Below are 55,021 nucleotides of genomic sequence, written 5' to 3' on the forward strand. Positions count from 1 at the left end.
GACAGCGGACTCCCCCACGACGTGGTCGGCAACGGTGATCTCGACGGGAAACTGAAGAGCGAGTTGCTCACCGAGGGAACCTTCTCGTACACGTTCGACGACGCCGGAACCTTCACCTACCACTGCACGCCCCACCCGATGATGGTGGGCACCGTGATCGTTCAATAGTGAGGAGGTGGATCGCCGGCTTCGGCCTCGCCGTCGCGGCGACGTGTGTCCCAGCTTGCGGCACAGAAGATCCCGTCCCCGACGTGGTGGTCGAGATCAGCAATGTTCAGTTCAGTCCGATGGACGTCACCGTGGAGCACGGCGGCACCGTCGAGTGGCGCTTCGACGACGGCGGACTCCTGCATCACGTGGAATCACCCGGCCTGTTCGACAGCGGTATCACCGGAGACGGAACGTTCCGGCACACGTTCGAGAGCGTCGGCGTCTACGAATATTCGTGCTCCGTGCACCCGTACATGATCGGAGTCATCACAGTGCTGTGAACACTGGCTCATCACTTTTCGCTGCGACTTCGGCTCGACACTTTTCCTGAACCACAAACACTTCGGAGGATCTGATGACTACTGTTCTCTCACACGGCCCACTGCAGACCGACGTCCCTGACATCCGGCCGACCCTTCAAGGCTCGGTCGGCACCGCGACCCGTGTCAGCCTCGTCGCGGCGGGCGCCGCTGTGGGTGCCGGCCTCGCACTCGTGGCCACGCCATCTGCGACAACAGCTTTGACCACAGCTGTTATCGGCGCCGGACTGGTTACGTCGCTGGCCGCGAACTGGTCGACCTGCGGAATGTCCGTCGCCGGAGTTGTTGCGGCGCCGAAGCAAGTCGATCGGAAGGGATCCTCGACTCCCGTCCGCCGACTCGGCTGGCACGCTCTGGGTTCGGTCACGACGGGAGCCGTCACCGGGGCATTGATCGGCGCTCTCGGTGCGGCGATGTCCGGGTACGTGCCGATCGGCTGGGCGCTCGGCGTCTGGTCCGTCGTCGCGGTTGCATACGGGCTGCATGAATTGGGTGCGGTGAGCATGCCGACTCCGATGCGGCGCCAACAGCTTCCGCGCCATCTGCGCCGCACGATGGCGCCGTGGAAGGTCTCGCTGATCTTCGGCGCGATCATCGGTCCGGGATTTCTGATCTTCATCCGCTCGAGTGCGTACTACCTCTTGGCACTCGGCGTCATGGCTTCGGGTACACCGGCTCTCGGGGCGGCGCTGTTCACGGTCGTATCCCTTGGCCGCTGCATGCCCAGCCTCGCGGCAATCGTGCACACCAAGCGCGGTGGCTCGATGCCGGGATTCCTCTCGATCATGTGCGTCGTGGACCGTCGCGTGCAGAGCGTCACCGGCGCGGCATTGATCGCACTGGGAGCATTCGCCGCCGCAGCACTGATCTGACTCTCGACCGAGCACCCTTCACCTCGAGTGAACACACGCTCCGACTCTCCGGAGCGTGTGTTCACTCGACAGAAACCGTGCGCACTCACCCCGCGTCAGGGAATCGACAGCGCCACCTGGACCGAGTCCTCCGACGGCGACGTCACCTTTGCGTCCCGACTCCACAGCATGTCCAGCGCTGCCTTGGGCTTGGCAAGAACCCACTCCCGGGCGGCGTTCTTGATCAGCGTCGGAGTTGCGCACCCGCAATCGCTGTTCACCCCGTCTGCGTCGATGCCGACGTCTCGGCACAGCGCCACAGCGCGGGGCACGTGATACCCCTGAGTGACGATCAACGCCTTGGTCACCCCATACGTATGTATGGCCCGGAAGCAGGTGTCATAGGTGTCGAGGCCGTACGGATCCCCCACGATGCGACGCTCATCTATTCCATGCTCCAACAGGTAGTTCGTCATCGCCGCGATCTCGTCACCCGAGCCGCCGTTCGCGTCGCCGGAGACGAGGACCGCTTTAGCCTTTCCCGCTTCCACCAGTTCGACTGCTGCGTCCAGCCGCCCTTTCAGGAAAGCCATCGGCTTACCGTCCTTGATCTGCGCGCCCAGCACGATCACTACCGGAGCATCGGGAGCATCGACGGCGTCCGACGTATGGCCGGCCGACGCCACGGAAATCCACACGATCGAGCCCGCATAGACAACTGCTCCGAGCACCGCAATGCCTGCGACCCAACGAGGCCACCGGCGCTTGCGCGGCGGTTTCACTGGATCTGCAGCAGCTTCGTCCATTCGTCGATCAAACCACACGGTTTGCTCATGGCTCGAGCACTCGGTCGATCCTCCATCCCTCCGCGCCACTGCGCTCGGCCCACAGATCCGAGTACTTTCCACCTCGCGCGATCAGGTCTTCGTGGGAACCGACCTCCTCCACCCCACCGTCTTCGAGGTAGACGATGCGATCTGCTCCCTCAATAGTCGACAGGCGATGAGCGATGATCACCACCGTTCGACCACGGGCCAATCGGTGAATTGCCTCGGTGATGGCGACTTCGTTCTCTCCGTCGAGGGCTGAAGTCGCTTCATCGAGAAGAACAATCGGAGTGTCCTTGAGGAATGCCCGCGCAATCGAGACCCGCTGACGTTCACCGCCGGACAGCAGTGATCCGCCTTCACCTACCCTGGTCTCCTCACCGCTCGGCAAACGGTCGATCACTTCGCCTAGCCTGGAATCCACCACTGCTTGACGGACCTCCGACTCGGTGGCATCCGGTCTCGCCAACCGAACGTTCTCCAGGATGGTTCCGTCGAACAGGTAAACCTGCTGTGAGACAGTCGATATCCGAGACATCAATGCTCTCGTTCCGATGTCGCGAACATCGGCTCCCCCGATGGATACCGCACCTTCGTCTACGTCCCAGAATCTGGAGATCAGCCGAACCAGAGTTGTCTTTCCGGAACCGGAAGGACCGACCAGAGCAGTGACCGAGCAGTCCGGGAATTCGAGACTCACGTTCCGAATCACGCGATCCGGGCCGTAGCCGAAGGAGACCGAATCGAACCGAATATTATACGACGTAGGCTCTTTCGGCACCTCAGGTTCCGCCAGCACCGGTACATCGATCATCTCTCGGACAGATCCGAGCGACACCCGGGCCAGTGAGATACCTTCACCGAATCCTGCGAGCATTTGCATCGGCTCCACGAACCTCACGGCCAACACGAGAACAACGATCACGCTTGCTGTGTCGATGGACCCGGTGGTGACCAGCAGTGCCGCCAGAACCAGGACGGTGAGAAAGGCAACCTGAACGACGATCATGAAGCGCAGCAGATACTTGTCGACCGATCCGATTTCCTGCAGGTGTGCGTCCCGGTTGGACACAAGAGCTTCGTCCAACCGGGTCCAGCCTTCGCCACTCTTACCGGCCGAACGTAGAACTTGCTGCGCCTGTGCATATTCGACGACGCGCGATGCCAACTCGGATTCGCTCTTGCCGATCGCCTCGTATTCGGGAACAACCGCCCGCTGCACGTTGCGGTAAGCCCGAATCCCCAGTGGAACGAAGACGACAATCGCGAGAGACAGTCGCCAGTCCACAAACAAGACAGCGATCGCCACTGTCGCTGGAGTCACCGTGACGGTGACGAGTTGCGCGATGATCATTCCCGGGACGCTCATCAAGATAGCCGTGCCCTCGGTGACCAGGCGAGTGAACGCTCCACGGTTTGCCTTGCTGAACCACCCGAGCGGAACCTGCACCAAGTGCTCACCGAGGCGATGCATGATTCCACCGGCAAAACCCTCGATTCCGATGCGGTACGCCCGATTCTCGGCGATCCACCGTACGGCGCCACAGGCCACCGCCACGAGAGCAGCAGTGACAACCCACGGAACTGCGGCGTCGTAATCGCCGCGAACCACCGCTTTCAGGATCGGAATCATCAGTGCAAAGACGACACCCTCGAGTATCCCGGCGAGCGTGAAACCTGCTATCTGACCTCGCATCCCATTGTCGCGCCCGAGGATTTCGTCCAGGTCTCGAATCATTGCGGCGCCTTTCGCGGAGAGATGTCTTCGACGAGGGGGTTCTGGAGCGCCCACATCCGCGCGTAGGTTCCGCCGAGCGCCGACAACTGTTCGTGCGTACCTTTTTCCACGATCCGTCCGGCGTCGAGAACGAGTATCTGATCTGTGTATCGGACGGTGTGCAGTCGATGAGCGATCACCATCAGGGTGCCGCCGTCTGCACTGATCTCGCCCAGTGCGCGTTGAACGGCCGATTCACTGTGGGGATCGGCCTGCGAAGTCGCCTCGTCCAGGATGACGATCGGCGGGTTCTGAAGGATGGCGCGGGCGATCGTCAGGCGTTGCTTCTCCCCACCCGACAGCTCACCGCCCGAACCACCACCGATCTCGGTGTCATACCCGTCCGGCAGTCGCATGATCACGTCGTGAATCTGCGCCCGCCTCGCCGCTGTCTCCACTTCCAGATCCGTTGCATCCGGTCGACCGAGCCGAATATTCTCGCGCACGCTGTCCCGCAGGAGCACAACATCTTGGAAGACGATGGCCATTGATCTCAAGACTTCGCGACTGGACTGATCTCGTAAATCGCTTCCGCCCAGTCGAATAGACCCGTCCGTGACGTCCCAGAACCGCGGAAGTAGACGTGCCAAAGTGGTCTTTCCGGAGCCGGAGGGGCCAACGATCGCGGTCACGGTGCCCGGTTGCATCTCGAAGGAGATGTTCTCGAGGACGCGCTGCCCAGTGGTGTACTCGAAGCCGACGCTGTCGAATTCGACCAAAGTGCTGCGAGCAGGCACTGCATCCTGAGGTTCGGCCAGCTCTGGTTCGCCGAGGATGCTCTCGACGTGAGTCGCTCCCAGTTGGCCTTCGCGGTAGAGGTTGGCCATCGTTCCCATGTGCAGAACCGACGACGGAACACCGATTCCGACGACCAGAAAGGCAACAAGAGCTACCGGGGTAATCCAACCCCCGGACAACATTGCAGTTCCCGTCGCCGTGATGACCACGATGAGTACCGCCGGTGAGAGGAGGATCGACATCGCGACCACCGGCCTTCCCATCCCCGACATCCATCGCACGCACACCGCAACCATCGAATCGACAGCGCTCGAGTAGCGCGCGAATGCGCGACTCCCACTCCCGTACGTCTTGACAACCTCGATACCGTCGCCCAGTTCTACTGTCGCAGAAATCAATGTCGACATTGCAAGATTCCAGGAGTCGACGTTCGTTCGATAGGCTCTGCGCATCGACGGCGCGGCGAGAGCGAGACACACTCCGATGTAGCCGACCAGGACCAGGCTGAACTTCCAGTCCATCGCCACCAGATAGATCAGGGCCACTATCGGCGACAGGATCGCTGGTACCACGTCGGCGGGAAGGTGAGCGACGAGAAGATGCATCCGCTTCACGTCGTCCGTCATCGCCTGCTTCACTTCACCGGTGCCACCATTTGCAAACCACCCCAGAGGAACTCGGGACAGATGCCGAGCGATACGCGAGCGGATCGAGTATTTGAAATGCGCGTCGGCGGTGTGACACACGGTCAGTGCTGCGTTGTAGACGACAAAACCGAGAATTGTGCCCGCTGCACCGATTGCGGCCCACATCCAGACCAGGTTCAACGACGAGCCGGTCAGGAGCACCCGCGCGATCTCGACCACCGCAACGTAGGGCAGGAATCGCAACGGCACCGACAGTGCCGACAGACCCGCCCCTAGGAGGAGTTGATTTCTCACCGGCGCGATCATCCTGCCCAAAGCGTCTCGGTCGACGAGTCCAGGCGAGTCTTCCGGGGCTGCGGACTCGTTCACTTTCATTGCCGCACTCACTCTTCGACGATGATCGTGCCGGTCATGTTCGGATGTGGTGTGCACGTGTAGGTGAACGTTCCGGCTTTGTCGAAGGTCTGACTGTAGGTTCCGCTTCCTTGGAGATCGCTCTTGATCCCCAACTCGGCGAACACGACATCGTGCGGCATTCCCTGGTCCTCGAAAATCCACGTGACGGTCTGTCCTGTATGCACGGTGACGGAGTTCGGTGTGTACGCAAGGTTTTTCACCGAGATCTCGACCGGCGCTTGCTCGGTAGATCCCGTCGAATCGTTGCCGCACGACGTCAGTGTGAATACCGCTGCAACAGCGATCAATGTGGTCAATCCGGTGCGAAATGACATTCTGCTCTCCTCATCGAACGTAGTGGAGGTCGGCAGTCATCCCGGCCTCGAAGTGGTACGCGTTGTGACAGTGAAACATCCACCGTCCTGGATTGTCGGCGTCGAAGTCGATCGCCATTTGTGTACGCGGAAGTACGATCACGGTGTCTCGGCGAAGCCCGCCGTAGGAGGGAACCGAGAAGGTGTGCCCATGGGTGTGCATCGGGTGCCACATGTCGGTGTCGTTGTTCATGACGATTCGTATTCGCTCGCCCTGCTTCATTCTCAACCGACCTGCATCGGCGCCCGCCATTCCCCAGAGGTATCGATCGCCGGCCTGAATGAGATCCACCGAATACGCACGATCCGGTGCCCTCTGCTCCAGCGCTCCTGACGGGCGAAGCTCCGATTCCAGAACGAGCCGACCGCCGGAACCTGACAGCACTGCAGGCGAAGTCAGGTCGACGACCGCTACCGAATCCGGCGTCCGAAGCAGGCACGCGACGCCACCTGACTTCCCTTCCACCTTCGCGGCGATGGGCCACGAGCCGGACTGCACCGTCACCAATACGTCGTATCGCTGCGCGGGTGCGATCAGAATCTCGTCTCCGGCTGTGTAGGCAACGTCCTGCCCGTCAGCACTGACAACGGTCATCTCGTGCCCGGCGACCGAGAAACGGTACGGAGTCTCCGCCCCGGCATTGATCACCCGCAATCGAAGCCGAGTTCCGGCCGTCGCACTGACTACGAAGGGATCTTCCACAGGCCATCCGTTGATCAGGTGCAGTGGATACGTGATGTGCGTTGCCGTTCCACCGAGCGCCCTGGAATTTCCGTGACCACTGCCGAGAAGTTCTGCGGCAGAATCAATCTCTGCACCATCGACTTCCGGTGGAGTGCCGCCGTGCCCGTGGTGTCCTCCCTGCACGTCCGGTGACAATGCGCGAAGCACTGCATCCGGGGTTGTTCCCAGCCCGTCGAGCCAGTCGTCGATCACGATGACGACGTCCTCGTCGGCTCCGGTCCGGTCGTTCGGGTCCTCGACCACGAGTGCACCGAATAGCCCTCGATCGGCCTGCAATCCTGAATGGGAGTGGTACCAATATGTTCCGTGATCCGGGGCCACGAAGTCGTAGGTGAACTCGGCACCTGGTCGGATTCGTTCCTGGGTGACCGGCGGGACGCCGTCCATGTCGTTGCGGATCGCAATGCCGTGCCAGTGCACTGAGGTCTCCGTCGGAAGGTCGTTCTGCAACCGAACGTTGAGCCGGTCTCCCTTGGAGATTCGAAGCTCCGGGCCAACTGCTTCCGCACCGTACGACCATGTGTCGACCTCTCTGGCGCCCAGACTCACCCGAGCCGGTGCAGCTGTCAGATTCCGTTCGACTGTGCGCCCGCTATGAAATCTCGCCTGTTCGGCAGCACGAACTTCGTCGTCGAACGGTGAAATCTCAGAACTGGTTTCGTTCGCCGAGCCACGGCTGCACGCACTCAATGCCACAGAACCCAAAGCCGCAGAACCCACAGCCGCAGAGCCGAGCGTCACCGCTCCCCATCGCAGAGCCAGGCGCCGACTCAACGCACTCGAACTCATGCCGTCAGCGCCGTGAATTCCTGATAGCGCGTCGCGGCAACAGCTTCGGTTCCGGTGCCGGTCAGATTGCCGGCAGCCATGGCATCCATGTCCTCGATCATCCAGAAGGTGGCGAAGGGATGAGTGGCAAGCCACATGTCTCCGTTGACCTTGGCCACTCGGTTCTCCTGCACCGCTGAAAGACTCGAGAATCCGGGAACACCGGCAACCTTGCCGAACTCGTACACGCCCTCGTCGAACACGGCTACGATCCGAGCATCCTGCGCCGGGATCGCCTCGTCGGACAGGGGCGCATACGGCAGTCCTCCAGCGGCATTCGCTCGCTGGGATTCCGGACGCCCGAAGCCGCTCTCCGCCAACAGCAACGACGGCGGCGCCTGCTCGGTGGTGGTGGCAAGGATTCCAGAACTGCTCATCAGCACCGACACGGTGTTCACTTCACCACCGGACCGAGCAGAGACGTCAGCGATCTTGCCCTCCAAAGCGACAGTCAGCTTGTCGGCAACCGACTGACGATCAAAAGCGCGTCCGAAGAAGGCAAGATTCTCACGCCACGGAGTGGTGACGGCCGGGACCGGCACTGTGGGTACGGTCGACGCAAGGGAGTCGTAGTAGCTCCGATCGCCCATAGACGTGAAGATGACCAGTCCGGGATCCTGGGCGAGGACCTGCTCGATCGGGGGTGCACCGAGCGGCGGCACCGTGACCACCTCGGTACCCGCTGACGCCAAGATATCCTGGCCGATCTCCGATCCCCACGACGTGAAGACCACGTCAGGGGTGATGCCGACGGCAAGGAGACCGAGTGCGGCGTATTCGTCGAGGGAAACAATTCGCCCGAGGTCGCCCGGAACCGACGTCTCACCGAATTCGTGGGACACAACACGCGTTCCCTCGGCAGGTTCCGTCGTCGGTCCCGCCTCACTCGAGCTACAGGCGGCCGCAGTCAGGGCAACGACACTGACCAGCAGCGAAGCACCCAGCCTCGATAGGTAACCTGGTCGCGTTTTCAACTTCATGGTGTCCTTCAGCTTCGAAAAATCGGGGGGTTCGCATAAATCCGAGCACTGCTCGGATTTGGCAAGTAAACCTCACCTAAGTACATCCGTCAATCGCTTGCGTCGACTACGCACACCGATCCGACGCCGCTAAGCTCGGTCGGACCATGACTGCGCCATCACCTGACAAGAAGTCCGCCGCGACATCGGAGCGCCGCCGGAGTTACAACACCGGGATCACTGCGGACGCAGTGGTGACCGTGGCGTTCGGGCTCAGTCGCGAGCACGGAGTCGAGGGCTGGTCGCTGCGGCAGCTGCTCGGCGAACTCGATACGTCGTTCTCCGTCGTCTATCGACTCGTCGGAGATCGGGACACACTCTCGGCTGCGGTGGTCGACAGTGCGGTGTCGGCCGTGAACGTTCCATCCGCACAAGAAGATTGGCGTCAATGGCTGACACATCTGCTCTTGCAGATGCGAGAGGCATTGATCGAGTGTCCAGGCGCGGCGCAGTGGCTGCTGATGAACGGAGTTGCCACCCAGCGCAGCCGGGAACTCATGGAGGCCGGATTGGCATCGCTGATCGACGCCGGGTTCGGGGAAGAAGCCGCTCAGGCTTACACCGTCGCCTTCACCTCGACAATCACACTGATCGCCATGAACGACGCCAGGCGCATTCCCAGCGGACAGCCTTCACCCGATCACAGCGCGATGCTGGAACGACTGAGTAACGACGGACCCTCAGATCCTCGTTCATCGATGGAGACACTGATCGGGAAGTTCGCCGGTCCACCGGATGCTGCGGAAGCAACACGGGCAGAACACTATCGCTACACACTCGACCGTGTCCTCGACGGCCTCGAGGCGCGGCTGAACGCAATCAAGGAGTCACAGAAATGACCGAGGGTTGCTGTCGCAGTTGTGCGACAGCAACCCTCGGATGAGTTGGATTCTCGATATGTCTAACGGAACAGGTTCGCGACGAACGGAATCGTGTCAGCCTGTGATTCGACCAAAGCGCCGCTGTGATCGGTGTTGTAGGTCTTGAACGTGACCGGTTCACCGTTGGCGACCAACGCTGCAACCAGCGAAAGTGCAGACGGTGCAGGGACATCCACGTCGAGCAAGCCCTGGCCGATGAAGATGGGGCGATCGTATCCACTGGTCGGTACACCCATGTAATCGTTCAGCAGACCCTGGAAGTTCGGGATCTGACTGAGCGGGCGGGAGAAGATGTCACCGAGGACCAGATCCTTGGATGCCTCGTCCAGGTCTGCGGCGCAGAGCTTTTCGGCCGAGTCGACCTTTTCCCTTCCCAAGTCGTTCAGGTAGGAATTCAAGTCGATCTCGGGGTGCGCTTCCCGCAAGCCCGCGAGGATGTAGAGCGCGTACGACGTCAATCCGCCGCCGAGGGCGATGGGAGGGAAGCCCGGACCGGCAGGCAGGAGGGTCAACTCGATGTTGGCCGGCACTCCGGTACCCACCCCGCCGCGATAGTCGAGAGAATCCCCACCGTATTCAGTGGCGTAGCGCGCCGTCGTGATGGCCGCACCGCCGCCCTGCGACTGCCCGACCACTGCCCACCGATTCGAGATGGTGGGGTCGATCACCCGAGCAGCCTTGACCGAGTCGACGACGCTGTGCGCCTCCACCTTTCCGTCGAGATACGGCATCAGCCCCGGTGTTCCCAGACCGACGTAGTCGGTGGCGACTACGGCGTAGCCCTCGGAGAGCCAACGCCCCAGGTAGGGGTAGTCGCGCTCGGGCAGGCCAGGACCGACCAGCGAAGGGGCACAGGAATCGTCGAGTCCCGTGGTGCCGTGCGCCCACGCAATGACGGGCCAACCACCTTCCGGTGCCGGACCGGCCGGGACGTAGTACGCGCCACTGCTCAGCGCAGGCCCGCCGTTGGAACCGATGGTCCAGTACGTGAATCGCTTGGCGTCGGCGGTACCCGGAATCCACAGATCTTTCGGTAGCGGCTCACTCGACACCACAGTGCCGGTGGCTTGCGACGCGCTCGGTGCCTGTGCGGACGCGATGGGCGCAGCAACGGCGGAGCCGATCGTTGCAGCACAGAGGGCTGCGATGGATATGCGGGCAAACGACTTCGACTGGAATTTCACGTCTGACGACTCCGGTTCGTGCGGTGGGCGACCTCGTTGGACGTTATCGTAGATTTTGTTTAACCGATCGGTCAAGCAAAATCTTGCAGCTTCGTAAAACGTATATGTCGAGATTCACGCCCTAACTCCGACCTAGCATCGAACCGCACGAAAAAACAGTAGGAGGATGTGTCCATGGCACACGTACAGCGTTTCGACCACATCGGCATCACCGTCGCGGACCTCGAATCAGCGACCGCATTCTTCGTCGGTCTGGGTCTCGAGGTGGAGGGCACCGGATCCGTGGAGGGTGAGTTCGTGGAAACCGTCTGCGGTATCCCTGGAGCCAAGTGCGAAATCGCCATGCTGCGCCCGCCGGGCGAAGGATCACGGCTCGAGCTCTCGTCCTTCGTCACGCCCGAGCACGTACCCGGATCGCCTGCTCCGATGGCCAACGAGATCGGGATACGCAACGTGTCTTTCCAGGTGGGCGATCTCCAGGCTGCGGTCGACGCGGTGGCTGCGGACGGTTACGGACTCATCGGCGGGATCGGCGAGTACGAGAACAGCGTGCGCATGGCCTACGTCCGGGGGCCTGAAGGGATCATCGTGTCCCTGTTCGAGCAGATCGCCTGAAGCGTCACGGCATTCGGAGCGTCAGATCGCCTTCCAGGAGCTGGCCAGAGCGCCCATCGCGGCCGCGAATTCGGCGAACGCCGCGTCGATTCTGACGCGGTCACCGGTGGTCACCAGATCGAGCGTCAACCCGCGAATCTGCGCCAACACGATCGTCGCGTAGCGATCAGCGCGATCGGGTGGACATCCGTACGCGAGCGCAGCTTCCGCCAAACCACCCAACCAGTCCCCCACCACATGGTCGAGAAACTCGCGATACCGCTCCGGATGCAACAACGCCTGTCCGTAGATCTCGAACATCAAGCGAAAGTTCGGCAACGATTCCGCTGATGTGCGCCCATTCCAGTAACTCGTCAACATCTCGACGATGTCGGTCCCGGAAGAGATGTCGAGAGAAGAGCTGTCTCGCAGGGTGGCAACTACTTCCGTGAGCAGTTGTTCCTTCGAACCGAAATGATGGATGAGTGTCGCATGACTGATCCCCAGATCCTTGGCCAATGGCCGCATGGACAGTTCACCGACGCCGTTCGCCGTGACGTACGCGGTTACCTGCTCGAGCAATTCGGCACGGCGATGCTGGTAACGCAGTTTCCGGCCGTCGACCGGCGTGCTGTCCTCCACCTGCAGGAGCCTACGCAGTACCGGAAACACAGCAGTACCGGAAACACGGCAGTACCGGAAACACGGCAGAACCGGTTACACGGTGACGTGGTGGCGATCCGATCGACTGATCGTCACAGCGGCGACGACAACTCCGATCACCACGCCGATGAGAGTGTCCGCGACGCGAGCCACTGCCGCTTCGGTCCCGATCGGAGCACTGAACCCGATGAGGAGCAGTGCCATCGGGGTGACGGCCAGTGATGTCAGTGCATAGTTCTTGATCACGAGCAGCTCAGCAGCAGTCTGCAGAATCACGACCACGGCAACCGCTTGCCAGTAGCCGAGCGTCAATGCGATGAGAGCAGCAGCGACGACGGCGCCACCGACATTTCCCACCAACCGCTGAATCCCACGCTGGACGGTCTGCTTGTAGTTCAGCCCCTGCATCGCGGCGATGGCACCCATCGACGCCCAGAGCGGATGCTCCAACCCGGCTCCCGCCGCGAGCCAACCGGCCAGAGCCGACGCTGCCACGATGCGGAGAGCATTCATCCGCACCGGGCGCGAATACAGCCGATTCAATCCTTCGAGAAAATAGCCTTCGGGCGCGGCCAGGTTCTTTGCCGGTGCGAGATCGTGTTCGATCATGCTGGAACGCTTGAGCTTCCGAAGCTCCTTCTCGTGCCGAGCAATGTTGCGAATCAGGGTGGCGTCGCCGTGCAACTGCCACTCCTGAACTGCCGCTTCTGCTTCGTCGAGCACCGCCACCAGTTCGCGTCCGTGATCGACGGTCGACTTGATCCGGCCACTCGACGCAATAACCAAGCGGGCGTTGGCAATCGATCCGAGCGCCGGTTCCACTCCGTCTGCGCCGGACTGTTCGAGACGCCCCACCGCAGAAACTGCACGGGCAACTGCCAGGCGGGCAGGTCCCATCGGCAGTACGAGCGCTGGGAGCATCGCGGCCGCCCAACCGACCAGAACTCCGAGCGCACCGGCAGTGACCAACCGCGCCAAATCATCAACGCTGGAGGCATATCCGGCTGCACCGGTCGCCGCGAAGACGAGGATGACGGGCCCTGGTCCGGTGATCCGGAAGCCCGACATGAAGCAGTACGACGCACCCGCAAGCAAAGAGAGGATGCCGATCTGCAACCACATCGGAACGCCCGCGACACCCATGGCGCCGCCGAAGGCAATCGAAACCACTAGTGCAGCACCCACCATTGCCAGCTTGCCGGCCAACCGTGGATACGGCTCGTACCTGCCGAACGCGGCGCACAGCGCGCCCAAGGCCGCGAAGCCGGCCAATTCCCGATGCCCGAGCAGTCCGCCGACCACGAGGACTACGGCGGTGGCGAGCCCGACCCTGATCGCGGGGGCGATGGTCGCGTCGGCAGATCCGACGCGAAAAGCCGCTCGCCACGTCGCCCCGGAGACGGTATGTGCAATGGCTTCACTCGAATGAGTGAGACGGCTGGGCGTCCTGGCTGCGGTTTCGGTTCGGGTCACCCACCCAGCATACATTTATTTCACTAGTAAATTACTTGTGAAGTAATGTGAATTCTGTCGCTAAGATGGGGCCATGGGCGCGGCGAACAGATCCGAAGACGACTTCATCGACAAAGTCCGTCGCGAATGGAAGCGCGCCTACCCCGAGTTCGACACTGCTCCCGTCGAGGTGATGGGCCGGATCGCCCGCATCAACGCGCAGTCTCTTCACCAGCTCGACCGCGCACTGGCGTCCAGCGGGATTTCTCGCGCCGAATTCGACGTGATGAGTGCACTTGCTCGCAGTGACCGTCCCCTGCGGGCGAGCGAAGTCACCGCCGTCACGATGGTCAGCGGCGCCGCCACCACAAAACACGCAGACCGCCTGGCCAAGCTGGGCTTTGTCGAGCGTCAGCGCTTCGAACACGACGGACGAGTGGTTCTGCTTCAACTCACCGATGCCGGTCGCGCATTGGTCGAGGCAGAGTTTCCCCGACGCGTCGAGCGAGACCGTCAAGTACTCACCGGACTCGACGAGGACGAACGTGCCCAACTGACGGCACTGCTCAAACGCATCTCACTCAACATCGACTCGGGGATCTGGGACTGACCTACTTCGGCAGCGGCACGTTCTGCAAGCGCACCTGACCGCGCGCCACCTCTTTCCCCGATTCCGGATCGGTGATGACCACCGACCACAACTGCTGAACGCGTCCCTGCTGTATCGGCACAGCCACGACGTCCACGCGCCCACCCGTACGCGCCCGCAGGAAATCCGTTCCGTTGTGCACTCCGACGGCAAATTCGCCACGGTCCGCCACTGCGGTACTCGCCCCGATGCTCGCGGCCGACTCGACGGCAGTCGTGTAAACGCCGCCGTGGACAACGCCCCACGGAGTGTGGTGTGCCTCGGACAGATCGATGTGCCCGACAACCTTCGTGCCGGACACCTCGTCCAGTTGCAATCCGGCAGCGCTGACGAATCCGCTTGCTGCCTCGAGATTCAATTCCGTCATGACGACCCCTCATCTGCTCCGTTGGATTTCTCGACCTACCTTCCGCCCTCGAATACATGCCGTCAAGTGCTAAGTTGGAATTCCCAACTAACATTTCCAACTAACAGGGGCCCAGAGATGACGGCGACAAAAGGACGCAACTGCTCCATCGCCAACGCCTTGGAGGTCGTCGGCGAGAAGTGGTCACTGTTGGTGCTCCGAGAAATCGTCCTCGGGCAACGACGGTTCGACGAGATCGCCGCGGGCACGGGTGCGAGCCGCGACATCCTCGCCGCGCGTCTACGCACCCTTGTCGACGCCGACGTCCTCACGAAGCGACGCTACGAAGACCATCCACCGCGCTACGAATACGTCGCCACCGAATCAGGGAAGGCGCTCTATCCCATTCTGATGGCGCTCATGGAATGGGGGGACGCCTTTGCGACGACGGGTCCACCGCCAACCGTCGTCGAACACCGTTGCGGTGAGATCCTGCACGCCCAAGTTGTGTGCGCGCACTGCAAAGAGCCGCTGGCCGCCAAAGACGCGCATGTAGTCGAACTCTCGCCGCCTGCTCGATAGCGTCAGCGTCCGGGCGGAAACCCGCCTGTTGCGATCGGACCCCAGGAGTCGACGGTGACGCGGATCAGGCTCTTACCCTGCTTGCGCATGGCTTCGCGGTACTCGTCCCAGTCGGGATGATCACCGGCGATGGATCGGTAGTAGTCGACCAACGGTTCCACCGAGTCCGGGAGGTCGATCAACTCCGCGGTTCCGTTCACCTGGACGTACGGGCCGTTCCACTCGTCGGAGTGGATACACAGAGACACCGCCGGGGTGCGGCGGACATTCGCGGCCTTGGCCCGTTCCGGGTACGTGGAGATGACGATCCGACCCTCGTCGTCGACCCCGCACGTCACCGGAGAGATCTGCAACTCGCCGGATTTCTTCACCGTGACGAACGTGGCCCGATGGCGCGGCCTGACGAATTCGAGGAGCTCGGCAAACGACACACGATCTGCGCTGGCGATCTTGGACATGACCTCAGCCTAATTCGATTTACGAACTGACGCTCAGGGCATCTCGATGGTCTGAGCACGTGCGATTTCGCCGATTGCACGAATGATGTACGCGCTCTGAGCTTTCTTCACTCCGGTCGACAAACTCCCGATGACCAGAACCGCCGAACGCAGGTACGCGCCGTGCCCGATACGGAACGAATCGTCTTCCAGATCCGAGATCCCGAGCGCCCCGGTGTAGACCGCAGCGAGCGCCTGCACGTCCAGATCCGGCAGCCACACAATCGTGGACTTGGCGCAGGCGGTGAGCGCATCCTGCACGTCCTCGCTGGACAAGCCGTCCGGATGCGTGTCCTCGAGCAATTCGCGCACGATCGCCGCGTGAACCGAGCTGACCTGCTCGAAAGAGAGCCCGCGCAGTTCCTCGACAGCCACGAGTAGTCCGTCACGATTTGCCGCCCGCACCGCGGCGAGTGCGTCGGCCGTGGCATCGGCGATGTCACGGGCGACCTTCGGCCAATGCGTCGGCCAGCTCTGTTCTGGCGTCCGCTGTTCTGGCGTCATCGTGGTATCTCCTCGGTCCTCGTGTTCATGCGGAAGCCTTCCACATCCCACCGACAGGCCAGGCGATCCGTCAGCGCAGCCGCTCCAACAAGGACATTGCGTTGTGCGGCGCAAAGCCTTTCATGTCGTTGTCGAAGTAGACGTACACGTCGAGGCCCTCGTCCATCCAGTCCCGAAAGCGCTTGGACCACTTGTCCAGAGCTTCGTCGGTGTACCCACTCGCATACAGTTCCTTGTCCCCGTGCATCCGCACATAGACAAAATCGGTAGTAGGAGTGGTGATGCGGGGATACCTGCCGGCTGTGTCTGCGACGACAAAACCGATGGAGTGCTCGCGCATCAGGTCCACGGCTTCGTCGGTCTCGAAGCTGGCGTGCCGCGCTTCCACCGCGTAGCGAATCGGCACGTCCCTCTCGGTCTGGGCGAACACTCGGTCTTCGGTGAGTTTGTCGTCGTGCTGTGCTGCCAGATCGGCTGCAGCCTGCGTGGTACGGGGAAGACCGTCGAAGAAGTCGGCCAATCGCTGCGATTCGAACTGCAGCGTCGGAGGTAGTTGCCACAGAATCGGCCCGAGCTTGGGGCCGAGGGCGAGCGTTCCGGCGGCAAAGAAGTTGGCGAGTCCGTCACGGGCGTCGAGCAGCCGTTTCATGTGTGTGATGTACCGGCCGCCCTTGATCGCGAACACAAAATCTTCGGGAGTTTCGCTGCGCCATTTGGTGTAGCTTTCCGGCTTCTGCAGCGCGTAGAACGAGCCGTTGATCTCAATCGACGTCAATCTCTCTGCGGCATAAGACAATTCTTTGCGGTGAGCAAGACCTTTCGGATAGAAATCTCCGCGCCACGCGGGATACGTCCACCCGGAGATACCTACCCGAATATCTGCCATCGATTCAGACTAAGCGGCACTCGAGCGTTTTGGCACTCCGTGTTTCAAACTCCGGCGCTGAGCGCGACGGATACCGGTACGACGGTCAGGCACACCACCGCACCGATGAACAACGCGATCACGAGGCGACGGTCCCACTTTCCGCGTGCACCACTGGCAGCGAGCATGAAGATCACAAAACCTACACACACGGACACGATAGTCACGATCACCGGAGTTCCAACCATGCCGTGATTGTCCCCTACCCATTGCCACCGAGCGCCCTACGGGTACACGATCGAAGTACCCATCCCGAGCTAGGAGTGGAAATGCCGAAATACCTCTGGCAAGTGACGTACTCACCCTCCGGCGCCGCCGGTCTGCAGCAGGAGGGAGGCACTGCGCGGCGCGACGCGATAACGCGAATGGTCGAAAGCATCGGTGGCACTGTCGAATCCTGCCACTTCGCACTGGGCGGTCACGACATGTTCGTGATCGGCAACCTGCCGGACGACGTCGCGGCAGCCGCATTGAGCATTCGCACGGCTGCGGCAGGTGCAGCACGCTCGGAGTCGATCACACTGCTCACGCCGGAGCAGATCGACGAGGCAGTCAAGCGACCGACCGACTACCGCGCGCCGGGCAAATGACGACGGAAGGAATAGATCCCGGCAGCAGCCGAGTTGCACCCGCTGTGACGGAGACTACGAAAACACCTGACCTGGGAACCTACGGAATCTGGCGAGGAGCGGCTGGTTTGCCGCCCGAGCTGGGAACTGCGATCGAGAAACTCGGTTTCGGCACCATCTGGATCGGCGGCTCCCCACGCGCCGATCTACGGATCGCCGAGAAACTTCTCGACGCGACCGAGCACATCACCGTGGCAACCGGAATCGTCAACATCTGGTCCTCACCTGCGGCTGAGGTGGCGGAGTCCTATCACCGACTCGAAGCCGTGCACCCGGGTCGATTCCTGCTCGGCGTAGGCGTCGGACATCCGGAGGCTACCGGCGACTACACCAAGCCGTACGCCTCGCTCGTGTCGTACCTCGACGAACTCGACGCGGCCCAGGTCCCGGAAGCGCGGCGCGTCCTCGCCGCACTGGGGCCGAAGGTGTTGAAACTGTCCGCCGCTCGCGCCGCCGGCGCGCATCCGTACCTGACCACCCCCGAACACACGGCCGAAGCTCGCGAAATCCTCGGCCCTTCGAAGATCCTGGCCCCCGAGCACAAGGTTGTCCTGGAAACCGATCCGGAGAAGGCCAGAGCAATCGGTCGCCCCGCCGTCGCCAACCCGTATCTGTATCTGCGCAACTACACGAGCAATCTCGAGCGCCTCGGTTTTGCGCCCGAAGAGTTGGCCAACGAGGGGAACGATCGCGTCATCGACGCCCTGGTTGCGCGGGGTACCGCGAAGTCCATCGCGGATCGACTTCGGGAGCATGTCGCGGCGGGTGCCGATCACGTTGCGATCCAAGCACTTCCCGCCGAAGGTGATCCGATCGCGACCTACGAAGCACTGGCCGCCGAACTCTTCGACTGACCGGGCAACCCTTGACTCGGATAAGTAGTGTCCGAGTATACTTGGACACTACTTATCCGAGTAAAGGAGAAAAACATGAAGATCGTCATTTTCGGAAGCGGACTCATCGGAAGCCAGGTCGCCGCCAAGCTCGCTGACGCCGGGCACGACGTGAAGGCGCTCGGTCGCGGCGACGGGATCGACATCACCACCGGCGCAGGTATCGCCGAGGCAGTCGAGGGTGCCGACGTCGTCGTGGATCTGACCAATTCCCCGTCATGGTCGGACGACGACGTCTTGGCCTTCTTCCGCGACGGAACCGGCCACATCCTCGCCGCGGAGGAGAAGGCAGGCGTCGGGCACCACGTCATCCTGTCCATCGTGGGTGCCGATCGACTGCCCGATTCCGGGTACATGCGAGCCAAGGTCGCCCAGGAAGACCTGGTCAAAGCGGGCCCGACCCCCTACACGATCGTCCGATCGACCCAATTCTTCGAGTTCGTCGCCGGAATCGCCGACGCGGGAACCACCGACGGCGCCGTCCACGCAACGCCGGGACATCTGCAACCCATCGCGTCTCGAGACGTCGTGTCCCACGTCGCCGAGGTAGTGACCGGCGCGCCGCAAAACGGCACGGTCGAGATTGCCGGACCCGAACCGCTGGGCATCGACGAACTGGTCCGGCGCTTGTTCCTCGTCACCGGCGACAAGCGTTCGGTTATCTCCGATCCCGAAGCCGGCTACTTCGGCGCGAAACTCGACAACTCGGCACTGACCCCGACACCCGGTGCAGATGCATGGATCGCGCCGACAACATACGACGCGTGGCTTGCCGAGAAGGCCTGACGTCGACAACTCGAGCGACGTCCGGCCCGCACCGCTTTCCGCGGCGTCGATAGAGTCCAATCATGAAGCTTTCCGGAGGCGTGGAGTGGTCACTCCACTGCTGCGTGGTTCTGAGCCAGTCCGAAGGGCCGGTACCCACAGCCAGACTCGCCGAACTTCACGGGGTGTCGAAGACATACCTGGCGAAGCATCTGCGAGCGCTCGCGCACGCCGGTCTGGTCAATCCGACCGAGGGCCGAGACGGCGGGTACGTTCTCACCCGGGCTCCCGAGAAGATCACCGTTCTCGACGTCGTACAGGCCGTTGACGGCACCGAACCTGCGTTCCGGTGCACGGAGATTCGACAGCAAGGAATCCTCGCCGCCCCACCGGAACAGTGCCGTTCCGCCTGCGGAATCGCCAAGGTCATGGCCGACGCCGAAAAAGCCTGGCGCGCATCACTGTCGGGGGTCACTATTGCAGATCTTGCTGCAACCCTGGACCTTCCGGCACTCAGAAAGATCCTGACCACACCGATCACACCCTAGAGCAGCCCACACCCCACGAGACGGCAATCCATCGTTCAACTATCGGGTACCTTGTTCGGGGATCAAATCTTGACGAAGAATCTTCCGGGAATTTTCGCAAGATCTCGGAGGGGGTTTCATGGGAGTCAGTGGCGCTGCGGGGTTGGGGCAGAACATTCGTCAAACAACGGGACTGTTGAGTCGCTGGTGGTCTCTTGCGTACGACGGCGAATGGTTCCCGAGGTTCCTGGCTGCTCGATCGATGTTGGGGACAGCCAGGGTGGTCGTCACCTTTTGGTGTGCTGTGTTCGTGGCACTCGCCGTACTGGCTCAATTCGTGAAGGGTGGCGCAACCGAGCTCCCTGAACGGCTCGCGGCGGGCGCAGCATGCATGATCGCGCTCTACTGCATGATTCGCTGGTCACTCGGACGGTCTTGGCCGAGTCACCATCAATCCGTTCGTTTCGTTTCGCTCACCAATATCTGCTTGTCCTTGATACTTCTCGCCGGAATCCATTCGAGCTTCCTGGCATTGACCGGCACCGTCCTGTTCGTGGTCGTCGCGAACTATTCGTCGGTATTCCACAGCCCTCGAATAGTCACCGCACAGATCACCGGCGCGCTGTTCGTCGTTGCGCTACTGACAATTCGAGCTGTAACCGATCCGGATACCGACTCTTCGCTGTCGGTGTCCACTGGATTCGTCATCGGGTGTGTTATCGCTTCAGCTTCGATGACCGTGCATTTCCTCGTCCTGTATTTGACCGACGACGCACGACACTCTTGGCGTGATCCACTCACCGCTGCCCTGAATCGACGTGGGCTGCACAATGTCTGGCAACAGTTGTTCGGTGTCGGCGAACTCCAAGGACACGTAGTCCTTGCGGTGGTGATCGATGTCGATTCGTTCAAGAGCGTCAACGACAAACTGGGTCACGCGGAAGGCGATCGGATGCTGGTGACAGTCGGCCGGCGCCTGAACTCGGTGGTCGGAGAGGTCGGACTGGTTGCGCGGACTGGCGGCGACGAGTTCGTGATTCTCATGCCCGTGGAGCCACGTCGCATCGAACAAACCGTGGTGGACATTCACAATTCGATATCGCGGCCCGCCGGCCGGCAGTCGATTTCCGTGAGCGTCGGAGCCAGCGTGTGGCTGTCCTCGACAATCCCGGACGCTTCGGGAACCATCGATCGGATTCTTGCCGACGCCGACAACGCGATGTATCGGGCGAAACGACGAGGTGGAGACCAGGTAGCTTGGGCAGTAACGCATCTGAGCTGAATCGACACGATTACCTGTCGATCGAATTCAGAGCGCCGCTTCGCTGTCGTTCGCCGGATCCAGCTGATCCTGGGTTGCCGCCCAACTCGCCAAGAGTTTGAGTGCGTCAGCCGTGGGCGTCCCCGGCGCCGCGGTGTAGACCAGCAGTGTCAGCCCGGGATTGGACGGCAGTTCCATCGCCTCGAAGTTCAGCTCCAGGTCGCCGACGACGGGGTGACGAACCTTCTTGAATCCCGTCCGATGAAAGCGCACATTGTGTTTCGCCCACCGGGTGCGGAATACCTCACTGCGAGTGGCAAGTTCACCGATGAGCTCGGTCAGCGCCCTGTCATGGGGATTGCGCCCCGCTTCCGAGCGGAGCATCGCGGCGATGTCGTCTGCCGCGCGCTCCCAATCCACGAAGAAGTCCTGCGATGCCGGGTCCAGGTACACGAACCGGGCGTTGTTCGCCGGCCTACGTGGATCGGCCAACACCGGCGAATACAACGCGCGCGCCATACGATTGGCCGCCAGCATGTCGTGCCTGGCATTACGTACCCACGCCGGCGCGTCGGTGATGGCGTCGAGTATCTGCTGAATCGCCGGGCTCACGCCCTTGGGGGCGGGCCGCTTTCTACTCGGTGCGCCTGCACTGGCGGCCTTCGCGAGGTCGTACAAATGGGCAGTTTCGGCTTCGTCGAGTTGCAGTGCTCGGGAAAGGCTTTCGAGCACCGAGTCCGACGCTCCCGCCAGATTTCCGCGTTCCATGCGCACGTAGTAGTCGATGCTCACACCGGCGAGCAGAGCGACTTCCTCACGGCGCAACCCCTTGACGCGACGGTTCCCGCCGTAGGCCGGCAGCCCTGCCTGCTCGGGTGTGATGCGAGCACGACGGGAGCTGAGGAATTCGCGGATCTCGGCTCGGTTGTCCATGCAGTTCACGTTACTCGAGCGGAGAAGACCGAGGGAGGTACTGCCGTTACCTGGAACAACAGACACTCCCGCGCCCGCGAGGCGCGGCGTTGACTGATTGCAGTCGACCGGTCCACGCCGAAACGTCGACTTCGAAGCACGCGACACCAGAAGCAAGAGGGGACACCATGCGAGCAACCATCATGTACGGCGCCGGAGACGTTCGAGTCGAGACCGTGCCCGATCCGGCACTGCAGCAGCCGACGGACGCGATCGTGCGGGTCGTCAGGGCGTGCGTTTGCGGCTCTGACCTGCACCCTTACCACAACATGCCGGCCACGCCCGGTGGTTCCCCGATGGGCCACGAATTTGTCGGAGTGGTCGAAGAGACCGGTCGCGAGGTGTCCACGTTGAAGAAGGGCGACTTCGTCATCGCCCCCTTCGCCTGGTCCGACGGGACGTGCGACTTCTGCCGCGAAGGCTTGCAGACGTCTTGCCGACACGGTGGATTCTGGGCCGGAAACGGGATCGGAGGCGGTCAGGCAGAGGCCATCCGAGTGCCGTTGGCAGACGGCACCCTGGTCAAGGCGCCGGTCGGTGAGGATTCCGAACTCCTACCGTCACTGCTCACACTCTCCGACGTCTTCGGCACCGGCTATCACGCGGCGGTCAAGGGTGGCGTCAACCAACGCACGACGGTCACGGTCATCGGCGATGGAGCCGTGGGGCTGATGGCAGTGCTCTCCGCCAAACGCCTCGGCGCCGAGCGCATCATCCTCATGGGGCGCCACAAGACCCGCACGGATCTCGGTCTCGAGTTCGGAGCCACCGACGTGGTTGCCGAACGTGGAGATGAGGGCATCGAGAAAGTCCGCGAACTGACCGGAGGCGACGGCACTCATGTCGTCCTCGAAGCGGTAGGTCACATGCCTGCCTACGAGCAGTCGCTCGGAGTTGTCCGACCGGGCGGCGTCATCAGCCGAGTCGGGGTACCCCAATACGAAGAAGCTCCAATCGGATTCGGGACACTCTTCGGACCCAACATCACACTCACCGGTGGACCGGCCCCGGTGCGCGCGTACATCGAAGAGCTGATGCCGGATGTGCTCGATGGAAAGATCGAGCCGGGCAAGGTCTTCGACCACACCGTCGGACTCGACGACGTAGCGGAAGGCTACCGAGCCATGGACTCCCGTGAATCGTTGAAGGTCCTCGTCCGCCCGTAGTCCACCACTTGCGAAAGTCCACCACTTGCGAAGAAGATGCGCGTGACCCACATTGCCACCCGTCCTGTTGCCGGTCGCATCAATCCCACCGCGATCCTGGCGATCATTCTGATCAGCTATTTCATGATCCTGCTCGACAATTCGATCATCTTCACCGGGCTACCCAGCATCCAAAGCAGCATGGGTTACTCGGCAACCGGGCTGTCCTGGGTCCAGGACGCCTACACCCTGGTGTTCGGCGGGCTTCTCCTGCTGGGTGCTCGTCTCGGGGACATCTTCGGCCGTCGTCGCGTATTCGTGGCCGGTCTCGCGATTTTCGCGATTGCGTCGTTTCTCGTCGGGGTCGCGCCGAACGGTTGGTGGCTCATCGCAGCGCGCGCTCTCCAAGGCGTCGGAGCAGCAGTGGTCGCCCCGGCGTCGCTGTCACTGCTGACCGCCAGTTTCCCGCCCGGCCCGGAGCGAACGCGCGCTGTTGCCTGGTACGGCGCTGCTGCGGGAATAGGCGCCAGCCTCGGACTCGTGATCGGCGGCGCCCTTGCCGACTGGGTGTCTTGGCGCGCAGGCTTTTTCATCAACGTTCCGATCGGTATCGCGATGATCGCTCTCGCTCCCCGGTTCATTCCGGAAACCGAGCCCAACTCCGGACGTTTCGATGTGGCCGGCGCTGTTCTCGCCACACTCGGGATGACCGCGCTCGTCTTCGGCACCGTCAACTCGGCCGAAGCGGGGTGGACCTCACCGATCACCGTTGCGACACTGGCGGCCGGGGCGATACTACTGACCTTGCTCTTCCTCAACGAAGCGAGAGCGGAGCAGCCGATCATGCCACTGAGGTTGTTCCGTAGCCGGGAGCGATCCGGAGCGTACGCCGCCCGAATGCTCTATCTGGGTGCCATGATCGGATTCTTCTACTTCACGACTCAGCTACTCCAAGGCGTCATGGGCTTCAGCGCGTTCCAAGCAGGCATCGCCTTCTTCCCGATGACGATCGTCAATTTTGCTGTGGCGATGCTTATTCCGCGACTGACACCGCGATTCGGAAATTCCGCAATTCTGTCGGTTGGCATTGCCGTCACCCTAGCCGGGATGGCGTGGCTCAGTCTGGTCCATCCCGGCAGCACGTACCTCACTGCGATAGCACTTCCGATGATCTTGATCGGCGCCGGACAGGGGTTGGCTTTCGCCCCACTGACTTCTGCTGGCATCTCCGGGGTACAGGCCGAAGATGCCGGTGCCGCATCAGGATTGGTCAACACTGCACATCAACTGGGCAGTGCTCTCGGACTCGGCATCCTCGTCGCAGTCTCCGCGGGCGCCGGATCCTCTGCCGACGACGCTACAACGGCACTCACCGATCACGTATCAACGGCTCTCACCGCAGGCACCGCCCTGCTCGCCGCTTGTCTCGTCATCGTCCTCGCACTGATCGTCCCGGCTACGAGAACGCGAAGTACCGCAAAGCAATTCGACCAGGAGAAAGGAAGCCGAGATGTCGCACTCGTGGACCGAGGCTGAACTGACCAAGATCGGCGACGCCGAGGAGTTGCAGGTCTCCTCGTACCGCCGAGACGGAACCGCAAGGCCGTACGTCACGATTTGGGTTGTCCGTACCGACAACCAACTGTACGTTCGCTCGGCCTACGGAACCGACAACCCGTGGTTCGTCCGAGCAACGGCAAGTGGAACGGGCCGAATCCGAGCAGGAGGAATCGAGCGGGACGTGGCGTTCGAGTCCGCCGCACCGGATGCCCACTCGTCGATCGACTCCGCCTATCACACCAAGTACGACCGCTACGGCCCGCAGATCGTCGGCTCCGTCACCGGCCGCGCCGCCGCACCCAACACCATTCGACTTGTTCCGCTGACGCAGAACTGAACCGCCCCTTTCGATTCCGAGGAGACCTCATGGAAATCTTGAAGCCCCAGCCCACCAGCAAAGCACCCAGCGACTGGTTCACCGGCGACGTCTGGTGGGACGTCATCTACGCCGGCCAGGAGCCGTCGAGGATGCGCGCCAACATGGTTCGCTTTGCACCGTGCGCGCGAACCGACTGGCATTCTCACGCCCTCGGACAGACCCTCCACATCGTCTCCGGGACCGCGCTGGTTCAAGCTCGCGGCGGCGAGATCGTCGAAGTCCACCCGGGTGAGACCGTCTACACCCCAGCGGGAGAGGAACACTGGCACGGCGCGGCACCCGACCGTTTCATGAGCCACCTCGCACTGTGGGAAGGACCCGGCGACGGAGGCACCGAAACTACATGGGGCGACAAAGTCACCGATGAGGAATACGGCGGTCCCCGCGCCAGACGTCGTTGAGACCGGACACCTCTCAGATACGTCGCATCACGGAAACAACTTTGCCCAGGATGACCGCGCGATCGCCGTCGATGACGCTGTATGCGGGATTGCGAGGCTCGAGGTACACGTGACCGTCGCGACGCCGGAGCACCTTCACCGTGGCCTCGCCGTCGATCATCGCGGCGACGATCTCACCGGAATGAGCTTCGTCCTGGCGGCGCACCACGACGACGTCACCGTCACAGATCGCTGCGTCGACCATCGACTCACCACGCACCCGAAGTCCGAACACCGTGCCAGAGCCGACGAGCTCGCGAGGAAGCGCAAGCACCTCGTCGGCGTGCTCCTCCGCGAGGATCGGCGCGCCGGCCGCGATGTCACCGACGACCGGAACCGTCACCGTATTCGACGACGACTGTTCCTTCGCGCCTACGAGGAACGGCCGCACGTCCAACTGCCGAGCCATGGCCGCTCCCCTACGGAGGAAGCCCTTCTCTTCGAGACTCTTGAGGTGCTTGGACACCGTCGACGTCGAGCGCAGACCAACCGCGTCTCCGATCTGCCGTGTGCTCGGCGTGCACCCGTTGGCAGCCACGAGATCCCGGATGGTCATCAGAATCTGCTGCTGGCGGAGCGGCAGGGAGGAGGCGTCGAGGCCACCGAACATGTCGAGATCGTCGTAATCGGTCACGATGAGAATCGTAGTGAGGGGTCCCGACATCCAGGCCAGCCAGTCGGAGTCTGCCAGAAACGGCACAGGCAGTTTGTTTCCCGAGCGGCGCATGGCACGCTGAGCTGATGGAGCCTCTCGAACCGATGCGCCCGGTCAGTGTTCCCGCCGACACCCATAAGTCGCCGATCTGGAAGTCGGCACCGGTCACTTTGGGAACGGTGGGTGTGTTTGCCTACGCATTGATGTCCGCGAGAACCGGCGTCGTCGAAGTTGCACTTGGCGCGGCGATCGCGATCGCCGGCGCCGCCCTCTACTGCATGTCAGTGATGCGCACGATCAGAGAAAACTCGTGCAGCCGCGTACCTCTGCTCGGAACCCCACCCGTCTCGCCCCGTGACGTCGACCTGCTCGCCGGGGCCGGGATGCCCTTGATCATGGGCGGATCGTTGCTGGCCATACGAGCAGCGGGATGGACCTGGCCATATCTCTATCTCGGACTGCTCGCCGTGATCATGGTCGCTACCTATGTTCTTCCCGTGGTGGTGCACAACCGACGATTACGGAAGCGAACTCACCGATCGCAAACCCCGTGACGCGGGTACGTCGACGCAACATCTCCAGCACATTCTCCGACGTCCCCACTGGTACGACCGGTCCATCCCCCGGTGGAGCCGACTATGCGCTGGCGGCCTTGCCTGCTGCTTCGACGGGGGTCTCGACCTTGCTGAACTGCAGCACACCGTCTTCGATCTCGGCGTCGTGCATCAGCTTGCGGTCGCGGTAGTAATTGTTGACCACTTTCCACGCGCCGCGGGCACCCTGACGCGGCATTTCTCCGTCGCCGCGCTGGATGTAGCCCGAGGTCAGGGCTCCGCCCATGAGAGATTCTTCGGCGAAGTCCTCAGGTTCGGCGTGAACCTCGAAAGTCGTGTAGTCGCGCTTACGCATGATCTTGAGTACGCGACACAGATAGGACGCGGCCAGGTCTGCCTTGAGCGTCCAGGATGCGTTGGTGTAGCCGAGGATCATCAGGAAGTTCGGGATGTCGGAGTAGAGCACGCTCTTGTAGGCGACCGTCTCGTTGAGCTTGACGGGCTCGCCGTCGATGCTCATGGTCGCCCCGCCCAGGATCTGTACGTTCAAGCCGGTCGCCGTGACGATGACGTCGGCCTCGATTTCGCGGCCCGACTCGGTCACGATGCCCTTCTCGGTGAACGTGGCGATACGGTCGGTGACGATGTCGGCCTTGCCGCTCTTGAGCACCTTGAACAGGTCCCCGTTGGGAACCACGCACAGGCGCTGATCCCACGGGTTGTAGTTGGGGGTGAAGTGACGCAGGTCCACGTTCTTGCCGAGTTGCAAGCGGATCTGGGTGAGGAACAGCTTCTTCGCCAGCTTCGGATTGGTACGTGAGAGCTGAAAGCTGGCGCGTTGCAGTGCGATATTGCGGGCTCGACCGATCTTGTAAGCGATCTGGTCGGGAACGCGTGCAAGCTTGAGACCCTTGGCAACAGGGTCCTCGGACGGAAGCGCCTGGATCCACGTGGGCGAGCGCTGCAGCATGGTGACGTGACCGGCAGTGGGGGCCATCGACGGGATCAGGGTGATCGCGGTGGCACCGGAACCGATGACCACTACCTTCTTTCCGGTGTAATCGAGATCCTCCGGCCAGTGCTGCGGGTGCACGATCTGACCACGGAAGTCGTCCTCACCGGGGAAGGCGGGGCGGTATCCCTTGTCGTAGTTGTAGTAACCACAGGCGCCGACGAGGACGTTCGCGGTCCACGTCTCGGTCTCCCCCGTCGCCTCGACCAGGACGGTCACGGACCACTGAGCAGTCGCGCGATCGAAGTCCATTGCCACGACCTTGCGGCCGAAGTTGATGTGGTCGGTGACGCCGTATTCCTTGGCGGTTTCCTCGACATAGTCACGGATACTGGCGCCGTCTGCGAGCACTTTGGTTCCGATCCACGGACGGAAACCGAATCCGAAGGTGAGCATGTCGGAATCCGATCGGATGCCGGGATACTTGAACAGGTCCCAGGTGCCACCGATGTTCTCGCGGCGTTCGAGGATCGCGTAAGTACTTCCGGTCTGCTCACGAATGAGGTGGCAAGCCGCGCCGATTCCGGACAAGCCAGCGCCGATGATCAGTACGTCGACATGCTGTGTCATGAGGAAACTCGTTTCGTCGGTCGTCGCGAAGCTACTTCTGGCGTCGGCAGTGACCGAGAACGATCGGCCGGTTCAGGCCGGGTTCCCTAAGGTCAGCGCCAATGAACAGGGTATGTGCAACTGACGGTAACAGTCAATATCTCGACCCGGCCGCGCACGGAACATTGAGGCGCGACGCACCGGCCTCGCGGAACTCGATCGAGACGCCTGAATGCCTCGAGACACCGGAGAGTTGTTCACGTCGTCGACGGAACGCCCAATGACTCGTCTACACGGGATACTCATCGCCCAAATATTGAGCGCCCCAGCATAATTCGAAGGTCCATGATCAGGTGTCGAACGCGCGAGTTTCCATGGGAAGACGGGCAACTGCGATATCGCCGTAACCTTCGTGCGCATCAGCGGAAAGGTCACTGCGATAGCTAACCTGCTGACGAAACCACGCTGAAAGCAACGGTTTTGGTTTCGCAGCGAAGAGAGCGGGCGGAGCGGACCTCCACCGGAGATGTAGTCGCTATGACACTCTCCATCACAGTCACCGTGTACACCACTCATAGCAATCGAGGGTTCGCCAATGCAATCGCTGCCGGAATCAGCGCCAGGGCTTATTCCGAGCCACAAACCGCAGACATGAGCCTGTTAAGGCATCACACCAGCGATCACGGTAGAGCGCTCGTTCTCCTACCACTCGGGGGCGTCGATTGGCAGGTGAAGGAGCTCTCCGCGCTCGAGGGATCGGTCCTGGTCGGCGATCTCAGTAGCGGCAACTCCATGATTCGGGGGCTCGCAGCGGGCGCCCACGCCGTGCTCAACTCTCAACTGCCATTCACATCCCTGCTCGATGAGCTGCAGGCCGCGATCAACCCCAACTCCGCTCGGTCTGCACACGACAAGTCCTCGCTCGTACAACGCATCCGGTTGCGCACCGAAGAATTCGCACGAATCAGCAGTCTCACCGATCGCGAGTTCGAGATCGTGGGCCTTCTCTACGGAGGCTCGAATGTCGACTCGATTGCTCGAACCGCCCACATCGCACCGACCACGGTTCGCGCCCACATCCGAAGCATCCTGCAAAAACTGGGGGTGCATTCCCAGCTGGAGGCATGCGCGATGCTCCGCCGCTCTGGTCACGACGCACGCAGACACCCACTGGAACTTCGGATCGGACGCTTCTAGCAGGAAGTGCCCCAGACACACTCGCCGAGATGGGGTGCCGCCCCTGATCGAACTCGACCTTCGAAAAGATCGTCAATTTTGACGATTCGATGACGCGCCCGGACGTCGAATATTAGGTCCTACACGACACCGAAGACACGAGTGAACATCGAAAGGTGCATTCAATCAATGGAATACACACGCACAGTGCCGCGGCATCTTGTCCACAGACATGCTGTTGCCGAGGTTTTCTTGACGGACTACCGGATCGAATCGGACTCGGCGTACCAGGTTGCTGTGCAACTCCCGGTCTCGCACCGGATATTCGACGTATCGAGCGAGCAACACGATCCGCTCGGGGTGGCAGAAGCATTTCGACAGGCAGTGGTGCTTCTGTGCCACACCCGATACGAGATTCCACTGCACTACAAGTTCCTCATGGAAAGGTTCAGCTTCGAGATGCTGGACGCGCTCGACGTGCAATCAGTCGCGGAGCCGTTGAGTTTCTCGATGACAGTGGACAACCTCACTCATCGCGACGGAGCGGTTTCGGGGGTCGAAGTGTCGGGGATCCTCAGCGAGGGCAACCGGCACGTCGCCAGATGCAACGCTGTTGCGCGAGGAGTCAGCCCCGAGGGATACCGTCGAATTCGGCAAGGACGAGAAGACCACCGCCCGAGCCGGCGCATCCTTCCTTCCGGAGCCGCGGTGGTCGGATCGGAGCGAGTCGGACGCCTAACCGATGGAGATGTGCTCATCAGCACTGATCCTGCTCGGCACGCGATGTTCTGCGCTCCCGATCCGCGCAACCACTCCCTTTTCGACCACCCCGTCGACCACATCCCAGGAATGATACTTTTCGAGGCCGCCCGACAAGCGCTCCGATTTCACATCGGCAACCCAGCAACAAAGATCGCCTCACTCTCGGCGGTCTTTCCGAGGTTCACTGAATGGGAAACGCCGTGCGAGGTGTCAACGATCCCCCTTGACGCGTCGGGCCATGTGCACCGAGTTCGGTTCACTCAAGAACTGGAAACCACCGCGGAACTCGAAATTACAGTTGCGGACCAATCATGAGAGGGAACGAACACGTTCTTCTCGTCGCGTCTTCCACGTCAAGCGCTCGGTGCTTCCCACTCTCTCGGTGCAAGCGCCGCCAGTTGCATGACGTGCGCCAACTTGTCCTCGCGGACGATCGTTGGCAGCACCAGGTTCCACATCTGACTCAACCGCTCGTACAGATCGGTTCTGCCCGTCAGCATTTCCGAGAGAATCTGCACTCCGGTGAACGACCCCACCACAAATCGAGCCAACGCGTCTATATCGGTGCCCGGGACGATATCGCCGGCTTCGGCCGCTTGGGTTGCCACCTGCTTGATAGCCTCGATCCAATCGAGGTACGGCTGTTCGATGGGGCCTTGAATACTGCCGATCTCCATCGTCAACCGCATGCCACCTCGCGCGATGGGCTCGGTCACAAGCTGCCGAGCCATCTCCTGCGAAACGAGCACCAGGGTTTCGACCGCGATGTCGGAGTGCGCAGCAACCCGCCGGGTACCCTCCATCGCCATACCGTGCTGCGCTGCGATGACCGCGTGCGCAAGCTCCTCCTTGGACGCGAAATGAAAATACATCGCCCCCTTCGACACACCCCCGTGCTGCAAGATCGTGCCCAAACTGGCGGAGTACCCGAACTTCTCGAAGCTCTTCGCAGCACCCAAAATGACGGCCTGGCGCGTCAGGACAGCACGCTCCTGCATGATCTACCCAGCTCTCGTTGCCGACGGAATGAATCTCAACGATACGTCGAAAGAGCCCGCAGCAACGCTCTCGACACGGACACACCGTGACGACTCTGGTACTCGGGGCCACTGGTTTCATCGGCTCCGCAGTGATGAAACAGCTGGTTTCCCGCGACGGAAACGCTGCAATCGGTTTCGTTCGCACGGCCACCGCAGCCAAACAGTTCGGCCGTGAAGGAATCGCCACCGTGATCGGCGACATCAACGAAAGTGCTTCTCTACGACTTGCAATGAGTCAGGCGTCGACCGTCATCTGTTGCGTGTCGTACGTGGGCGACGACGAACAACAGTGCGTTCACGTCAACCAACACGGCGTACAGAACGTTGCGTCGATGGCCGCCGACGTCGGCGTCGAACGCTTGCTCTACGTCAGTACCGCGGCCGTGTACGGGCCGGGACCGTTTCGAGACTTGCCGGTCAACGGCGCACCTCTCAGCCCCTTCTCACCTGCCAGTCGCACGCGCGCTCTCGCCGAGAAGTTCGTGCGCGACGCCGGAGGCCTGGTCGTCCGGCCGCATCTCGTGTACGGACCCGGCGACAGATGGTTTCTTCCGACACTGACGCGAATTGTCTCTCGCCTCGACTCGATCATCGACGGCGGTAGCGCTGTCCTGTCGGTAGTCGACGTAGACCTACTCGCCCGATCCATCTACGAGTTGTCGATAGAACAGCAATTTCGCTACGGCTCAACACTTCACGTCAACGAGCCTGTCCCGCGGACAGTCATCGACCTTCTCGAGCAACATGCACGGGAGACCAACTGGACTCTGCCCCAGAACTCTATCCCCCGCGCCGACGCGGTGAAAGCTGCTGCCCAGCTGAGTCTCGACATGCACCAGATCGACATGATCAGCCTCGATCACTGGTTCCGGTCGAGACTGTACTGATGGCACACGGATCACTCCTGCCAAAACACCTGTCTCCCAACTTTTTCAGCCCTCTCTATTGTTCAGCCTCAGCAATCAATACGACCTATTTCGCAGTCACTACAGGCAAACAGAGAGCTCTGATCGACGAAAACCACAGCTACGCAAAGACGGCAGTGATCGCGCACACCAAAGAAGCGGCGTTCACGCGACTGGCAGCAGCCTGGGGCTCCCTTCCGTCCGCCTTCGCCGCCGAATGCAGTGTGTGGCGATCATGTCGTGCGCGACGGGACCGTCGGGATTTCCGACATCAAAGGAGAAAGTTCTCCGTCTCAACGACCTCGGCTACCGTCATCTGAACCAGAAAACGGGAGAACAGATGCTCACTGCGGATATTTTGCTGTCGGGCCCGCGCGGACGCCGGATGCTGCTCGCGTATGCGATCGACGCCGAACGCGCCCTGTGTCCCGAGCCAGGCGACGACATGTTCCGCATCAACGCTCACCGGGCGGCGTATCACCTCGACATCGGACAAGGAACCTCCCAAGTGTTGTTCGGCCCGGGCGCCGAAGAGGCCCGGCAGACCATAGTCACCGCGGAGGGCGTGGCGCGCAGCCTCACGGAAATATCGCTCCCCGACGTCACCGCCGTCGATCTACGCTCCGCCCTCGCAGAAGCGGTCGATGCGGCGCGTTACTGGCAGGATCCCGACGGAGAAGACGTCCTCGTCGCCACCGAAGTTATGCGAGATGAGCTTCGACGCGTCGCCGAGCACATCGCCGGCTCCGAATGCGCGCGGTGGTGGTCAACCTCGCTCGCCTCATCCGACCAATGGTCGATTCTGAGCAGAGGTGAGGAATCTCCGGACACAGACGAAGTGCCTGCTGCGCAACAACTCCTCAGCGAGTGGCGCACGAGCACCCTGGAATCGGAAGCGAGAGCTGAACGTGACCGCCCGGTGGACCCCGCGGCGAACTGGTCAGGTTATTGGTGGTCGAATCCACCCACTCAGGGTTCGACGAGGGCGCTGTTCGACGGGACTCCGGCGGGCTTGTGGTTCGTCGAAGACAGCATGGGATGGGAACGGGTCGTCGTCCGAGCATTGCGGCCACCGACTGGCGCACGCATCTACGAGATCGACAGCGCGCAAGCCTGGTCGGAGCTGTGCAGACGGTTCCCGCTCGAGGTCACCGCAGAAACGCGGCAGGTTTGGTATCGGACTACCGGCCGATCAGGCAGGTGGGTCATCCCCGACTGGGTGCAGGTCGCGGAAAGATTTGAGGGAGTGCACCTTACCGTGACGGGATACCTCGCGGCAGCAGGAACCGCGATCGAGGTCGATACCGAGACGGCGAGCGTCATCGCGGGCTGGGCACCCGACGAAACATACTGGTTCACCGATGCTGCCACCTACATTTCCGAGCCGTGTGCTTGGGTGCTGCACGACGGCCCGGAAGTGACCGACCAGCCCGCATGGACGCTGGAATCGCAGCAATGACCCGCACGTGAGGGTCTGCTAGGCATGAGGTTCCGTGAGGAATCGATCGCAGTTGCCCTTCGAGTCGAGTCAACTGCCCCGTGCGCGGTCGGCAGGAGCACTCACGTGCACGCAGACATGCGGAAGGGCGGTACCCCGCCCAGGCCGATCCGAACCCGAGTGCCCTAGATCACAAAGGTAAACCTATCCACAAATCGCCAAATGTCCTACATTTGACTCATGCCGGATTCCCGTATCGCACCCACCGCACGCAACATCCCACTTTCAGTGCAGATCGCGGAACAACTGCGGTCCCAGATCACTTCTGGCAACTGGGAATTAGGGGAGAAGATCCCCGGCGAGCATCAACTTGTCGAAATGACCGGCGCGAGCCGCAATACGGTCCGGGAGGCCATTCGCGGCCTCGTCCATGCCGGCCTCCTCGAAGCACGCCCGGGAGACGGAACCTACGTCTGCGCGAGCTCAGAACTCGAAATTGCACTTCAAAGACGTGCAGCGGCGGAGAACGTGCTCGAAATCTTCGAAGCCCGTGAAGCTTTGGAGCTCTACGCCGCCCGACTCGCAGCCGAACGAGCCCTGCCCGAAGACATCGACCGAATGACTCGGGCTTTGGATGGCCGAGACGCTGAGCCCGACGTCGCCAAATCCGTCGAGTACGACCTCGACTTCCACCTGGAGATGTTCGCAGCGAGCGGGAACCAACTGATCACGGACATCTACCGCAGTCTCGATCGCTCTGACACCATGAGCATCCCACAAGGTAAGTCCGACAAGGAGACTCGACAGCTGTTCATCGGACCTTGGACCGACGACGACCCACACCGGCAGCTGCTTGCGGCCATCCGTGACCGCGATCCGGACGGCGCAGCCGCCGCAGTGGTCCGACTGATGGACCACAGCCGATCCCTCTTTCTGCAAAACATGCCGAAGTAGCTGACACACAAGAGGTTCAGCGCACAGACAATCTCAGAAGGGCACACCTATGGCTAACGTCATCTCCGACACCGAAAACGTGGCGTCTGCCCCGAGCGCGATACCGATAATGCGCCGAGGACTCGTTATCGCTGGCATTCTTCTCATCGCAGCCAATCTTCGAGCCTCAATCACAGTCGTCGGCCCGCTACTCGGTGAGGTACGCACCGATCTCGATATCTCGTCGACAACAGCATCAGCGCTGATCAGCCTTCCACTGCTGTGCTTCGCAGTGTTCTCCCCCGTTGCCCCGGTCATCGCAGCTCGGTGGGGAATGGAACGGACACTCGCAGCAGCACTCGGCATGCTCGCCTTAGCGATCGTGATCCGCTCTGTTCCGTGGATGCCTGCGCTGTGGATCGGTACCGTATCGCTCGGCATGTCCATCGCAACAATGAACGTTCTACTGCCGGCGCTCCTCAAACGAGACTTCCCGACCGAAGCCGGCCGTTTGACCGGCATCTTCTCGGCGGTCTCTGCAGCCGTCGCCGCAACCGCATCCGGACTTGCCGTGCCGATCGCCGGTCTCACCGATCACGGTTGGCGGATCGCATTCGGAATCTGGGCTGCTATGGCTCTCATAGGATTTGGGGTGTTCCTTCCCCAACTTCGCCGACGCACGCTTCCGAAACACGATCATGCTGCGGCTTTGGATTCCCATCCAGGCGGCCATCGCTCCCCCTGGCGCTCAGCACTCGGGTGGCAGATCACAATATTCATGGGCGTCCAATCTCTCTTCTTCTACACCGTTCTGACATGGTGGCCCACCATTGAAGAATCACACGGCACTACCGCGGCTACCGCCGGACTGCATCAAGGCATCATGCAAATATTCTCGATCGTCGGCAGCCTCCTCACAGCAGTGCTCCTGCACAAACTGCCCAAGGATCAGAGAGGAGCCGTCCTCGGGCTGGTGTCGGTCGCCGCAGTGGCAGTTCTCGGCCAACTCCTCCTCCCCTCCTGGGCCCTGCTGTGGAATGCATTCCTCGGCATCGGCATCGGCGGATCGATTGTCATTGCCTTGTCCTTCTTCGCAATACGCACTGTCAATCACGGTCAAGCAGCGGCACTCTCGGGTATGGCACAGTCCGTCGGATACCTTCTGGCCGCCACCGGTCCCCTCGTTTTCGGTGCACTGCACGACGCCGTCGATTCCTGGACGACTCCGCTGATCGCGTTGCTGGTGCTGCTGGCCGTGCAACTCGTCTTCGGCTCCCTCGCCGGCCGCAACAAGACACTGGGATAAGCGAACCACGGTCGCCTCGAATCCACCCACCAACCTCCCCAGACCCGTGCCGCGACCCGAACTGTCGTCGACGTGCTGAGGTCCGAGGATGTCGACGAGAGAGCGGGGCGCTCAACGGCCTACCGAATTGCACCCGGCCCATCCCCGACTGGTGGATCGGAGCCGGAAGTCGATAATGAGGGCATGAACGAGACACAACCCCACAACCTCGAACGAGAGCGCTGGCGCACGCTGCCAACTCCACCGTCGACCGAGTTGATCGAGATGGTCGGGGACGGACCTTCGAGCGCAGACTTCGACCCTGCTGCACCAGTGGCACAGCAGGGGTGAGACAGTCACGACATTCCGGTATCGCGCAGCGTGATGTTCAACCGTCCGGACGGCAGACCTATGTCGGGACTTGCACTTCCCGCAATAACTTTCGGCACTCCGTGATATGCGAACCGAGACTCTCCACCGAAGACGAAGAGATCACCCGAATGGAGTTCGACATCGGTGTACGGCTTGTTCCGGTTCTCGGAATTCCCGAATCGAAAGACACAACTCTGCCCGACACTCAGTGAGACGACGGGAGCGTCGCAGCGCTCGTCCTTGTCCTGGTGCATTCCCATCCGAGCGCCCTCGTCGTAGAAATTGATCAGCGCGGTGTCCGGCGTGTACCGCTCCCCCGCAGTCGGATCATCATAGGCAGCGGCAACTGCGGCCCGGCCGAGATCGACGAGCCAGTCAGGCACCGCTGCGACAGGCGCACCGTTCACGTCGTCGGCGATGCGCGTGTACTTGTACGGCTGCCAATGCCAACCGAGACAGACTGTTTGCACCGACATCTTGTGCCCACCAGGGACAACAGCGGAGCGCATCGGTACGGGTGCGGTCGCCCACCGTCGGCACTCGGCCACCAAGAAGCGTTGCTGTTCGACGCTGAGCCAATCCGGAACGAGGATCGCCCCCGGCGCCACTTCCAATCGTGGCCGAGGAATCAGAGCGTTCATGGTTTCCACGCTAATCGGTTTCGAAGCATTGACACCCTCGGCATGGGCTCGTATCGTAATCAACAGGTTGGTTGATAAAGGAGATGGTTGACAAGTGATCGTGGATCCAGGGGCAGACGAGCGTCTCGACAAAGCGTTCATGGCGCTTGCCGACCCGGTACGACGGCGGATCATCGCCCGCCTGAGCACCGGCCCCCAAACGGTCAACGAGTTGGCCGAGCCGTTCGAGATCACGAAACAGGCCATCTCCAAACATATTCAGGTACTCGAAGCCGCGGGTTTGGTCACTCGCAGCCGCGAAGCCCAGAGGCGGCCGGTACATCTCAACGCCGCAACTCTCGAGGCTTTGACCGCCTGGATCGACCGCTATCGACTGATCCACGAACAACAGTTCCGCAAGCTCGATCACCTACTCAGCACCACACAGAAGGAGACTTAGCCATGGCTACCACCAATCCCGTCACCATCACGGCTCCTGAGGGCGTGCCGTACATCGACATCACCCGCGAATTCGACGCACCCGTCAGTGCCGTCTTCGCAGCTCATTCGAATCCCGATCTGGTCAAGCAGTGGCTCGGCCCCAACGGATACGAGATGGAGATCGACGAATACGAGTTCGTGAGCGGCGGTCGATACAAGTACGTCCATCGCAACCCCGAGGGCGAAGAGTTCCGGTTCAACGGTGTATTTCACGTCGTTCGCGAGAACGACTTTGCCATCCAGACCTTCGAATACGAGGGATTTCCCGACGTCGTCAGCATCGAATCGATCACGTTCGAGGATCTGGGCAACGGACGCACCCGCCTCTCCGGCCATTCCGTATATCCGAGCCTCGAAGCGCGAGACGGAATGATCGAGAGCAATATGGAGCTCGGCGTCACCGAAGGTTACGAACGCCTGGACAAGATCGTCGCGCAACTCTGACCACCTGTTTGCCCGAACCTCCTCAGCGAAAGGCAGTTTCATGGACTGGACCCTCGAAGTAGTCATCGTTCCCGTCAGTGACCTCGACCGCTCCATCGAGTTCTACCGTGACAAGGTCGGTTTCGATCTCGACCACCACACCGTCAACGAACACATGACGGTCGCCCAGCTCACTCCGCGTGGTTCGGGCTGCTCGATCGTCATCGGGAACCTGCCGTCGCAGACCGAGATGACCCCTGGTTCGTTGAAGGGATTGCAGTTGGTCGTGGCCGACGCTGCAGCGGCTCGCCAAGAGCTCATCGGCCGCGGCGTCGATGCCAGTGAGGTCACCGTCTTCGACGAGCGTGACGGGGGCACCTTCTTCGGATTCGCCGACCCGGACGGCAATACCTGGGCTGTCCAGCAGCTGAAGGTCCGCGGCGACAAGCCGCTCATTCCGAAGGAGTACCGCGACCGCTTCGGCGCGTAGCAACTGCCTTCCAGGCTGCGTAACCTTCGGGCATGCAGACGGCACAGGGGCGATAGCCGGCCGCAATCGCGGTCGGCTCGTCCGCGAAGAACACCCGACTGGCGACATACCCGCCACGCGCGATTGCCTGCGCGGCCCCTCGACAGTCGAGTCGCCCGTAGATCTTCGTTTTCCGGTGCCCGCCAAGCACACCGGGCGTCGAACTCTCGTAGGGTTTGTTGCGAGCGTCGCGGAGAATGTACGTCTTACTCGGCATCGTGAAGCACCAATCCCAATGTTCGACGCGTACCCGAGTGCACCACGCTGACACCATGTCGCACAGGGGCTCTCGACCACCCACGAGAACTCTGCACCGGTCGATCCCGCGTGGTGAAGATCAAAGCGTGACCTTGCCCGAGAACTGTCACCGTCCCTTTCGACTGGGCGCGCGGCCGCTGTTCCACGAGCAAGAACTCGCCGCCGACGTGGTCGATGCGAGGTCTGTCGAGCCCGATCACGACTTGCAAGGGAAACACCAACTCTCCGTACAAGTCCCGATGCAATGCATTCCAGTCACCAGGTCCGTAGGACAGAAGGATCGGGGTAGGGCGATTCTGACCGGCGTCGTGACACTGATCGATCCATTCTTCGAAAGAATCCGGCCACGGTGCACCCTCGCCCAGCTTGAACGCCCACTCCCGCGCCACGGGCAGGAGGTGTCGGTAGAAGGCGGATCGCATAGCCGTGATCGGCTCCGGTACGGGATCACCGAAGTACCGGTACTCCCCTTGGCCGAAACGGTATCGAGCCATGTCGACGGTGCTCCGGAACCGGTCGACCTCCGAGTACCAGGAAGCAATTTCGCGACATTCCGACTCGTCGAGTATCGGCGTCGTCTGGGCACACCCACTGGAGTCGATTCCCTCGATCAGCGCAGGCCAATCGAGGGATTCAACACGAGCAGACAGAGCGGTGAAGAGGTCCATACGTCGTAGACGACGCGGCGGTCAGGAATGTGAGAATGCCAGCAGCTGGTCAGCCAGATCGTTGTACGTACGGGCGATCCCGGCATAACTGAGCACGGGTTCCGGATTCCAGGTGCCGATCTTCCCCTCCTTCACCGCGGACAAGTTGGACCACGCAGGATTGGCGCCGAGCGTATCCAGTTGCAAACTGGACGGGCGATCGTCGAGGAAGATCATGTCGGCCGGATAGTGGTCCGCCATCTCCCAAGCCAGTTTCTCGACGTAGACCGACGATCCCGCGGCCGGATCGACGACGGCAAGGCCCAATCCCGCCAGATCTGCAAGGATCGGGAATCCCGAACGACTGACACGAATCGTGTCCGGATCTGCGGACGCGAACAAAACCTGTGAATTATTCAGCGAAGAAGCAACTTCGGAGATCCGTGCACGCGCAGCGTCGTAGTCTTTTCGCTGAGCCTCCATATCCTGGTCCGCCCCGAGTTCCACGGCGAGTTCCACGATCTCTTGCACGGTTCGGTCGATGGTTCCTGCTGCCGTTTCCACGAACAGTACTGTCGACAAGCCTTTCACCGCATCCAAGTTCGCCTCGTCGAGTAGTGCCGAACCACGCAGCTGAGGGACTATGACGACGTCCGGCTCCAGCGAAGCGATCTTCTCGAGTTCCACTTGTCCCCAGAGCTGCCCGACCATGTCGGTCTTCGCGAAATCCAAATTGCCGGAGATGCTGGTGTCCGTTGATCCCGGCGATCGTGTCAGTGCCCCGAAAACTCCGACAGGCACCAGTCCGTAATCCCACAGAGCACCCGCGATACCGGTGTAGGTGACAAATGTCCTTGGTGGTGAATCCAATTCGATCAGATTGTCGCGATCATCGGTGAAGGACCAGCCTGCGTCGCCTTCGCCCCCGGCGTCTGCGTCCGAACGCGAGCAACCGGCCGCTGCCAGCGCAGCAGCCAATCCTGCTGCAGCGCCGAGGAACCTGCGGCGATTCCAGTCCATCTCGATACGCCGGTGCGGTCGTGGAGTGAACAGCGTGGTCATGTGTGTGCCCTTTCGGCGATTGGTTGAACTGTTTCAGGAGTTGACGAACGAGAAAAGAGAAGGATCGACACCAAACCCGTGAGCATTCCGACGCCGGCACAGAAGACCAACGGCCACAGCAAGGCGAACTCGTCCGGACCGACGAAGAGCGAGCCGCACAACGCAATTCCGACGGCAAGCCCGAATTGACGCGACGAGTTGGCTGTTGCCGAAGCCGTCCCGGCGCGCTCTGCCGGGGCGTCCGACATCGCGGCACCCGGCAGCACCGGCGACACCATCGCCGAACCGACACCGGTCAGAATCAGCCCGGCGATCAGTGCGGGCCAGACCGGCTCGGTGAGAACGTACAGCATGGCCACGCAACCGATTCCGCAAAGGATCGTCCCGAATCCGAGCGACAGTCGAAGGTCGACTCGCTGAAGCCGTGATCCACACAAGGCCGATACGAAGACAAAAGCGAGCGGTTGAATCGAGAGCACGAGTGCGGCCGCCGATGCCGACAGTTCCAGCCCGTTCTGCAGCCACAGTGAAAGGACTACGAGCGGGCCGTAGGCCGCGAGGTAGTACCCGAAAGCAGCGACGAGGACGCCGTCGAATTTCAGGGATCGGAACAATGCCGGATCGAGCATCGGACTGCTGCCTCGACGCTGCCAGCACACAAACGCCGTCAGCGCACCGATTGCGATCAGGAAGGCAAGAGCTGTCGACGACGAAGCCCACCCGATGTCGCCGCCCCACGTCACGCCGAGAACCGCGGCAACGGCAGCGAGGGTGAACAAAACGATTCCGGCCCAGTCGATGTTGTCGTCGCCGCGCTCACTGTCGGCGAAACAGAACACACCCATTGCGAGCGCCACTGCGGCCATGGGGATTCCGAAATAGAAGACCGCACGCCAGTCGAAGAACTGCGTCAGCAGCCCTCCTGCAACATTGCCGATTCCCGCCGCCAATCCAGCGACGGCACCCCACGCGGCAAAAGCCACGTGCCGATCGCGGCCCGAATATGCGTCGCCGAGCAGAGGCAAGAGTGTCGCGAACATCGCCGCACCGGCAATTCCTTGCGCGCCGCGAGCAACGACCAGAACCGTGACGTCCGGAGCAATCGCGCACACGGCCGTTGCAACCAGGAACACGACCAGTCCGCAGATGTAGAGGCGTTTGCGTCCCCACGCATCGCCGAGTGCGCCCATGCCCACAAGAAGCGCGGCAAGAGCCAGCGTGTAGGCGTCGACGACCCATGACATCGCGCCCGTACTGCCGTCCAAACCGACTGCGATGGCCGGCACCGCGATCGTTGTGATCGTGGCGTACGTCAGTAACAGGAAAGTTCCGATGCATGCGGCGATGAGCGGCAGCCATCGTCGTGCCGACATGGTCAACCTCCAGATAGGGCGGTAAGTGCGCCCTAACTATGAAGGTTCAAGTCAACTTGAAGTCAAGCGCCGCTTCGACACGAATGTCGAGCTGCTCGAGCAACCACGGGCACTGCATCGGACGCTCTTGCCGACACGTCAGGTGATGCTCGAGGATCAGCTTCGCTCGCGTAGCAGCGGCGATCTGTGCCTCGAGTGTCGACACTTGATCTGCGAGAACCGTCGAGAACTGGTCGGACGTGGTGTCGGTTTCGATGAAGGACCGCACCTGTTCCAAGGACATTCCCGTCTCGGTGTACATCCGGATCAATGCCAGCCGGCGCAGCTCACGCTGCCCGTACCAGCGTTTGCCGCCAGTTCGCGACCGCGCGGACAGCAGTCCTTCGTCCTCGTAATAACGCAAGGTCGACGCCGCAATTCCGAACGATTTTGCAACCTCGCCGATCGGGATCAAGTGCTCACGCATTCACCGATCGTAGGCTGAACGCGTAGGCGGTTCCGGCAGTTATGTGTGACTTGGCATACTGACTAACGGAAGGGGTCGCGTAAGTGATCTCACGGCAAAATGCTGGATGCGCTCGTTGAACGAGGGAGAGCTGTGCTGGATCCAACGCGACCTGTCGGGCCGTACTCGTCAGGAGTGCCCGCCACTGCCCTCGAAGTCCACATGCCGGACCTCGAACGCTTCGGCCTCGCCCAGTTGTGGCGTTCCGCGATCATCGCCGTCGTGTTGTCGACGTCGATCATGCTGGCACTGATCGTGTGGCCTTTCCGCAAGCGTGGACGCACGTGGGCTGACGCTGCCTCCGACGGGATGGTCGACGGCTTCATCGCGCTGGGTCCCACCTTCGTCAAGCTCGGGCAACTGGTCGCGTCGTCGTCAGGCCTGTTCCCCGCCCCCGTCGCCAATGCATGCCTACGTTGCCTCGACGACGTTCCGTCATTTCCTGCCGAGCAGGCCAGAAGCGTCGTGCACGAAGACCTCGGATACCCCGTGGACGACCTGTTCGCGAAATTCGACGACGTACCTCTCGCGGCCGCATCGGTAGCGCAGGTACACGCGTGCGTTCTGCACGACGGCCGAGAGGCGGTCATCAAGATCCAGCGTCCGGACATCTATGCGCGGATGCTGATCGACCTGCGGGCGGCGTACTGGGGCGCGAACATCCTCGAGAAATTTGTCGAGTTCCTTCGAATTGCCAATGCCACCGCCATCATTCGCGATCTGCACAACGCCACGATGACGGAATTGAACAGCGCGGTCGAGGCCGACCGGCAAACCACTTTCCGGAACAACATCAGTGCGTTCGGCGACAACAAAGGAGTCACGACACCAGAGGTGTACTGGGACTACTGCGGCCCCCGAGTCATCTGCATGGAACGCATGCGAGGCGTTCCGCTCGATCGGTTCGTCGCCGGTCCGGACGGTATCGACGAAGCCCGCATGCTGATCCGACGCGGAGTGAAGGTCTGGCTCGAATCAGTCATCGTTCACGGTCCGTTTCACGGAGACGTACATGCCGGGAATCTGTGGGTCCTCGACGACGGCCGGATAGCGATGCTCGACTTCGGCATCGTCGGCGTCCTTCCCGAGACCTGGAGATCCATCCTTTCCGACATGTTCCGAGCGACCCTCATCGACGGTGATTTCGCCCGTGTCGCCCGCGGAATTCGATCCTTGGGATATGCAACCGACTACGAGGTCGACGACGATCAGCTCGGTATGCAGGTCGCAACGGCCCTGGCCCCGATTCTCGGCCGTGACCTGGGTGAACTCAAGCTCAGTGAATTGATCATGGCACTGATTCAGTTGGGCAAGCAGTGGGGCGTTGCGAGTCCCGAGGAATTGGTTCTTTTCGGTAAACAGCTCGGATACTTCGAACGATATGCGACGGCTTTGGCACCTGGTTGGGTGATCGGACAAGACCTTTATCTGTTCAAGAACGTTTTTCCAGAGGCAGTCGCCGAAAAGGTGCAGGAACTCGGCATCACCATGCCTGACGAATAAATTTGTCCCCTATTTCCTTATTCTGCATTTCGTCTGTCGGGGTTAGCCTGTAATGACCCACTGGCCGAGGAGCAAATGAGCAGCCACTTTCTGTAGCCCTCCCGCAAGCGTCGACAGGTCCGAGGAATAGCGGGCCGAGTGTCGGCACCACCCTCGGCGCCCTCATGCATTCCACGGACAAGTCCGTGATCGAGCTTCTGGAAAGCCCGGACGGACTCGATGTCGAAATCCGTTCGATCGCCCTCGTCGAGTCCTCCGATATCGACGGCACCGACAGCCGTGGTGCGATCTCCGACATTTACCTCCCCGTGGGGGTTCCCGAATCGACGTTGACGCAGTGGTTGCGAAAGTTCGAAGGCAGGCCGGCGAGGCGTCGTCCGAAGCTCTTGCTCGTCAAGAATGCGCGCGAGGCGACGACGCTTCTCACCGCCGCACGCAACATCGGAATCGCAGTGGCCGCGGTACATCCGCAGGCTAGTTCCGGACACGTCTATTCACTCGTACAACGACTTCTGACACAGAGCATGTACCGTTCGCGGGCCGTCTCAGGAGCTGTGGCCGGTGGCGATTCGGATCTGTTCGCGCTCTCGGAGACGATCGCCGAATTGACCGGCGGACTCGTGACGATCGACGACACGGCACTCCATGTCATCGCATATTCAGCTGCTCACGAAGGTGAAGACGAACTCCGTCAGCTCTCCATACTGGGCCGGGAGTGGCCGATCGAATACACCGAATGGATAGAGCGCAGAGGCGTGTTCGAGCATCTCAGGCGATCGGACGAGGTCATCAGTCTGCCCTCCGAGCCGAGCATCGGAGCCGCGCACAGGTTGGCTGTGAGCATCACCCGCCCGGACCTGTCAGCGCCGACGGGTTCTGTTGCACACCAACACAATCTCGGCAGCATCTGGGTGCAGCGCGCCTCTGAACCTCTTTCCGACGACGCCCAAGCGGTATTGCGGGGTGCAGCGGCAGTCGCCGCACGCATTCTCATGCGAACCTTGGACGCCTCCAGCCGCGAGAATGCCCAATTGCAAAGGCTGTTCGGCGTTCGCTCCGGCGGAGTCGACATGCACTCGCTGGCCGGCTCCTTCGGCATCAACACCGACGGACCGTCTGCGGTCATCGGATTTGCGACATCACTCGCGCCCGGATCGAATCTCGATCGAATCACCAACGCCTTGCGCCTGCGCGCCAGCGCATTCCGCAGCGACGCGGTCACAACGATCATCGACAACCGGATCTACGTGCTGTTTCCTCAGGCCGAACACGAGGTCGCGATCAGCGACTGGGCTTACGACACCGTGGGAGTAGTCGAGGCCCGTGCGGGCATCAGCGTGCGCGCCGCCGTCGCGGTCCCGATCGCGCGATTGCACGGCGTACCCGAGGCGCGTCGAGAAGTGGACCGCGTGCTCGATACCACCGATGATCACGAAACCTCGAAGGTCACCACACTCGCGGCGTCACGCACCGCGGTGTTGCTGGGCGAGATACTCGACCTCGTTGCTGATCACGAGCGATTGCGGGACCCTCGTATCGACAGACTCGTCTCCTACGACGACAAGAACACCTCTGACATGCAGTTCACGCTCACGGCCTACCTGACAGCTTTCGGGGATGTGAAGAAGGCCGCCTCGTCTCTGAAAGTACATCCGAACACGCTGCGCTACCGCATTCGGCGCGCTGAACAGATCATGGGCATTTCGTTGGACGAGCCGGATACGCGACTGCTCACCGAACTGCAACTCGCCATCTTGGGACGCACCCCGGACGAGTCTGAAAGATACGAAACGTCCGATCAGTGAGATAGGCCTCGAGCCCGTCCTGAACTCTCGAGTAGACAACTGAGGAAGCCGAAGAACAACTCTTACCTCAGGAGATACCTTGCGCACTCGTGGAGCCGTCATTCGCCAAGCACCAGGCACATACGAGGTGGTCGATCTCGAACTCGATTCACCCCGCAGCGGCGAACTCACTGTCAAAATGGTCGCCTCAGGCCTGTGCCACTCGGACGATCACATCGCCAGCGGCGACCACGGAGTCGGCCGCTACCCCATCTGCGGCGGACACGAAGGCGCCGGAATCGTCGTCGAGGTCGGGCCGAACACGGAAGGATGGTCCGAGGGCGATCATGTCGTGTTCTCGTTCCTCGCCGCCTGCGGCCGTTGCCGTTGGTGTGCAAGCGGAATCCAGAACCTCTGCGACAACGGCGCCGCCATCATGACTGGCAGCAGACCCGGCGAAACCTCGAGTTACAGAATGTCTCTCGACGGTCAGCCCGTCGCACAAACCTGCGGCCTGTCCACCTTCAGTGAATACACCACGGTCAGCACTCTCTCGGCTGTGAAAGTCGACAAGCACCTGCCACTCGACGCTTTGTGTCTGCTCGGCTGCGGCGTCGGAACCGGTTGGGGCGCCGCGGTCAACTCCGCTCAGGTGTATCCCGGGCAGACTGTCATCGTCATGGGCGTCGGCGGAATCGGAATCAACGCGGTGCAGGGCGCCTCGCATGCCGGCGCCGCCCACGTGATCGCGGTGGATCCGGTTGCGTTCAAGCGCGACAGTGCATTGAAGTTGGGCGCCACCCACGCCGTGGCCACCATGGAGGAAGCCACCGACCTAGCGCGCTCGTTCACCAACGGCCAGGGCGCGGATTCGGCCATCGTCACCGTCGGCGTGACCACCGGAGAACATGTCGCGCAGGCATTCTCGTCGATCCGCAAGGCAGGAACCTGCGTCGTCACCGGCCTCGGGAAGATGACGGACGTCGGAATTCCCGTGAGCCTGATGGAACTCACGCTGTACCAGAAGAGAATTCAGGGATCCCTGTTCGGTGCATCCAATCCCACCGCCGACATTCCCTGGATGATCGATCTCTACACCAGCGGCAAGCTCGAACTCGACGGACTGATCACCAACCGATACACCCTCGACCAGATCAACGACGGTTTCGCCGACATGCATGCCGGTCGCAACCTCCGTGGAATCATCGCCTTCTGAGCGAGTTCTCTCCGGACTATCGATCGAGAGCAAGTCCGGAGAGATCCTCACTACAGCTTCACCAGGCGTTCATGGTGTCGAGGATTTGTCCTCTGGCCATCCACAATTCAGCAGACCAATACGGCCACGAGTGAATTCCGGCGGGCGGAAAGCTGTACGTCGCTGGGATTCCCAAGGATTTCAGGCGAATTTCGAATGCACGCGCGTGCACCCACGAGAGCGCCTCGAGCCCCATACCCGTCGCCGTGTGGAAGTAATCGATCGGCGCAGAGGGATGATCGTACGGTCCCGGGATGCCGTTGGACGACGAAATGTACATCGACAGTCCGCGAAGCGATTCCGCGTTGACGAACGGGTCGTTGCGAAGCCACCCGGATGACCACGGCGGACCCCACATCGAATCGACGTTGTACCGGCCGGCGTCGAACATGGCTACGCGGATCGCTTCACGCATACCCGGACCCGAGATATTGATGTAGCCGGACAGCGAGCCCGCGAACTTGAACTGATCCCGATGATGCCCCGCCAGGTTCAACGCGGCACTGCCGCCCATCGACAACCCGATGATCGCATTGTTGGTTGGTGAAACGCCATACCCTGCAAGGAAGTCCGGAAGCTCGCGGGTGAGGAACGTTTCCCACCTGTACGTTATCGGCTGAGCGTTGAAATTGGACGGCGCGTACCAATCCGTGTAGAAACTCGACTCACCGCCGACCGGCATCACCAACGTGATGTTGTCATTGCGGTACTGATCGAGTGCGTTCGTTTCGAAACTCCAAGCATTTCTGTCGTTTTGCGCGCGAAGACCGTCGAGCAGGTACAACGCGGCGTTGCCACCGCGCGCGGCCCACTGCACCTGAACCTTGATGTTTCCCATCGAAGACGGGACCCACAACTCGTCGTACCCACCCCATGGCGCCGAGCGCGCCGGAGTAGCACTCGCAGCGGTCGGACCGAACATACCGCCGAGCAGGAATATCGACAACAACGCCGCTACGAGCACCCGCACCCGCCGTGTATTGCGTTCGGGCAACGTGAATCTGATTCTCTGCAAGGTTGTGTCTTTCCCCGAAACTGCGCATCAAGAAACTCGCTTCGGTAAGTGCATCGTCGGTTCCACTGTCGACGTGTTTGTCCCTTTCCGGGGGCTCCGGTGTTACAAAGTCGAGGTCATCGCAACAATCGGACAACTGTCGTGCCGAGCGAATCCAGGTGGCGAAAAGCACAATTCACGAAGCACGCTGAATGCGCTCACTCAGCCGAGTGACGAAGCGATCGCATCACGACCTGCGGCAGCACACGCTTGGTCCTGCATTCCGTCTGGAGCGCCACCGACACCGATACCGGCGATCGACCCGGCTCCAGCCTTCAATGTGACTCCACCTGCAAGGAAGAGAGTGCCGGGAAGGTCGGCGATGGTTGATCCTTCGCCTTTGGTACGCTGCGAGAGGTCACTGGTGTCGGCTCCGAAAGCTGCAGAGGTGTATGCCTTCTCGCGTGAGGCTTCCACCGTGTGCTGGGCTGCGTTGTCGCCGCGCACCATGGCGATGACATTTCCCGCACGGTCTACGACGGAGACGGTGACGAAGCCGAGACCGTCGGCGCGGCATTTCGCCAGGGCCGCACCAGCAGCCTTCACTGCTGCGTCGGCACTGAGTCGATTCTGAGTGACAATCGCCGAATCACCGGTCGCGTCAGGCTGCTGCGTGGCAGTAATCGACGTCGTGCTCGATGCGTTCGCCACCGGTGTGTCGGTGGTCGAGCATGCGGCGCTGGCAAGGATTGCGACAACCGGAACGGCGACAGCGAGCGTACGGGGAAGTCGTGTGTAAATGCGGTGGTTCATGTCGGGCACACTTTCAATCGAATGGTTCGAAACCGTCCACTACAGCGTCGCGTCCGGGGGCGGGTGCGCACATCGGGCGCTCGGGTGACGAACCGTGCCCCCTACGGCTACCCGGATATCATCCGAATGGTTGATACGACGGCCTGGTGCCCTCCGTAACATTCGAGGGATGAGTAACGGAGCCATGAACGCCGACGCCGAACGCGGCCTACGCGGCCCGTTGGCGTATGCGATCCACGCGTCGTTCTTCGTACTGCTGTCTACATCGGGAGTTCGGTACGTCACAGTCCACGGGACCAGCGGTCGGTTCGGGGTGGTACTCGTCCTGGCCGTGGTCCTCGCCCTGCTCTACGCCGTCATGGCCACGGTGTCCTCGCGAGATGTCGTTCGCCAACGGCTGTGGATGTGGCCGGTACTGAGCGCATGGGCAGCGCTGGTCTGGCTTGCCCCGAGTTTCGCGTGGTGTGCGTTTCCCGTTCTCTTCCTCTGCATTCGTCTGTATCCGAGCAAGATCGCCTACCCCCTCGTCGGGATCCTGGGCGTCCTCGCCGGTGTCGCGTTCTACCGGGTCACCGGTCGTGCCGAATTGGTGACACTTCTCGGGCCGCTGTGCACCGCGGCACTGGTCGCGGCCGCGTACGGGCAGATGGAACGAGATGCCCGAGAACGCCTTCGGCTTCTGCGTCAGGTAGCAGAAGCGCAATCTGCATTGGCAGATACCGAACGCGCTGCCGGCGTTGCCGCTGAGCGAGAGCGCCTCGCGCGCGAAATCCACGACACCGTTACCCAGGGACTGGCGAGCGCCCTTCTACGGCTCGAGGCAGCCGAACAAACGTGGAATACAACGGGTTCGCCGTCTCGAGCCGATGTCGATGCCGCAGCAGAGAACATCCGAACGAGCTTGATGCAGAGTCGCGACCTCGTCCACGATCTGGCGCCGACCAAGGGCGGTACGGGCGACTTCGACGCCTTGGTCGTGGCCGCCGCCCGCCAGTTCGTCCCGGCCGTTCGGATCCGCACCGTCGGTGAAGCCGTCATCTTGCCCTCGGACGTAGCTCATGCCGTCGTGCGAGTGGTCTCAAGCGCGTCCTCCAACATCGCCCGCCACGCTCGCGCCGAAACGGCGGGCGTGACGATCACGTATCTCGACCACTCCGTCTCCGTAGACATCTTCGACGACGGCGTCGGCTTCGATCCGGGAAAGCTCGCCGACCATTCTCGGTACGGTGGATACGGCCTGCGTGCGATGCGAAGCCGCGTCGCACAGCTCGGCGGATCGTTCACCGTGGAAAGTGCACCGGGAGACGGCACCGTCGTCGCGGCCCAGTTCCCTCTCGAACGGAGGATCCGGTGACCACCACCATTCGCGTGTTCCTCGTCGACGATCATCTGGTCGTGCGAGCCGGGCTGAGAGCGCTGCTGAACACTCAGCCGGACGTCGAAGTAGTCGGCGAAGCATCGTCCGGCGAGGAGGCGGCCACGGCGATACCGTCGGCCTCACCGGATCTGGTGATGATGGATCTGGACATGGGCACCGGCATGCACGGTGCAGAAGCGATCAAACGCCTGCGAAGCGACGGTGTCGATGTTCCCGTACTGGTTTTCACGACGTATGACACCGACGCCGACGTCGTGCGGGCCGTGGACGCCGGTGCCATCGGTTACCTACTCAAGGACTCGACTCCTGACGAGATCTTCGGCGCGGTGCGCGGCGCGCTCGCCGGGCGCAGCGTCCTCTCCCCCGCCGTGGCCTCTCGTCTCGTCCAGCAGATGCAGCGCCCGCAGGAAGCGCTCACCGCCCGTGAGTCCGAACTGCTCAGCCTGCTCGCCGAGGGGATGACCAACCGCGAGCTGGGTAAAGCGCTCTTCATCAGCGAAGCGACGGTGAAAACACACCTCGGGCACATCTACGCCAAACTCGGTGTCGATAACCGCTCTGCCGCAGTGTCCGTCGCACTCCGTCGCGACGGAATACGCTGACCTCGGTGGCAGCCGAACAGCTCAGCCGCCCATCGCCTTACGCACTCCGTCGATCAGTTCGAGGAATTCAGCCTTGGGAGCAAAGTCGACATACTCCGAGTCGTCGATCGCTCCGGGAACGTGACCGGGTGCCCAGTAGAACACGTCGCCGGCATCGTAGGTTTGCCGACCTGCTTCGGAATCTGTGTAGATCCTTCCTTTCAAGACGTATCCGTAGTGCGGACATTGACAGCGCCCGCCTTCCAATTGTGCGAACGGTTCGGCGAAGTCTGCACCAGCAGGAATTTTGACGAAGTTGACGATCATGTCGCCTTCTTCTCGCATCCGCAATTCGAATTCGCCGTCCTGCAACACGATGGGAAGATCGTGAGCCGAGATGGTGCGCATAGGAGTACCTTTCGACTTCAGAAGGGGAAGGTCTGCGCCGCTGGCCGGCTGGTTCGCCACTGCCAGGTGGTGAATTCGTCCCAACTGCTTTGAGTTCCGAATCTCGCGCCGTTTCCGGAGGCACCCGTGCCACCGAATGGTGCATAGGCATCGTTGTTCAAAGTCTGATCGTTGATGTGCACGATGCCGGTACGCAGTCGGTCCGCGATCCGCTCGCCGCGTTCAACCGATCCTGTTTGAATGGCAGCAACCAGACCGTATTCGCTGTCATTGGCCGACCTGACTGCCTCGTCTTCGTCCTTGACGATCACGACGGGCGCCACGGGCCCGAAGATTTCTTCACGGAACGCGGGCATGTCCGAGGTGACTCCGGCCAGGACGGTCGGCTGATAGAAGAGCCCTTCGTATGTTCCACCGGCGCGGATTTCGGCGCCGGCCGCCTTGGTGCCCTGGACGATTCGATCGACGTTCGCAATCTGCCGCGCGTTGATGAGCGGTCCGAGAGCGACGTCGCCTGTACTGGGATCCCCGACCGGCAGGACCGCTGCGCGCTTGGCCAGCAGGTCCAGGTACTGATCCGCGACCGATTCCAACACGATGTGGCGGCCTGCGGTCATGCAGACCTGCCCCTGATGCAGGAACGAACCCCACGCGCCCGCCGAGCTCGCGGCATCCAGGTCTGCGTCGTCGAGGACGATCAGCGCATTGTTCCCACCCAGTTCCAGCGAGACACGCTTGAGCGTGCGACCGGCAGTTGCCCCGACCTGACGGCCGACGGCGGTCGAACCCGTGAAGGACACCATCGCGATGCTCGGGCTCTCGCACAATGCCTGACCAGGTTCCGCGTCACCGGCGAGCACATGCAGGAGGCCTTCGGGAAGACCTGCGGACGTGAACAATTCCGCGATGACCGCACCCCCGCTGATCGCGGTTTGAACATCCGGCTTGAGAACGACGCCATTTCCGAGCGCCAAGGCGGGGGCGACAGCGCGCATGGCGAGGAGAAGCGGGAAATTCCACGGGCTGATCACGCCGACCACACCCAGGGGCACCCGGCGACCGATGCTCGTGCGCCCCTCCTGGCTGGCGGGCAGAAGGTGCCCGAACGGCTGTGTCGGCAGTGCCGAGGCTTCCCACAGTTCAGAGATGACAAGATCAACTTCGAATGCGGCTTTCCCTGGTACGGAACCACCTTCACGGATCAACCAGCGCTCCACCTCGGCTCGCTCGGCTTCCAAAATCTGCGCTGCCTTACGGATCACCGAAGCGCGAGCCTGCCCGATCGTCGCCGCCCACGCCGGCTGCGCGGCCGACGCGATGTGTGCCGCTCGATCGATATCCGCAGCAGACGCCGTGCCGATCACACCGAGCACCTCGCCGGTAGCCGGTTCGAGCGACTCGACGGTGTCACCGCCTCCGTCGATCCATTGGCCGTCGAAAATCTTTCCGTGCCATTGCTGATGAGCGAGCAGATTCGTCATGCGTTCCTCGATTCGTAGCTTTCGCTGCGGTCCTCGCTGTTCGTGGACCTGAGCTCTTCGCGAGCCTGAAAAAGCGATCTGAAACACACTCTGCCCCGGTATTCGGGCTCCCAGTTGTCGTGATCGGACACGTTTGTTGTTCGGATGCGACAGATCAGTGACGTTCGCGGGCGTTCGGATCAGGCGAGTTACGTACTTCCGACGGCGCCGCACCGAATTCCGCTTTGAACGCACGCGAAAACGCTGGTGCGTCATGGAAACACCATCGTGCGGCCAGGATGGAGATCGAATGACCCCGCAGTGAGACGTCGGTGAGATCGCGGCGTACGCGGATCAACCGTTCGCGGCGAATCAGCGCACTGAGGGTCAGATCCCCGTCACCGAAGTGACGCTGAACGGTTCGCGGCGACAGGTGCAACGCACCGGCGATCGACGCGACCGAGAGGTCTGGTGAGTCGAGATTCCGAAGCGCATATCGCAAGATCTCCTCTCGCGTCGAACGTCCGGGTGTCGCGGGCGCAGATCCTTGCATCAGAACTGCCGAAGCGAGATTGACTCCAGCATCTCCGAGAAGCCCGGCTGCGCTGCCGTCGACCTGGGATGCAACAGCGCCCGAGATGAAATTTTCCAGCAATGCACCGGACCCACGCCGACCGTCGTGGGTGCGCTCGAGCGCGCAATTCAGTTCTCGCTCGGTCAGACTCACCGCACTGCGCGGTAGGGTCATGACGGTGCACGACCAGTGACCGTCGAAACGCAGCGCGTACGAATGCTCGACGTCGTAGAGAATCATCGCGCCGGGCGGGGCCGTCAACTCGCGGTCCGATTGGCGCAGTATCGCGCTCCCGGTTCGGACCGTGCAGATCTTGAGCAGATCACTACCGTGTCGCTTTGCTGCGCGTGCGCTCCGCCGCAGTATCTGCGGTGAACCGGAGATGTCGAAAGCGCCTACGTCCCCGAGACTTACGCCGCTGACCGTACCGACAGGCGCGGCATCGACGGAACTCTCGGGGCACAGGCCACCGAAGGTCTCCGACATCTCGCAGTGCCACTGCTGCACAGATTCCGGCAGGCTCGCAGGCGTGGCAGACACGGCAGACATGGCGGGCTACTTGATCGAAGATCCGTGCTGCGTCAACGGCATGACCTCGATGGTCATGTACGGGAACAGGGGCAGGTTCCAGAGAATCTCATGGAGTTCGTCAGCCGACTCGACATCGAAGATGCTGATGTTGCTGAACTGTCCCACAATTCGCCACAGATGCACCCACTTTCCCTGTTGCTGAAGGTCTTGCGAGTACGCCTTCTCCGTTGCGACGGTATCGGCGCGTACTTCCGGATCCAGGTCGCGCGGAATATCGACGTCCATCCGAACGTGAAAGAGTGCCATGTTCTTCTATCCTCTAGTTCCTGGTCCAGGTCTTGACGGCGTCCATGTTCAGTTCGACTCCCAGGCCAGGTCCGGCGGGGAGGTGCAACTGACCCTCGGAATACTTCAGGGGTTCCTGAAGCAACTCTTCACTGAAGAGCAGTGGGCCGAAAAGCTCTGTTCCGAAGTTGATTCCAGGCTCGGCGCACGCGAAGTGCAACGAAGCGGCGGTGCCGATCGGGCCTTCGATGGACGTCGCACCGTGGCACGCGATACCGGCGGCCTTGGCAATTGCGACGATGTCGCGGCTGCGCTGGAGGCCACCACATTTGGTGGTCTTGAGGGCGATGACATCGGCGGCGCTCCGGCGGGCGATTTCCAGAGCGTCGTGTGGGGTCTGCACACTCTCGTCGGCCATGATCGGAATCGGTAGAAGCCTACTGAGTTCGGCGAGGACCTCGATTTGGTCTGCCGGAGTGGGTTGTTCGATCAGTTCGACTCCACCCTCGGCGAGTTGTGGCAAGTACCGCAGGGCAGTGAAGCGATCCCACCGTGCGTTGACGTCGACACGGACTCCGGCGTGGCCGTCCAGCGCCTGCGCGATGTTGACGATGCGCGCGACGTCGACTGCTGGATCGAGTGCTCCCATCTTGAGTTTGAAGCTGAAATTGAGCCGGGATTCGAGCTTTTCGTGAGCTTCCTCGATGATCTCGTCCGCCGGCGCAGCACCCAGTGCCCACGTGACGTCGACACTCTCGCGGAAAGCCCCGCCGAGGAGCGTGTGCACGGGGACTCCCAGGCTACGCGCCCAGGCGTCGTGCAACGCCACGTCGACGGCGGCCTTCGCGAATCGTGCATTGGCAACAACTTTTTCGATGTCGGCCATGATCGCGGTGATGTGATCCACGCGCCTGCCGACCACCACGGGAGCGATGTACTTCTCGATGATGACCTGCATCGTCTCCACCGATTCGCCGCCCCACCACGGCCCGCCCGGAACGACACCTTCGCCGTATCCGATCACTCCGTAGGAGGTGCGAATCGCGACCAGCAACAACGGCTGCGCCGTCATCGACGTGGTGGCGAATTTGTGGGGGCGAACCAGAGGAACGTCGAGGATGGTCGTCTCGATGGAGACGATCGACAGGTCTGTCATCAAATCACTTTCTATTGAGCAGTTGTGGATCAGGCCGGATCGAGCACGAAGTCGTATGTGACCCGGTTGGTTCCGTCAGCACCCGGCTTCGGATCGAGAATCAGTTCGGGCTTCGTCGCC

At 61.7% G+C, this 55,021-nt stretch carries 64 protein-coding genes (2 of these 64 cut by a window edge); 32 read left to right on the top strand and 32 right to left on the bottom strand.

Annotated elements, in window-relative coordinates; translation table 11 throughout:
- The 3 genes from PCS43_RS23575 to PCS43_RS23585 form a co-directional block, all read left to right on the top strand.
- A protein-coding gene (locus tag PCS43_RS23575; RefSeq protein WP_003940240.1) for a plastocyanin/azurin family copper-binding protein crosses the window boundary here: on the top strand, positions 1–168 show its 3' portion. The gene continues 180 nt to the left of window position 1, outside the view; 168 of the gene's 348 nt are visible here — the last part of the coding sequence; the start codon falls outside the window, past its left edge; the stop codon is at positions 166–168.
- A complete protein-coding gene (locus tag PCS43_RS23580; RefSeq protein WP_080712742.1) occupies positions 168–491 on the top strand; it encodes a cupredoxin domain-containing protein in 324 nt (107 codons plus the stop codon). Before PCS43_RS23575 ends, PCS43_RS23580 begins: the two co-directional genes overlap by 1 nt.
- 74 nt (positions 492–565) lie before the next feature.
- Positions 566–1,402 carry a methylamine utilization protein gene (locus PCS43_RS23585; protein WP_073512579.1) on the top strand — a complete coding sequence of 279 codons (837 nt, stop codon included), beginning with the start codon at positions 566–568 and terminating at the stop codon, positions 1,400–1,402.
- 95 nt (positions 1,403–1,497) lie between these two features.
- Here the strand turns inward: PCS43_RS23585 and PCS43_RS23590 are convergent, their stop codons facing one another.
- From PCS43_RS23590 to PCS43_RS23615, 6 genes are read right to left on the bottom strand one after another with little or no spacing between them, the layout of a single operon-like run.
- Complete coding sequence (locus tag PCS43_RS23590; RefSeq protein WP_162114585.1) at positions 1,498–2,187, bottom strand: SanA/YdcF family protein; 690 nt, start codon at positions 2,185–2,187, stop codon at positions 1,498–1,500.
- A 25-nt stretch (positions 2,188–2,212) separates the two neighbouring features.
- Positions 2,213–3,946: an ABC transporter ATP-binding protein gene (locus PCS43_RS23595; protein ID WP_209910077.1), complete on the bottom strand. Its 1,734-nt coding sequence runs from the start codon at positions 3,944–3,946 to the stop codon at positions 2,213–2,215.
- Positions 3,943–5,757, bottom strand: coding sequence for an ABC transporter ATP-binding protein (locus tag PCS43_RS23600; RefSeq protein WP_256669994.1), 1,815 nt, complete (start codon positions 5,755–5,757; stop codon positions 3,943–3,945). The genes PCS43_RS23595 and PCS43_RS23600 overlap by 4 nt, the downstream gene beginning before the upstream one ends.
- Positions 5,754–6,101 (bottom strand): plastocyanin/azurin family copper-binding protein, encoded by a 348-nt coding sequence (locus PCS43_RS23605; RefSeq protein ID WP_007729706.1) that lies wholly within the window; start codon positions 6,099–6,101, stop codon positions 5,754–5,756. The genes PCS43_RS23600 and PCS43_RS23605 overlap by 4 nt, the downstream gene beginning before the upstream one ends.
- A gap of 10 nt (positions 6,102–6,111) precedes the next feature.
- Entirely contained in the window at positions 6,112–7,674 is a 1,563-nt protein-coding gene (locus PCS43_RS23610) for a multicopper oxidase family protein (RefSeq protein ID WP_065351488.1), read from the bottom strand.
- On the bottom strand, positions 7,671–8,555 hold the full coding sequence (locus tag PCS43_RS23615; protein ID WP_232329930.1) for an ABC transporter substrate-binding protein: 885 nt from the start codon (positions 8,553–8,555) through the stop codon (positions 7,671–7,673). The genes PCS43_RS23610 and PCS43_RS23615 overlap by 4 nt, the downstream gene beginning before the upstream one ends.
- 284 nt (positions 8,556–8,839) lie before the next feature.
- Between PCS43_RS23615 and PCS43_RS23620 the strand changes: the two genes are divergently transcribed.
- A complete protein-coding gene (locus PCS43_RS23620; protein WP_073512576.1) occupies positions 8,840–9,571 on the top strand; it encodes a TetR/AcrR family transcriptional regulator in 732 nt (243 codons plus the stop codon).
- 62 nt (positions 9,572–9,633) lie between these two features.
- On the opposite strand, the gene PCS43_RS23625 is transcribed toward PCS43_RS23620, so the two are convergent.
- Positions 9,634–10,797 (bottom strand): alpha/beta hydrolase family protein, encoded by a 1,164-nt coding sequence (locus tag PCS43_RS23625; protein WP_003940397.1) that lies wholly within the window; start codon positions 10,795–10,797, stop codon positions 9,634–9,636.
- 174 nt (positions 10,798–10,971) lie between these two features.
- On the opposite strand from PCS43_RS23625, the gene PCS43_RS23630 reads away from it, so the two are divergent.
- A complete protein-coding gene (locus PCS43_RS23630; protein WP_209910080.1) occupies positions 10,972–11,412 on the top strand; it encodes a VOC family protein in 441 nt (146 codons plus the stop codon).
- Between the two features lie 21 nt (positions 11,413–11,433).
- Here the strand turns inward: PCS43_RS23630 and PCS43_RS23635 are convergent, their stop codons facing one another.
- Together PCS43_RS23635 and PCS43_RS23640 are read right to left on the bottom strand one after the other, a co-directional pair.
- Entirely contained in the window at positions 11,434–12,033 is a 600-nt protein-coding gene (locus PCS43_RS23635; RefSeq protein WP_118607001.1) for a TetR/AcrR family transcriptional regulator, read from the bottom strand.
- Positions 12,034–12,108: 75 nt separating this feature from the next.
- Positions 12,109–13,542: an FUSC family protein gene (locus tag PCS43_RS23640; RefSeq protein ID WP_209910084.1), complete on the bottom strand. Its 1,434-nt coding sequence runs from the start codon at positions 13,540–13,542 to the stop codon at positions 12,109–12,111.
- Between the two features lie 58 nt (positions 13,543–13,600).
- Between PCS43_RS23640 and PCS43_RS23645 the strand changes: the two genes are divergently transcribed.
- Positions 13,601–14,116 carry a MarR family winged helix-turn-helix transcriptional regulator gene (locus PCS43_RS23645; protein ID WP_209910086.1) on the top strand — a complete coding sequence of 172 codons (516 nt, stop codon included), beginning with the start codon at positions 13,601–13,603 and terminating at the stop codon, positions 14,114–14,116.
- A 1-nt stretch (position 14,117) separates the two neighbouring features.
- Here the strand turns inward: PCS43_RS23645 and PCS43_RS23650 are convergent, their stop codons facing one another.
- Positions 14,118–14,522 carry a PaaI family thioesterase gene (locus PCS43_RS23650; protein ID WP_019745591.1) on the bottom strand — a complete coding sequence of 135 codons (405 nt, stop codon included), beginning with the start codon at positions 14,520–14,522 and terminating at the stop codon, positions 14,118–14,120.
- A gap of 117 nt (positions 14,523–14,639) precedes the next feature.
- Between PCS43_RS23650 and PCS43_RS23655 the strand changes: the two genes are divergently transcribed.
- Positions 14,640–15,083 (top strand): winged helix-turn-helix transcriptional regulator, encoded by a 444-nt coding sequence (locus tag PCS43_RS23655; protein ID WP_064687803.1) that lies wholly within the window; start codon positions 14,640–14,642, stop codon positions 15,081–15,083.
- Between the two features lie 2 nt (positions 15,084–15,085).
- On the opposite strand, the gene PCS43_RS23660 is transcribed toward PCS43_RS23655, so the two are convergent.
- The 4 genes from PCS43_RS23660 to PCS43_RS23675 form a co-directional block, all read right to left on the bottom strand.
- On the bottom strand, positions 15,086–15,541 hold the full coding sequence (locus PCS43_RS23660) for a PPOX class F420-dependent oxidoreductase (protein ID WP_030536493.1): 456 nt from the start codon (positions 15,539–15,541) through the stop codon (positions 15,086–15,088).
- Between the two features lie 33 nt (positions 15,542–15,574).
- Complete coding sequence (locus tag PCS43_RS23665; protein WP_030536492.1) at positions 15,575–16,084, bottom strand: hypothetical protein; 510 nt, start codon at positions 16,082–16,084, stop codon at positions 15,575–15,577.
- A 70-nt stretch (positions 16,085–16,154) separates the two neighbouring features.
- Entirely contained in the window at positions 16,155–16,970 is an 816-nt protein-coding gene (locus PCS43_RS23670) for a DUF72 domain-containing protein (RefSeq protein ID WP_058226655.1), read from the bottom strand.
- Between the two features lie 44 nt (positions 16,971–17,014).
- On the bottom strand, positions 17,015–17,197 hold the full coding sequence (locus tag PCS43_RS23675) for a hypothetical protein (RefSeq protein WP_003940600.1): 183 nt from the start codon (positions 17,195–17,197) through the stop codon (positions 17,015–17,017).
- Positions 17,198–17,278: 81 nt separating this feature from the next.
- Between PCS43_RS23675 and PCS43_RS23680 the strand changes: the two genes are divergently transcribed.
- From PCS43_RS23680 to PCS43_RS23700, 5 genes are all read left to right on the top strand, one after another.
- Positions 17,279–17,599: a GYD domain-containing protein gene (locus tag PCS43_RS23680; protein WP_007729728.1), complete on the top strand. Its 321-nt coding sequence runs from the start codon at positions 17,279–17,281 to the stop codon at positions 17,597–17,599.
- 44 nt (positions 17,600–17,643) lie between these two features.
- Positions 17,644–18,492 (top strand): LLM class F420-dependent oxidoreductase, encoded by an 849-nt coding sequence (locus PCS43_RS23685; RefSeq protein ID WP_073512611.1) that lies wholly within the window; start codon positions 17,644–17,646, stop codon positions 18,490–18,492.
- A gap of 75 nt (positions 18,493–18,567) precedes the next feature.
- Complete coding sequence (locus PCS43_RS23690; RefSeq protein ID WP_047271926.1) at positions 18,568–19,317, top strand: SDR family oxidoreductase; 750 nt, start codon at positions 18,568–18,570, stop codon at positions 19,315–19,317.
- Positions 19,318–19,379: 62 nt separating this feature from the next.
- Complete coding sequence (locus PCS43_RS23695) at positions 19,380–19,844, top strand: RrF2 family transcriptional regulator (protein WP_039973110.1); 465 nt, start codon at positions 19,380–19,382, stop codon at positions 19,842–19,844.
- A gap of 118 nt (positions 19,845–19,962) precedes the next feature.
- Complete coding sequence (locus PCS43_RS23700) at positions 19,963–21,105, top strand: GGDEF domain-containing protein (protein ID WP_007729732.1); 1,143 nt, start codon at positions 19,963–19,965, stop codon at positions 21,103–21,105.
- Between the two features lie 27 nt (positions 21,106–21,132).
- Here PCS43_RS23700 and PCS43_RS23705 read toward each other — a convergent pair whose 3' ends face one another.
- On the bottom strand, positions 21,133–22,017 hold the full coding sequence (locus PCS43_RS23705) for a helix-turn-helix transcriptional regulator (RefSeq protein WP_064073862.1): 885 nt from the start codon (positions 22,015–22,017) through the stop codon (positions 21,133–21,135).
- A 167-nt stretch (positions 22,018–22,184) separates the two neighbouring features.
- Between PCS43_RS23705 and PCS43_RS23710 the strand changes: the two genes are divergently transcribed.
- Genes PCS43_RS23710 through PCS43_RS23725 form a run of 4 tightly spaced genes read left to right on the top strand, consistent with a single transcriptional unit; the run spans position 22,185 to position 25,541 of the window.
- Positions 22,185–23,222 carry a zinc-dependent alcohol dehydrogenase family protein gene (locus PCS43_RS23710; RefSeq protein WP_030536486.1) on the top strand — a complete coding sequence of 346 codons (1,038 nt, stop codon included), beginning with the start codon at positions 22,185–22,187 and terminating at the stop codon, positions 23,220–23,222.
- Between the two features lie 36 nt (positions 23,223–23,258).
- Positions 23,259–24,737, top strand: coding sequence for an MFS transporter (locus tag PCS43_RS23715; RefSeq protein ID WP_202427086.1), 1,479 nt, complete (start codon positions 23,259–23,261; stop codon positions 24,735–24,737).
- Positions 24,712–25,098 carry a DUF2255 family protein gene (locus tag PCS43_RS23720; protein WP_007729735.1) on the top strand — a complete coding sequence of 129 codons (387 nt, stop codon included), beginning with the start codon at positions 24,712–24,714 and terminating at the stop codon, positions 25,096–25,098. The genes PCS43_RS23715 and PCS43_RS23720 overlap by 26 nt, the downstream gene beginning before the upstream one ends.
- 29 nt (positions 25,099–25,127) lie before the next feature.
- Positions 25,128–25,541, top strand: a complete 414-nt coding sequence (locus PCS43_RS23725; protein ID WP_050656052.1) for a (R)-mandelonitrile lyase — start codon at positions 25,128–25,130, stop codon at positions 25,539–25,541.
- Between the two features lie 13 nt (positions 25,542–25,554).
- On the opposite strand, the gene lexA is transcribed toward PCS43_RS23725, so the two are convergent.
- Positions 25,555–26,244: a transcriptional repressor LexA gene (lexA, locus tag PCS43_RS23730; RefSeq protein ID WP_174519486.1), complete on the bottom strand. Its 690-nt coding sequence runs from the start codon at positions 26,242–26,244 to the stop codon at positions 25,555–25,557.
- Between the two features lie 77 nt (positions 26,245–26,321).
- On the opposite strand from lexA, the gene PCS43_RS23735 reads away from it, so the two are divergent.
- Positions 26,322–26,789, top strand: a complete 468-nt coding sequence (locus tag PCS43_RS23735) for a hypothetical protein (protein WP_209910089.1) — start codon at positions 26,322–26,324, stop codon at positions 26,787–26,789.
- A gap of 82 nt (positions 26,790–26,871) precedes the next feature.
- On the opposite strand, the gene PCS43_RS23740 is transcribed toward PCS43_RS23735, so the two are convergent.
- On the bottom strand, positions 26,872–28,371 hold the full coding sequence (locus tag PCS43_RS23740) for a flavin-containing monooxygenase (protein ID WP_209910094.1): 1,500 nt from the start codon (positions 28,369–28,371) through the stop codon (positions 26,872–26,874).
- Between the two features lie 516 nt (positions 28,372–28,887).
- Between PCS43_RS23740 and PCS43_RS23745 the strand changes: the two genes are divergently transcribed.
- The gene (locus PCS43_RS23745) at positions 28,888–29,547 is read left to right on the top strand and encodes a helix-turn-helix transcriptional regulator (RefSeq protein WP_063315605.1); all 660 of its coding nucleotides are present in this window, start codon (positions 28,888–28,890) and stop codon (positions 29,545–29,547) included.
- Positions 29,548–29,715: 168 nt separating this feature from the next.
- Positions 29,716–30,603, top strand: coding sequence for a ScbA/BarX family gamma-butyrolactone biosynthesis protein (locus PCS43_RS23750; protein ID WP_063315604.1), 888 nt, complete (start codon positions 29,716–29,718; stop codon positions 30,601–30,603).
- Positions 30,604–30,641: 38 nt separating this feature from the next.
- Here PCS43_RS23750 and PCS43_RS23755 read toward each other — a convergent pair whose 3' ends face one another.
- A complete protein-coding gene (locus PCS43_RS23755) occupies positions 30,642–31,286 on the bottom strand; it encodes a ScbR family autoregulator-binding transcription factor (protein ID WP_003940238.1) in 645 nt (214 codons plus the stop codon).
- Between the two features lie 86 nt (positions 31,287–31,372).
- Here PCS43_RS23755 and PCS43_RS23760 point away from each other — a divergent pair, with 86 nt between their 5' ends.
- The 5 genes from PCS43_RS23760 (at position 31,373) to PCS43_RS23780 (ending at position 36,240) form a co-directional block, all read left to right on the top strand.
- Positions 31,373–32,215: an NAD-dependent epimerase/dehydratase family protein gene (locus PCS43_RS23760; protein ID WP_030536480.1), complete on the top strand. Its 843-nt coding sequence runs from the start codon at positions 31,373–31,375 to the stop codon at positions 32,213–32,215.
- Positions 32,216–32,573: 358 nt separating this feature from the next.
- Positions 32,574–33,692 carry a hypothetical protein gene (locus tag PCS43_RS23765; protein ID WP_209910097.1) on the top strand — a complete coding sequence of 373 codons (1,119 nt, stop codon included), beginning with the start codon at positions 32,574–32,576 and terminating at the stop codon, positions 33,690–33,692.
- Positions 33,693–33,911: 219 nt separating this feature from the next.
- A complete protein-coding gene (locus PCS43_RS23770; protein ID WP_003940486.1) occupies positions 33,912–34,625 on the top strand; it encodes a FadR/GntR family transcriptional regulator in 714 nt (237 codons plus the stop codon).
- Between the two features lie 49 nt (positions 34,626–34,674).
- Positions 34,675–35,910: a CynX/NimT family MFS transporter gene (locus PCS43_RS23775; RefSeq protein ID WP_050656055.1), complete on the top strand. Its 1,236-nt coding sequence runs from the start codon at positions 34,675–34,677 to the stop codon at positions 35,908–35,910.
- Between the two features lie 183 nt (positions 35,911–36,093).
- Positions 36,094–36,240 (top strand): hypothetical protein, encoded by a 147-nt coding sequence (locus PCS43_RS23780; protein ID WP_020723613.1) that lies wholly within the window; start codon positions 36,094–36,096, stop codon positions 36,238–36,240.
- Positions 36,241–36,245: 5 nt separating this feature from the next.
- Here the strand turns inward: PCS43_RS23780 and PCS43_RS23785 are convergent, their stop codons facing one another.
- Entirely contained in the window at positions 36,246–36,902 is a 657-nt protein-coding gene (locus PCS43_RS23785; RefSeq protein ID WP_030536476.1) for an alpha-ketoglutarate-dependent dioxygenase AlkB family protein, read from the bottom strand.
- 94 nt (positions 36,903–36,996) lie between these two features.
- Here PCS43_RS23785 and PCS43_RS23790 point away from each other — a divergent pair, with 94 nt between their 5' ends.
- From PCS43_RS23790 to PCS43_RS23800, 3 genes are read left to right on the top strand one after another with little or no spacing between them, the layout of a single operon-like run.
- Positions 36,997–37,341, top strand: coding sequence for an ArsR/SmtB family transcription factor (locus tag PCS43_RS23790; protein ID WP_003939956.1), 345 nt, complete (start codon positions 36,997–36,999; stop codon positions 37,339–37,341).
- A gap of 2 nt (positions 37,342–37,343) precedes the next feature.
- A complete protein-coding gene (locus PCS43_RS23795) occupies positions 37,344–37,826 on the top strand; it encodes an SRPBCC family protein (RefSeq protein WP_003940319.1) in 483 nt (160 codons plus the stop codon).
- 40 nt (positions 37,827–37,866) lie between these two features.
- The gene (locus tag PCS43_RS23800) at positions 37,867–38,295 is read left to right on the top strand and encodes a VOC family protein (protein ID WP_007729747.1); all 429 of its coding nucleotides are present in this window, start codon (positions 37,867–37,869) and stop codon (positions 38,293–38,295) included.
- Here PCS43_RS23800 and PCS43_RS23805 read toward each other — a convergent pair.
- Genes PCS43_RS23805 through PCS43_RS23825 form a run of 5 tightly spaced genes read right to left on the bottom strand, consistent with a single transcriptional unit; the run spans position 38,258 to position 42,140 of the window.
- On the bottom strand, positions 38,258–38,551 hold the full coding sequence (locus PCS43_RS23805) for an Ada metal-binding domain-containing protein (protein WP_007729748.1): 294 nt from the start codon (positions 38,549–38,551) through the stop codon (positions 38,258–38,260). The two genes, PCS43_RS23800 and PCS43_RS23805, sit on opposite strands and share 38 nt — an antisense overlap.
- On the bottom strand, positions 38,541–39,260 hold the full coding sequence (locus PCS43_RS23810) for a 2OG-Fe(II) oxygenase (protein WP_007729749.1): 720 nt from the start codon (positions 39,258–39,260) through the stop codon (positions 38,541–38,543). Before PCS43_RS23810 ends, PCS43_RS23805 begins: the two co-directional genes overlap by 11 nt.
- A 21-nt stretch (positions 39,261–39,281) precedes the next feature.
- The gene (locus PCS43_RS23815) at positions 39,282–40,301 is read right to left on the bottom strand and encodes an ABC transporter substrate-binding protein (RefSeq protein ID WP_209910100.1); all 1,020 of its coding nucleotides are present in this window, start codon (positions 40,299–40,301) and stop codon (positions 39,282–39,284) included.
- Positions 40,298–41,674, bottom strand: a complete 1,377-nt coding sequence (locus PCS43_RS23820; protein ID WP_209910103.1) for an MFS transporter — start codon at positions 41,672–41,674, stop codon at positions 40,298–40,300. Before PCS43_RS23820 ends, PCS43_RS23815 begins: the two co-directional genes overlap by 4 nt.
- 46 nt (positions 41,675–41,720) lie before the next feature.
- Positions 41,721–42,140 (bottom strand): MerR family transcriptional regulator, encoded by a 420-nt coding sequence (locus PCS43_RS23825; protein ID WP_007729752.1) that lies wholly within the window; start codon positions 42,138–42,140, stop codon positions 41,721–41,723.
- Between the two features lie 132 nt (positions 42,141–42,272).
- Between PCS43_RS23825 and PCS43_RS23830 the strand changes: the two genes are divergently transcribed.
- The 3 genes from PCS43_RS23830 to PCS43_RS23840 all read left to right on the top strand — a co-directional run bounded on the left by PCS43_RS23830 (position 42,273) and on the right by PCS43_RS23840 (position 46,682).
- The gene (locus PCS43_RS23830) at positions 42,273–43,682 is read left to right on the top strand and encodes an ABC1 kinase family protein (RefSeq protein WP_058226661.1); all 1,410 of its coding nucleotides are present in this window, start codon (positions 42,273–42,275) and stop codon (positions 43,680–43,682) included.
- A 164-nt stretch (positions 43,683–43,846) separates the two neighbouring features.
- Positions 43,847–45,487: a PucR family transcriptional regulator gene (locus PCS43_RS23835; RefSeq protein ID WP_030536470.1), complete on the top strand. Its 1,641-nt coding sequence runs from the start codon at positions 43,847–43,849 to the stop codon at positions 45,485–45,487.
- Positions 45,488–45,566: 79 nt separating this feature from the next.
- Positions 45,567–46,682 carry an NDMA-dependent alcohol dehydrogenase gene (locus PCS43_RS23840; RefSeq protein WP_209910124.1) on the top strand — a complete coding sequence of 372 codons (1,116 nt, stop codon included), beginning with the start codon at positions 45,567–45,569 and terminating at the stop codon, positions 46,680–46,682.
- Between the two features lie 58 nt (positions 46,683–46,740).
- Here the strand turns inward: PCS43_RS23840 and PCS43_RS23845 are convergent, their stop codons facing one another.
- Both PCS43_RS23845 and PCS43_RS23850 read right to left on the bottom strand, forming a co-directional pair.
- Positions 46,741–47,691 carry an alpha/beta hydrolase gene (locus PCS43_RS23845; protein WP_003940156.1) on the bottom strand — a complete coding sequence of 317 codons (951 nt, stop codon included), beginning with the start codon at positions 47,689–47,691 and terminating at the stop codon, positions 46,741–46,743.
- Positions 47,692–47,937: 246 nt separating this feature from the next.
- Positions 47,938–48,528 (bottom strand): GlcG/HbpS family heme-binding protein, encoded by a 591-nt coding sequence (locus PCS43_RS23850; RefSeq protein ID WP_209910128.1) that lies wholly within the window; start codon positions 48,526–48,528, stop codon positions 47,938–47,940.
- Positions 48,529–48,712: 184 nt separating this feature from the next.
- Between PCS43_RS23850 and PCS43_RS23855 the strand changes: the two genes are divergently transcribed.
- Together PCS43_RS23855 and PCS43_RS23860 are read left to right on the top strand one after the other, a co-directional pair.
- Positions 48,713–49,882, top strand: a complete 1,170-nt coding sequence (locus tag PCS43_RS23855) for a sensor histidine kinase (protein ID WP_058038292.1) — start codon at positions 48,713–48,715, stop codon at positions 49,880–49,882.
- Positions 49,879–50,508, top strand: coding sequence for a response regulator (locus PCS43_RS23860; RefSeq protein ID WP_125052171.1), 630 nt, complete (start codon positions 49,879–49,881; stop codon positions 50,506–50,508). Before PCS43_RS23855 ends, PCS43_RS23860 begins: the two co-directional genes overlap by 4 nt.
- 21 nt (positions 50,509–50,529) lie before the next feature.
- On the opposite strand, the gene PCS43_RS23865 is transcribed toward PCS43_RS23860, so the two are convergent.
- The 6 genes from PCS43_RS23865 to catA all read right to left on the bottom strand — a co-directional run.
- Positions 50,530–50,895 carry a hypothetical protein gene (locus PCS43_RS23865; RefSeq protein ID WP_065351503.1) on the bottom strand — a complete coding sequence of 122 codons (366 nt, stop codon included), beginning with the start codon at positions 50,893–50,895 and terminating at the stop codon, positions 50,530–50,532.
- Between the two features lie 17 nt (positions 50,896–50,912).
- Positions 50,913–52,376 (bottom strand): benzaldehyde dehydrogenase, encoded by a 1,464-nt coding sequence (locus tag PCS43_RS23870; RefSeq protein WP_209910131.1) that lies wholly within the window; start codon positions 52,374–52,376, stop codon positions 50,913–50,915.
- A 154-nt stretch (positions 52,377–52,530) separates the two neighbouring features.
- The gene (locus PCS43_RS23875; RefSeq protein WP_042447166.1) at positions 52,531–53,478 is read right to left on the bottom strand and encodes a helix-turn-helix domain-containing protein; all 948 of its coding nucleotides are present in this window, start codon (positions 53,476–53,478) and stop codon (positions 52,531–52,533) included.
- A gap of 6 nt (positions 53,479–53,484) precedes the next feature.
- Positions 53,485–53,766, bottom strand: coding sequence for a muconolactone Delta-isomerase (gene catC / locus PCS43_RS23880; protein WP_209910134.1), 282 nt, complete (start codon positions 53,764–53,766; stop codon positions 53,485–53,487).
- Between the two features lie 13 nt (positions 53,767–53,779).
- On the bottom strand, positions 53,780–54,901 hold the full coding sequence (locus PCS43_RS23885; RefSeq protein WP_209910138.1) for a muconate/chloromuconate family cycloisomerase: 1,122 nt from the start codon (positions 54,899–54,901) through the stop codon (positions 53,780–53,782).
- A gap of 29 nt (positions 54,902–54,930) precedes the next feature.
- Positions 54,931–55,021, bottom strand: the end of a protein-coding gene (gene catA / locus PCS43_RS23890; protein ID WP_003940427.1) for a catechol 1,2-dioxygenase. Its footprint extends 749 nt past the window's final position; only the last 91 of its 840 coding nucleotides appear in the window; the start codon falls outside the window, past its right edge — the gene reads right to left on this strand; it ends in the stop codon at positions 54,931–54,933.

This window comes from Rhodococcus sp. C-2, from assembly GCF_027854095.1.
Classification (GTDB): Bacteria; Actinomycetota; Actinomycetes; order Mycobacteriales; family Mycobacteriaceae; genus Rhodococcus_F; species Rhodococcus_F qingshengii.

Bases quoted from the DNA above. Each gene is read 5' to 3' on its own strand.
- PCS43_RS23825 (WP_007729752.1), bottom strand. From the start codon at position 42,140: ATGCGTGAGCACTTGATCCCGATCGGCGAGGTTGCAAAATCGTTCGGA.
- PCS43_RS23670 (WP_058226655.1), bottom strand. From the start codon at position 16,970: ATGGCAGATATTCGGGTAGGTATCTCCGGGTGGACGTATCCCGCGTGG.
- PCS43_RS23720 (WP_007729735.1), top strand. From the start codon at position 24,712: ATGTCGCACTCGTGGACCGAGGCTGAACTGACCAAGATCGGCGACGCC.
- PCS43_RS23605 (WP_007729706.1), bottom strand. From the start codon at position 6,101: ATGTCATTTCGCACCGGATTGACCACATTGATCGCTGTTGCAGCGGTA.
- PCS43_RS23785 (WP_030536476.1), bottom strand. From the start codon at position 36,902: ATGAACGCTCTGATTCCTCGGCCACGATTGGAAGTGGCGCCGGGGGCG.
- PCS43_RS23640 (WP_209910084.1), bottom strand. From the start codon at position 13,542: ATGTATGCTGGGTGGGTGACCCGAACCGAAACCGCAGCCAGGACGCCC.
- PCS43_RS23800 (WP_007729747.1), top strand. From the start codon at position 37,867: ATGGACTGGACCCTCGAAGTAGTCATCGTTCCCGTCAGTGACCTCGAC.
- PCS43_RS23645 (WP_209910086.1), top strand. From the start codon at position 13,601: ATGGGCGCGGCGAACAGATCCGAAGACGACTTCATCGACAAAGTCCGT.
- PCS43_RS23820 (WP_209910103.1), bottom strand. From the start codon at position 41,674: ATGTCGGCACGACGATGGCTGCCGCTCATCGCCGCATGCATCGGAACT.
- PCS43_RS23750 (WP_063315604.1), top strand. From the start codon at position 29,716: ATGGAATACACACGCACAGTGCCGCGGCATCTTGTCCACAGACATGCT.
- PCS43_RS23595 (WP_209910077.1), bottom strand. From the start codon at position 3,946: ATGATTCGAGACCTGGACGAAATCCTCGGGCGCGACAATGGGATGCGA.
- PCS43_RS23795 (WP_003940319.1), top strand. From the start codon at position 37,344: ATGGCTACCACCAATCCCGTCACCATCACGGCTCCTGAGGGCGTGCCG.
- PCS43_RS23885 (WP_209910138.1), bottom strand. From the start codon at position 54,901: ATGACAGACCTGTCGATCGTCTCCATCGAGACGACCATCCTCGACGTT.
- PCS43_RS23705 (WP_064073862.1), bottom strand. From the start codon at position 22,017: ATGGACAACCGAGCCGAGATCCGCGAATTCCTCAGCTCCCGTCGTGCT.
- PCS43_RS23680 (WP_007729728.1), top strand. From the start codon at position 17,279: ATGCCGAAATACCTCTGGCAAGTGACGTACTCACCCTCCGGCGCCGCC.
- PCS43_RS23870 (WP_209910131.1), bottom strand. From the start codon at position 52,376: ATGACGAATCTGCTCGCTCATCAGCAATGGCACGGAAAGATTTTCGAC.
- PCS43_RS23875 (WP_042447166.1), bottom strand. From the start codon at position 53,478: ATGTCTGCCGTGTCTGCCACGCCTGCGAGCCTGCCGGAATCTGTGCAG.
- PCS43_RS23775 (WP_050656055.1), top strand. From the start codon at position 34,675: ATGGCTAACGTCATCTCCGACACCGAAAACGTGGCGTCTGCCCCGAGC.
- catC (WP_209910134.1), bottom strand. From the start codon at position 53,766: ATGGCACTCTTTCACGTTCGGATGGACGTCGATATTCCGCGCGACCTG.
- PCS43_RS23850 (WP_209910128.1), bottom strand. From the start codon at position 48,528: ATGAACCACCGCATTTACACACGACTTCCCCGTACGCTCGCTGTCGCC.
- PCS43_RS23745 (WP_063315605.1), top strand. From the start codon at position 28,888: ATGACACTCTCCATCACAGTCACCGTGTACACCACTCATAGCAATCGA.
- PCS43_RS23855 (WP_058038292.1), top strand. From the start codon at position 48,713: ATGAACGCCGACGCCGAACGCGGCCTACGCGGCCCGTTGGCGTATGCG.
- PCS43_RS23835 (WP_030536470.1), top strand. From the start codon at position 43,847: ATGCATTCCACGGACAAGTCCGTGATCGAGCTTCTGGAAAGCCCGGAC.
- PCS43_RS23755 (WP_003940238.1), bottom strand. From the start codon at position 31,286: ATGCAGGAGCGTGCTGTCCTGACGCGCCAGGCCGTCATTTTGGGTGCT.
- lexA (WP_174519486.1), bottom strand. From the start codon at position 26,244: ATGTCGGGACCCCTCACTACGATTCTCATCGTGACCGATTACGACGAT.
- PCS43_RS23815 (WP_209910100.1), bottom strand. From the start codon at position 40,301: ATGACCACGCTGTTCACTCCACGACCGCACCGGCGTATCGAGATGGAC.
- PCS43_RS23690 (WP_047271926.1), top strand. From the start codon at position 18,568: ATGAAGATCGTCATTTTCGGAAGCGGACTCATCGGAAGCCAGGTCGCC.
- PCS43_RS23660 (WP_030536493.1), bottom strand. From the start codon at position 15,541: ATGTCCAAGATCGCCAGCGCAGATCGTGTGTCGTTTGCCGAGCTCCTC.
- PCS43_RS23695 (WP_039973110.1), top strand. From the start codon at position 19,380: ATGAAGCTTTCCGGAGGCGTGGAGTGGTCACTCCACTGCTGCGTGGTT.
- PCS43_RS23620 (WP_073512576.1), top strand. From the start codon at position 8,840: ATGACTGCGCCATCACCTGACAAGAAGTCCGCCGCGACATCGGAGCGC.
- PCS43_RS23665 (WP_030536492.1), bottom strand. From the start codon at position 16,084: ATGACGCCAGAACAGCGGACGCCAGAACAGAGCTGGCCGACGCATTGG.
- PCS43_RS23735 (WP_209910089.1), top strand. From the start codon at position 26,322: ATGGAGCCTCTCGAACCGATGCGCCCGGTCAGTGTTCCCGCCGACACC.
- PCS43_RS23765 (WP_209910097.1), top strand. From the start codon at position 32,574: ATGCTCACTGCGGATATTTTGCTGTCGGGCCCGCGCGGACGCCGGATG.
- PCS43_RS23740 (WP_209910094.1), bottom strand. From the start codon at position 28,371: ATGACACAGCATGTCGACGTACTGATCATCGGCGCTGGCTTGTCCGGA.
- PCS43_RS23810 (WP_007729749.1), bottom strand. From the start codon at position 39,260: ATGGACCTCTTCACCGCTCTGTCTGCTCGTGTTGAATCCCTCGATTGG.
- PCS43_RS23675 (WP_003940600.1), bottom strand. From the start codon at position 17,197: ATGGTTGGAACTCCGGTGATCGTGACTATCGTGTCCGTGTGTGTAGGT.
- PCS43_RS23725 (WP_050656052.1), top strand. From the start codon at position 25,128: ATGGAAATCTTGAAGCCCCAGCCCACCAGCAAAGCACCCAGCGACTGG.
- PCS43_RS23630 (WP_209910080.1), top strand. From the start codon at position 10,972: ATGGCACACGTACAGCGTTTCGACCACATCGGCATCACCGTCGCGGAC.
- PCS43_RS23590 (WP_162114585.1), bottom strand. From the start codon at position 2,187: ATGGACGAAGCTGCTGCAGATCCAGTGAAACCGCCGCGCAAGCGCCGG.
- PCS43_RS23710 (WP_030536486.1), top strand. From the start codon at position 22,185: ATGCGAGCAACCATCATGTACGGCGCCGGAGACGTTCGAGTCGAGACC.
- PCS43_RS23770 (WP_003940486.1), top strand. From the start codon at position 33,912: ATGCCGGATTCCCGTATCGCACCCACCGCACGCAACATCCCACTTTCA.
- PCS43_RS23585 (WP_073512579.1), top strand. From the start codon at position 566: ATGACTACTGTTCTCTCACACGGCCCACTGCAGACCGACGTCCCTGAC.
- PCS43_RS23610 (WP_065351488.1), bottom strand. From the start codon at position 7,674: ATGAGTTCGAGTGCGTTGAGTCGGCGCCTGGCTCTGCGATGGGGAGCG.
- PCS43_RS23650 (WP_019745591.1), bottom strand. From the start codon at position 14,522: ATGACGGAATTGAATCTCGAGGCAGCAAGCGGATTCGTCAGCGCTGCC.
- PCS43_RS23865 (WP_065351503.1), bottom strand. From the start codon at position 50,895: ATGCGCACCATCTCGGCTCACGATCTTCCCATCGTGTTGCAGGACGGC.
- PCS43_RS23655 (WP_064687803.1), top strand. From the start codon at position 14,640: ATGACGGCGACAAAAGGACGCAACTGCTCCATCGCCAACGCCTTGGAG.
- PCS43_RS23780 (WP_020723613.1), top strand. From the start codon at position 36,094: ATGAACGAGACACAACCCCACAACCTCGAACGAGAGCGCTGGCGCACG.
- PCS43_RS23715 (WP_202427086.1), top strand. From the start codon at position 23,259: ATGCGCGTGACCCACATTGCCACCCGTCCTGTTGCCGGTCGCATCAAT.
- PCS43_RS23700 (WP_007729732.1), top strand. From the start codon at position 19,963: ATGGGAGTCAGTGGCGCTGCGGGGTTGGGGCAGAACATTCGTCAAACA.
- PCS43_RS23805 (WP_007729748.1), bottom strand. From the start codon at position 38,551: ATGCCGAGTAAGACGTACATTCTCCGCGACGCTCGCAACAAACCCTAC.